Below are 55,455 nucleotides of genomic sequence, written 5' to 3'. Positions count from 1 at the left end.
TCACGCGCGGCCGACTGATGAGCCAGCCGATCGAGCGCTTCGGCATCATCACCGGCATGATCGAGACCGCCGAGAACCTCGCCAAGGATTACGGCATTTCGCGCGAGGCATCGGACGAGTTTGCCGTGCGCAGCCACATGAACGCAGCGAGAGCATGGGCCGAGGGCAAGTTCGATGAACAGCTCGTGCCGGTCGAGATACCCTCGCGCAGGGGCGATCCGGTCGTCTTCGCCAGGGACGAGGGCTTCCGCGAGGATGCCAGCATGGAAACGCTCTCGGCGCTGCGTCCCATCGATATCAAGCGTGATCCCGATGCGGTCGTGACGGCGGGCAATGCCAGCCAGCAGAACGATGCCGCCGCAGCCTGCCTCGTGGTGGCGGAAGACAAGGTCGAGGAACTAGGGCTCGAGCCGATCCTGTGGTTCCATTCGTGGAGCGCGGCAGGCTGCGATCCCAGCCGCATGGGCATCGGTCCGGTTCCGGCGGTCGAACGGCTGTTCGCGCGAAACGGTCTTGGCTGGGACGATCTCGGCCTCATCGAACTCAACGAGGCATTCGCCCCGCAGGCGCTTGCCGTCTTGAAGGGCTGGGGCTTTGCCGAAGACGACAGCCGCCGCGAGATCGTCAATGTCAACGGTTCGGGCATTTCGCTCGGCCACCCGATCGGCGCGACGGGCATCCGTATCCTCGCTGACATGGCGCACGAGATGCAGCGCCGCGAGGTACGCTACGGGCTGGAAACCATGTGCATCGGCGGCGGGCAGGGCATGGCCGCCGTGTTCGAGCTGGCCGCCTGATGCCGGACTGGCAGGAATGGGTGGGCCGCGAGATGCGCGCCCGCGACGCGCTGGGGCCCCGGCTGGCGGCGCAATGGTGCGCGACCTTCGACCGCGATGCGCCGCCCGATACCGCCATGCCGCAGGGCATCCACCTGTGCCTCTGCACGCCCGATGCGCGCACGGGAGATCTGGCGCCCGACGGGCACCCGGTCCGCGACGACGACATGGCGAGCTTCCTGCCGCCCGTGCCCCTGCCGCGCAGGATGTGGGCATCGAGCGCGATGCGCTTCCATGCGCCCGTGACCATCGGTGCCGCCATCGAGCGGACCAGCAGGGTCGCCTCGGTCACGCCCAAATCGGGCAGCCGCGGCGAGATGGTCTTCGTCGAGGTCGATCACGAAACCCGCGCCGACGGCGTGCTGGCGGTGAGCGAGCGGCAGAGCATCGTCTATCTCGAAGGGCTGGCTCCCGACGCGCCGCTATCGCCGCCAGAAACGGAAGGAGGCAGCTTCGATCCGGCGGGCTGGGACGCACACCGCGAAGTCCTGCCCGACGAACGGCTGCTGTTCCGCTATTCGGCGCTGACCTTCAACACGCACCGGATCCACTATGACGCGCCCTATGCGCAGCGGGTGGAGCGGTATCGCGGCCTCGTGGTCCACGGTCCGCTCAGCACCAGCCTGCTGCTCCAGCTCGCCGGCGCGCATTGCGGCGAGAATCGCCTGGCGAGCTTCACCTTCCGCGGGGTCAGCCCGGCGATCTGCGACGAGCCGCTGCACCTCGTCCTGCGCGGCACGGGCGAGGATATCGAGATGGGCGCCTTTGCCGCCGATGGCCGGCAGGTCGTGAAGGCGAGTGCGACGCTCGCCTAGGTGACCGGGTAGCCGGGCAGCGGCTGGATCTGCGCATAGGTCTCCACCGCAGGTTCGTGGCCTAGGTCGGGAAACTCGATCGCGGGCGCTTCAACCTTCGTATCCGGCAAGCGGTCGAGCAGGTCGCGTACCAGCGTCAGCCGTCCGCGCTTCTGGTCGTTGAAATCGACCAGCGTCCACGGCGCCCATTCGGTGTTTGTCGCGGCCAACATGGCCTCGCGAGCCTGCGTATAGGCATCGTATTTGTCGCGCGCGGCGAGGTCGACGGGCGACAGCTTCCAGCGTTTCAGCGGATCTTCAAGGCGCTCGCGCAGGCGTTCTTCCTGCTGCGCCTGGTCGGTCCCGAGCCAGTATTTGAACAGCAGGATGCCGTCATCGACCAGCATCCTTTCGAACGTCGGGACCTGGCGGAGGAAATCCTCAACCTGTTCCTCGTCGGCATAGCCCATGACCTTCTCGACCCCGGCACGGTTGTACCAGCTTCGGTCGAACAGGACGATCTCGCCCGCGCTCGGCAGGTGGGCGACATAGCGCTGGAAATACCACTGCGTCAGTTCGGCCTCGGTCGGTTTCGACAGAGCCACTACCCGGCACTGGCGCGGGTTCAGCTGTTCGCGCACCGCCTTGATCGCACCGCCCTTGCCGGCGGTATCGCGCCCCTCGAAAATCACCACGATGCGCTGCCCGGTCGTGCGCGCCCAGCGTGCCATTCCGACCAGTTCGGCCTGCATCGGCTCGATCGCGTCTTCGTATTCGTCCTTTTTCAAAGGCATCCCCCCGCCTGCGGTTTGTATCGGGCCGCCAAAGGTAGTATCAATGGCAACTATGGCGACTCTAGCAGAACCCGAACATGACTTCAGCCGTTTGCCCGACCTTCCGGCAGATGTCTTCACCGCACCGCTGAAAAAGCCCGCCCACGTGGGCGACGACTGGCTGGAACCGGCGCAGACGCAGTATTCCTCGGAAGACGATGCGATCTGGAACGACCTGTTCGCTCGCCAGATGGAAGTGCTGCCCGGCCGCGCGGCGAGCGCGTTCATGGCGGGCCTCGAAAAGCTCAATCTCAACCGCGGGGGCGTGCCCGAATTCGGCAGGCTCTCGGAAGACCTCGACGCGCTGACCGGGTGGACGGTCGTGCCGGTGCCGATGCTGATCCCCGATCACGTGTTCTTCTGGCACCTTGCCAACCGCCGTTTCCCGGCTGGCAATTTCATCCGCACGCGCGAGACCTTCGACTACATCCAGGAGCCGGACGTCTTCCACGACGTGTTCGGCCACGTGCCGATGCTGACCGACCCGGTCTATGCTGATTACATGCAGGAATACGGCCGCGCCGGGTGGAAGGCGATGCGCTACAACCGGCTGAAGGCGCTGGGCTCGCTTTACTGGTACACGGTCGAATTCGGCCTGATCCAGGAACAGGACGGCATCAAGGCCTATGGCGCGGGCATACTCTCGGGACCGACCGAAGTCGTCTACGCGACCGAGGCGAAAAGTCCCAATCGCATCATGCTCAACGTCGACCGCGTCATGCGCACCGATTACGTGATCAGCGACCTGCAGCCGACCTATTTCGTGATCGAGAGCTTCGAGGACCTCTACCGCCAGACGGTGGAGCGCGATTTCGACAAGCTCTACCGCCATCTCGGCCCCGGTTTCACCTACGCCAACACGGCAGTGATCGATGTCGATTACGTGGTGAACGAAGGCACGCTGGAATACACGCTGCGCGGCGGGCGCGGCAGCGGCGCGAAGCCCGTATAGCAAAGCGGCCCCGGATCGCTCCGGGGCCGCTCCGTTTTTTCCGATTGGAAAAGCGTCTTAGTTGACGGCTTCTTCCGCGCCTTCGGTCAGCGCATCGGTGTCGCCTTCGGCAGCGTCTTCGATGTTGTCGGCTTCAGCTTCCATGGCGTCGGCCTGTTCGTCGGTGATCGCGCCGGCGTCTTCCATGGCATCGGCCTGGTCTTCGATGGCTTCAGCCTGCTCTTCAGCAGCTTCTTCGGTCGGGCTGTCGCATGCAGCGAGGCCGAGGCTCAGCGCGGCGGCCGAAGCGACGATGGCAGCTTTGTTGAACTTCATTTCAGTCTTCCCCTTTTAAGATCGGGAGCAGCCGGGATGACGGCCCCCTGCTGGTAATCAGTTGATGGAAGGGACCGCCGGTCAGCGGACAGCCCGCTGACGGACGAAGTTGTAGAGCCCGATCGCGACGACGGCGCCCAGCACGGCCCACAGCAGGGTGCTTCCACGGATCGCTCCGAGGAACACGCCGCCAGAGGTCGCGATCCCCACCACGAGCGAACCGGCGATGCCGGCAAGCACGTTGCGGAGAATGGCACGGCCATCTTCGATTTTGAGTGCGATCGTTCCCAGCCAGCCCAGGAGGGCACCGGTTACGACCAGAATGATCAGACCCATCGGTCAGTCCTTGCGGTTACTTCGTGACCAGTAAAACCGCATTGCCACGAATGGTTCCGCGATTGTGACGAAAAGAAGGCTAAAAAGGGGGCGGGGCCTAGAGGAAGATCAGCAAGGCCGCGCCCAGCGCAACGCGGTAGAGGACGAAGACCATCATCGATGCTTTCTTCAGGAAATTCATGAGGAAGATCATCGTCGCGAGCGCTGTGAAGAAGGTGAGCGTTCCGGCCACCAGCGCATCCTGCTGCATCTGCGCTGTCGCCTCGGCCAGGTCGAGCGCTGCCAACAGGCCCGCTCCGGCGACGGCAGGAATGGCCAGCAGAAACGAGAAGCGGGCAGATTCGACGCGCGAATATCCGAGCGCGCGCGCTGCGGTCATCGTCGCACCGGAACGGCTGGTGCCGGGGATCAGCGCCATCGCCTGAGCAAGACCGACGAGGATCGCATCGCGCAGGCTCATGTCCTCGTATGCCTTGGTCTCGCGCCCGAAGCGGTCGGCGATGCCGAGCAGGATACCGAAGACGATCAGGTTGGTCGCCACGAGCTGGGTCGAGCGGAAGCCTTCGAGATAGTCGCCCATCTTCAGGAACAGGCCCAGCGCGACCGCCGGGATCGTGCCGATGGCGACGAACCAGAACAGGCGGCGCTGCGGGTCGTCCTTGCCGATTCCCACGCTGGCGAAGCCGCCCCGCGCCAGGCCCATCACGTCCTTGCGGAAGTAAAGGATGATCGCGAGCAGCGAACCGACATGGACCGCGACATCGATCAGCGGCCCCTGGTCGGGGAAATCGGTCAGCTTGGGAATGAGGATCAGGTGCCCCGACGACGAAATCGGGAGGAATTCGGTGATCCCCTGCACCAGCGCGATCAGCAGTTCTTGGAAGAAGGTCATGGCTTCAGCCCCATGGACAAAGGGCGGAGCAAGTCAAGCGACCTGCTCCGCCCCAATGCATTTCTGCGCCGGAATGCGCTTACCAGATGGAGATGCGCTGCTCCGGAGGCAGGTAGAGTGCATCGTCCGGACCCACGTCGAAGGCGTCGTACCACGCATCGATGTGGCGCACGGCGTTGTTGAGGCGGAATTCGCCCGGCGGGTGGTTGGCAGTCATCACGCGGTTGCGCAGCGATTCCTCGCGCTCCATCCCGCGCCAGATCTGCGCGAAGCCGAGGAAGAAGCGCTGGTCGCCGGTCAGCCCGTCGATCACCGGCGCTTCGGCTCCGTTCAGCGACAGCTTGTAGGCGCGGTAGGCCATCTGCAGGCCGACCACGTCGCCCAGCGTTTCGCCCATCGACTGGCGGCCGCGCAGGCAGACCGGGCCTTCGGGGCTGTCGACCGGGCAATAGGCCTCGATGAATTCCGCCATGCGGGCGGTGTACTGCTCGAAGCCCTTGCGGTCGTTGTCCTGCCACCAGTTCCTGAGCGTGCCCTTGGCATCGTACTGCGAGCCCTGATCGTCATAGCCGTGGCCGATCTCGTGACCGATCACCGCCCCGATGCCGCCGTAGTTCACGGCCGGGTCGGCGCTGGCATTGAAGAAGGGCGGCTGCAGGATCGCGGCCGGGAAGACGATGCGGTTGGTCAGCGGCGAATAATAGGCATTCACCGTCTGCGGGGTCATGCCCCATTCGCTCGGGTCGACTTCGGTGCCGAGGCGCGCGCGCGAATCTTCCACGTTCCAGCGGATCGTGTTGAGGCGGTTGCCCAGCGGGTCTGCCGGATCGATCTCGAGGCCGTCATAGGTCTCGAACTCGTCGGGATAGCCGATCATCGGGACGAAGCCGTTCAGCTTTTCGCGCGCCTGGGTGATCGTGTCGGGCGTCATCCAGTCGTTCTTGTCGAGCGCCATGCCCATCGAACGCGACAGGTTTGCGACGAGCTCGTCCATCGCGGCCTTGCTCTCGGGCGGGAAGTGGCGTTCGACGTAGAGCTTGCCCAGCTGTTCGCCCAGCGCACCCTCGACCGCGCTGATCGCGCGCTTCCAGCGGTCCTGCTGCTTTTCCTGGCCGTTGATGGTGCGGCCGTAGAAGTCGAACACCGCATCATCGAGTTCGGTCGAGAGGACCGAGGCGCTCGAGGACAGGAAGCTCTTGGCCATATAGGCCTTGAGCGTGGCGAGCGGGGTGTCCTGCAGCAGCTTCATCATCGCCGGGAGGCCGCCGCCGATCATGGCGAGCTGTTCGCTCGTCAGGCCGAGCTGCTCGATTTCCTCCGCGGTCGGCGGGATCTGGCGCACGAGGTAACGCTCCTGCCCGCCGAGCTGTGCGGATTCGAGCAGTGCGTCGATCGGGAAGTCGCCGGCCATTGCGGAGACGTCGGCCGGGGTCAGCTCGTTATAGGTGAGGGTCGGCATGCGCAGGACCTGGCGGGCCCATTCGAGTTCGGCGACCTTGTGCTCGAAGGCGTAGACCGCTTCCGCTGCAGCCGCCGGATCGGCGTATCCGGCCTTGCCCAGCAGGGTGGCCAGCAGTTCCTTGTAGGCAGCGCGGATCTTCAGATTGCTTTCCGAATCCACGAGGTAATAGTCGCGGTCGGGAAGGCCCGTGCCGTTGAAGTTCAGCCCCACCGCATACTGGGTGGGGTTGCGGGCATCGATGGTCACGCCCGCGCTTACCAGCGAGGGGTATTCGGGCTGGCCGAACAGGCGCACCAGCGCCTCGAGGTCAGGCGCGCCGGCGATCTCGTCGAGATAGGGCTGGGCGGGCGCGATGCCGCTCGCATCGATCGCCTCCACGTTCATGAAGGAATTGTAGGCATCGACGATGCGGCGGGCCTGCGTGCCCGGAGCCGGGTTCGAGGCCACGAGGTCGTTGACCAGCTTCTGCACGTCGCGGACCGAACCTTCGCGCAGCATGTCGAAGGCGCCATAACGCTGGCGGTCGGCGGGAATTTCGTTTTCCGCGACCCACTTGCCGTTGACGTAGGCGTTGAAGTCGTCGCCCGGATCGACGGTCTTGTCGATCAGGTCGGTGCCGACACCCCAGGTGCCGAAATCCATGGTCGGGGCTTCTGCCTCCTCGGCGGCAGCAGGCACCGCCATCATCAGTGCAAGCGCGGATGCGCCGGCAGCGAGAATAGTCCTGGTCATGTGTGTTGTCCTTTCCTCCCGGCCTCGCGTGCTCCCCCGCGCGCGTAGGGCCGTGCGCAGCCTTGCTAGCAGCAGGCGCGCGGCGCGGTCGCCTTTCGTCGTTCCCGCAAGGGGATTGGTCGATTTTCGCACCTGAAAGGGCGGTTCGTCAGGCGCTTTCGAGCGTGAACTGCAGGGATGCGAGGCGGGCATAGAGGCCGCCTGCGGATGCCAGCTGGTCGTGCGTACCCTGCTCGACGATGCGCCCTTCTTCCATCACCACGATGCGGTCGGCGGCGCGCACAGTGGCGAGGCGGTGGGCGATGACCAGCGTGGTGCGGTCTTCCATCAACCGTTCGAGCGCATCCTGCACCAGCCGCTCGCTCTCGGCATCGAGCGCGCTCGTCGCCTCGTCCAGCAGCAGGATCGGGGCATCGCGCAGCAGCGCACGCGCAATCGCGACACGCTGGCGCTGGCCGCCCGACAGCTGGGTCCCGTTCTCGCCCAGATAGGTTTCGAGGCCCTGGGGAAGCTTTTCGAGGAATTCGGCGGCATTGGCGGCGCGTGCGGCGGTCCAGATGTCCTCTTCCGACGCGTCCCAATTGCCGTAGCGCAGATTGTCGCGCGCACTCGCTGAAAACAGCACGCCTTCCTGCGGCACGAAAGCGATGCGGCGGCGGATTTCGGCCGGGTCGGCACTGGTCAGCGGAATGCCGTCGATACGCACGCTGCCGGCCTGGGGGTCGTAAAAGCGCTCCGCCAGCTGGAAGATGGTCGACTTGCCGCCGCCCGAAGGGCCGACAATGGCGACCGTTTCGCCCGGCTCGATCTCGAGGCTGAAATCGGCGAGCGCCGGGGTTTCCAGCCGCGTCGGATAACGGAAGGTCACGTTGCGGAACGACAGGCTTCCGCGCGGCGGCTCGGGCAGGGCCTCAGGCCGCGCAGGCGGGGCGATGGTCGGCTTTTCCTCCAGCAGCTCGGTCAGGCGGCTGGCTGCGCCCGAGGCGCGAAGGAGATCGCCGTAAACTTCCGTCAGGGCACCGAAGGCCCCGGCGACGAGGCCGGCCGTCAGCACGAAGGCGAAGATGGTGCCGTAGCTGATCGTGCCGGCATTGGCGGCTTCCGCGCCGCGCCAGACCAGCATGGTGATGCCGCCGAAAATGAACAGGATGATGCAGGCCGTCAGGACCGCGCGGATGAGGATGCGGCGCTTGGCGACCGAGAAGGTCCGCTCGACCGCGGCGCCGAAGCGTTCGTGCTCGCGCGCTTCCTGGTTGAAGCCCTGCACGATCTTCATCGCCGACAGCACTTCGGTCACCATCGCGCCGATGTCGGCCACGCGGTCCTGGCTGGTACGGCTGACCGTGCGCAGGCGGCGTCCGAAGACGGTGATGGGGATGGTGATCGCAGGGATGATCAGGAACAGGCCCAGCGTCAGGCTGGGGACCAGCGTGAAGAGATAGATCGTGCCGCCCACCGCAACGAGGAAATTGCGCAGTGCGACAGATATGGTCGTGCCCACGACCTGCTCGATCAGCGCGGTGTCGCTGGTCATGCGGCTGGAAATTTCCTTGGGGCTGTTCTCTTCGTAGAAGCCCGGCGCCAGGCGCAGGAGGTTGGCCTGCACCCGCATGCGCACGTCGGCGACCACGCGTTCGCCCAGCCAGCTGACGAAATAGAACCGCGCCGCCGTGCCCATGGCGAGCACGCCGACGATCAGCAGCAGGTACTGGAACCAGCGCCCGATATCGCTGCCGTCACCGGCAAAGCCGCGGTCGACCACCAGCTTGAAGCCGGCCGGAATGGCCAGCGTGGCGGCCGCCGTCACGACCAGCGCCACCAGCGCCATCGCCACGTGGCCGGGATATTTGCGCGCTTCCTCGAACACCATGCGCAGCGGCTTGAGGCTGCGCGGTTCCGCGTCCTTGTCGCGGCGGAACAGCTTGCGGCGCTTCTTTTCGTTCGAACCCGTCTCGTCCATGCCGGTCAACTAGGCTCGCTGCGGCGCAAAATCCACAGGCGAGGCGCAATTCGGGCACTTTTGCACGTTTTGTGCATTGCACAACGACCGATCGCTCGGCAGACTGCCCTTTTTCAAGGAGTGCCCGCAGCGATAACACAACAGCGCGGGCAGCAGGGGACGCCGATGCTTTACCAAGCCTATGAATTGCAGCGCAGCTGGTTGTCGAGTGCCAGCGCCTGGGCCTCGATCGGGGCCGAGATGCTGTCCAATCCCGCCATGCCCTTCGGCTACATGGGGATGGGGCCCGTCGCTGCGAGCGCGCTGGAAGTCTTCGCCCATGCCACCGCCACCTATGGCAAGCCGGCCTGGGGCATCGAAAATGTCGAGGCGGGCGGCAAGCACTGGCCGGTGGTCGAGGCGACCGTGGTCAACAAGCCGTTCGGCGATCTGAAGCGCTTCCACCGCGAAAACCTGCCCGAAGACGCTCCGCGCCTACTGGTCGTCGCACCGATGAGCGGACACTATGCCACGCTGCTGCGCGGCACGGTCGAGCGCATGCTCGAAAACTACGTCGTCTACGTTACCGACTGGGCCGATGCGCGCAACGTGCCGCTGCACGAGGGGCATTTCGACCTCGACGACTACATGGATTACGTCATCGAGTTCCTAGACCATATCGGTCCGGGCGCGCACGCCATGGCCGTGTGCCAGCCCTCGGTCCCCGTCTTTGCTGCGACTGCGATCATGAACCGCGACAAGCACCCCTGCACGCCGAAGACGCTGACCATGATGGGGGGCCCGATCGACACGCGCTGTTCGCCGACCAGCGTCAACGACCTTGCCATGGAACGCCCGATCGAGTGGTTCCGCCACAATGTCATCGCCACCGTGCCGATGCAGTATCGCGGCGCCGGGCGCGACGTGTACCCCGGCTTCATGCAGCTGGCCGGCTTCATGAGCATGAACCTCGGCAATCACATGATGAGCCACTACGAGATGTTCAAACACCTCACCGTGGGCGACGAGGCGAGCGCGCAGGCGACCAAGGACTTCTACGACGAATACCGTAGCGTCTGCGACATGACGGCGGAATTCTACCTCCAGACGGTGAAAGAGGTGTTCCAGGACCACGCGATCCCCAACGGCACCTTCATGCACCGCGGCAAGCTGATCGACCTCGGCGACATCACCCAGACCGCGCTGCTGGCCATCGAGGGCGAGCGCGACGACATCTCCGGCCTCGGCCAGACCAAGGCCGCGCTCGACCTGACGCCCAATCTCAAGGCGTCGAAGAAGCGCTATTACATGGCCGAGGGCGCCGGGCATTACGGCATCTTCAACGGCAGCAGGTGGCGCACGAAGATCGCCCCGGTGGTCGAGGATTTCATCGCCAAGCACGGCTGAGCGGCCGGGGTCTTCGCGCCCCTGTGCCACTTGGACTAAAGTCGATGCGACGAAGCGGCACCAAAGGTGCTAGGCTTCGCGCATGGCCAGCGAGCTGAGCGAGATCCGGTCCTTCCTAGGCGATTTGTCGCCCTTCGACAGGCTGGACGCGGACCGCATCGCCGCGATCGCGCGGCGGGTGACGGTGCGCTATTTCCGGGCCGGGGACACGATCCTCGAGGCGGGCTCGCACAACGACCAGCTCTTCATCGTTCGCTCCGGCTCGGTCGAATTGCGCCTCGCGGGGGAGGAGCTGACCATGCGGCTGGGGCGGGGCGGCAGCTTCGCTTTCCCGTCGCTCCTGCGCGGGGGAGAGGTGCGCAACACCACCACGGCGCTGGAAGACACGCTGGTCTATTGCCTGCCGGGCGAGGAATTCCACCGGCTGCGCAGCGAATGCGATGCCGTGCGCGACTATTTCAACGAAAGCGAGACGGAACGCATCCGCAGCGCCGTGCGCGACTTGCGCCTGAAGCGACCGAGCACGCTCCAGCATGCGACCATCGAACAGCTGCTGGTCCACAAGCAGCCGGTGTCCTGCGAACCCGGCCTCAGCATTGCCGATGCCGCCACGCTGATGAGCGAACGGGACGTGAGCACGCTGGCGATCTGCGAGGACGGCCGGCTGGTCGGCATCTTCACCGACAAGGATTTGCGCAAGCGCGTGGTCGCCGCGCGGACCGATTTCGACAGGCCGATCCGCGAGGTCATGACCGCCGCGCCGCGCACCTTGCCGCGCCACGCCACTGCGGCAGAGGCGATGGCGCTGATGGCGGCTGGCGGCTTCCGCCATATTCCCGTGCTGGGTTCGGCAGGGGAACTGGTCGCCATCCTCAGCGCGACAGACATCCTCGCCTATCTCGGCGACAGCGCCATCGATACCGGCATGCTGGTGGCGAAGGCCGCCGGCCCGCAGGCGCTGGTCGCAGCGGCGCGCCAGATACCCGAAGGCTTCGCTCGGATGGATGCGGGCGGTTTCCATGCCGAACACACGATGCGGTTCACCTCGGCACTGGGCGAGGCGGTCCACCGCCGTGCGGCAGAGCTGGCCGAGGCGGAACTGGGCCCGCCGCCGGTTCCCTATGCGCTGCTGGTCTTCGGCTCGCTCGCGCGGGGGGAGCAGCTGGTCGGTTCGGACCAGGACAACGGCATCGTCATGGACGACCGCGTGGACGAAAGCGGGCGCGAGTATTTCGCGGCGCTGGGCGCGCGCATATCCGACCTGCTCGACGAATGCGGCTTCGTCTATTGCAAGGGCGGCATCATGGCGAAGAACGCCGAACAGCGCCTCACCCGCAGCGAATGGAGCGAGCGTTACGGCCGCTGGATCGCCAATCCGGACGAGGACCGCATCCTTCGCGCAACGATCTGTTTCGACATGCGCGCAGTTCACGGCGATCCGGTGATGGCACAGGCCCTGCACGAGGACGTAGTCGACAAGGCACGCGGTTCGGGCCTGTTCCTCAGCTTCCTTGCCCGCGATGCGCAGCGCAGCAAGGTGCCGCTGGGCTTCTTCCGCAACCTGGTCCTGGAAAAGTCGGAGGACGGGCAGAAAGTCTTCGATGCCAAGGCGCAGGCCATCCTGCCGGTGATCGACATCGCCCGCACTTTCGCGCTGGCGGAGGGGCTGGCTGCGGTCGGCACGATCGAGCGGCTGGAGGCTCTGGCCGCCGCCGGGCGCATGGCGCGCGGCGATGCCGAAAGCCTGAAGGACGCCTTCCTGCTGGTGAGCGAGTTGCGCATCGCACACCAGGCCGCGCAAGTCCGCGCGGGCACCGCGCCCGACAACGCGATTGCCCCTGCGGCCTTGTCCCCGCTCGAGCGGGATTACCTGAAGGATGCGTTCTCGGTCATCAGCGGCGGGCTGGATTCGCTCAAGCGCAATCTGGCAGGCGGGATTGCGTGAGCGCATAGCCGACTGGCGCTTCCGGCGCCGTCTCGCAGCGCTCGGTAAGAGCGGGCAGGAGTTGCTTAGCGCGTATGCCGGTGCCCGGTGGCCCGCCCCCGACCTGCCGCTGCGCGAAGCGGCGCTGCTGGCGCTTGATTTCGAGCTCGACGGGCTCGCGCGCGATGCGCACGTCCTCCAGGCGGGATGGCTTGCATTCGATACCGCCGGCATCGCCCTGGAGGGGGCCGTGTCGCTCGACATCCGCAGCGCGCGACGTCTCGACGATGGCGCGGTCACCGTGCACGGCATCGGCGAGGAACGCGCACGCGAAGGCCAGCCGCTGCGGCAGGTCCTCGAACCGCTCGTTTCGGCGCTGTCGGGCCGCGTGCTCGTCGCTCATGGCGCCGCGATCGAGGTTGAGGTCATCGAGCGGACAACGCGCGCCTGCTTCGGCGAGGCGCTGCCGGTGCGCGCCATCTGCACGCTGGAACTGGAGCGCAGGCTGCACCCCAATCTTGTGGGCACCGATGCTTATCGCCTCGCCTCAGTGCGGGCGCGCTACAGCCTTCCCGCCTACGACCAGCACGATGCCCTGTCGGACGCGCTGGCGGCAGCGGAATTGCTGCTGGCCCAAGCGCGCAGGCTGCCTGCCGACGTGCGGCTGGGTTCGGTCCTGCGGGGCTGAGGCCCTATTAGACTTATGTCGCTCTCGCCGCGGGGGCCACGCTCCCATAGCCTTCCCGTGATGCTCCCGTTTCTGCGGGCGGCAGACACCACAAGACGACGCCAAAAGAATACGAGGGGGAGGCCATGTCAGACGATACCGATACCCACCAGACCAGCGAGGCAGAGGGCGCCTACTGGCGTGACAATGTCCGCCTGCTGGTCACGCTCATGGCGATCTGGTTCGCCTGTTCCTTCGGGGCAGGCATCCTGTTCCGCGAGTTCCTCGACCAGTTCATGATCGGCGGATACCCGCTCGGCTTCTGGTTCGCCCAGCAGGGATCGATCTACATCTTCATCGCGCTGATCTTCTACTACGTCGTCAAGATGCGGAAGCTCGAGCGCAAGTACGATCTCGACGACTGAGGGAGGGGACGATGGACACGCAAACTCTGATCTACCTCTTCGTCGGCGCCAGCTTCGCACTCTACATCGGCATCGCCCTGTGGAGCAGGGCAGGTTCGACGAAGGAATTCTACGTCGCCGGCGGCGGGGTGAACCCGGTCGTCAACGGCATGGCCACCGCAGCCGACTGGATGAGCGCGGCCAGCTTCATTTCGATGGCAGGCCTGATCGCCTTTCTCGGCTATGACGGTTCGGTCTACCTGATGGGCTGGACCGGCGGATACGTCATGCTGGCGCTCCTGCTGGCGCCCTACCTGCGCAAGTTCGGCCAGTTCACCGTGCCCGATTTCATCGGCACGCGGTACTATTCCAAGACCGCGCGCGTGGTCGCGGTGATCTGCCTGATCTTCATCAGCTTCACCTATATCGCCGGCCAGATGCGCGGCGTGGGGATCGTGTTCTCGCGCTTCCTCGACGTCGACATCACCATGGGCGTGATCATCGGCATGGGCATCGTCTTCGTCTATGCCGTGCTCGGCGGGATGAAGGGCATCACCTACACGCAGGTCGCGCAATATTGCGTGCTGATCTTCGCCTACATGGTGCCGGCCTTCTTCCTGAGCTTCATGCTCACGGGCAACCCGATCCCGCAGATCGGCCTGGGCAGCCAGGTCAACGACGGGTCGGGGCTGTACGTGCTGCAGAAACTCAACCTGGTGCTCACCGACCTGGGGTTCGGGGAATATACCGACGGGTCCAAGAGCATGATCGACGTGTTCTGCATCACGCTGGCCCTGATGGTCGGGACCGCGGGACTGCCGCACGTGATCGTGCGCTTCTTCACCGTTCCCAAGGCATCCGATGCCCGCAAGTCGGCCGGCTGGGCGCTGATCTTCATCGCCCTGCTCTACACGACCGCACCGGCCGTGGGCGCCTTTGCCCGCCTCAACTTCATCGATACGGTGAACGAGACGAGCTATTCGGAAGCACCGGGCTGGTTCAAGAACTGGGAGCGCAACGATCTCATCGCCTTCCAGGACAAGAACGGCGACGGCGTGATGCAGGTACGCAGCGGCGACCCGTTCGAAGGCGCACCGGCCTTCGCCGAAGGCACGGGTCCTTCGGGTGAGCGTCTCGTCACCAACGCACCGGTCGCGGACAGCGAGAACGAGGTCTACCTCGACCGTGACATCATGGTCCTCGCCAACCCGGAAATCGGCAATCTGCCGGGCTGGGTGATCGCGCTGGTCGCCGCCGGCGGGCTTGCCGCGGCATTGTCGACCGCTGCCGGCCTGCTGCTGGTGATTTCCAGCTCGGTCAGTCACGATTTGCTCAAGTCGACCTTCAAACCCGATATATCGGAGAAGGGCGAATTGCTGGCGGCGCGTCTTGCGGCAACGGCAGCGATCGTGGTGGCCGGCTATCTCGGCATCTACCCGCCGGGCTGGGTGGCACAGGTGGTTGCATTCGCCTTCGGCCTTGCCGCAGCCAGCCTGTTCCCCGCCATCTTCATGGGCATCTTCTCGAAGCGCATGAACAAGGAAGGGGCGATTGCGGGAATGGTGACGGGCCTGGCCTTCACCTTCGGCTACATCTTCTACTTCAAGCTGGCGAACCCGGCAGCGAACGTAGCGGACAACTGGCTCTTCGGCATCTCGCCCGAAGGGATCGGCGTGGTCGGAATGGTGCTGAACTTCGCCGTCGCCATCGCGGTGTCGAAGATGACTGCCAGCCCGCCGGTCGAAATCCGCAAGCTGGTGGATTCGATCCGCGTGCCCCGCGGCGCGGGCGATGCCCACGCACACTGACGCCCTTCGGGACAGTCGCAGAGGAAGGGCGGTGCCGCGCGGCGCCGCCCTTTCTTGCATGATGCGGCAGTTTCGATAGGCTGCACGCGGGGGAAGGGAGAGGTCCATGCTGTTCGGCACGGCGATCGTTACGGCGACGCTATACCTGGCACTGCTGTTCTGGCTGGCGTCGCGGCAGGACCGGCTGGCCGAGACCGGCCGCCCTGTCTCCGCCCGCCGGCGCGACTGGATCTACGGCCTCAGCCTGGCGGTCTATTGCACCAGCTGGACCTTCTTCGGCGGGGTCGGTTCGGCGGCAAGTTCGGGCTGGCATTACCTGCCGATTTACCTCGGGCCGGTGCTGGTCTTCTCGCTCGGCTATCCGCTGGTGCGGCGCATCCTTGCGCAGGCCAAGGCCCAGCATTCCACCTCGATCGCCGACTTCCTCTCGGCACGTTACGGCAAGAGCGCGCTGGTCGCCGCGCTGGTGACGATCTTCGCGACAGTCGGCTCGCTGCCCTACATGGCGCTGCAGCTGCAATCAGTCGGCACATCGCTGCTCGCGCTTGATCCCGAACTCGAAGCGAGCGTCTCGCCCGACGAGCTGGTCCTGCTGGTTGCAGGCAGCATGGCGCTGTTCGCCATCCTGTTCGGTTCGCGCAGGGCCGACCGCGCCGGGGACAATGCCGGGCTGGTGCTCACCATCGCGGTGGAATCGGCAGTGAAGCTGTTCGCGCTGCTGGCGCTGGCGGCATTCGCGATGGTGCTGCTTGCGGGGCAACCTGGCGGTGCTGGCGCAGCGGTCTCGCCCTTTTCCGCGCAGCAGTTCGATGCCCGCTTTGCGGTGCTGACGCTTATCGCGGCCTGCGCGGCGCTGTGCCTGCCGCGCCAGTTCCACATGACCTTCGTCGAGGCGCAGACCGACCGCGCCAGCGCGGCGATGCGCTGGGTCTTCCCGGCCTATCTTGCGGTCACCTCGCTCGTCATCGTACCGATCGTGCTGGCGGGCCTGTCCGCGCTTCCGGCAGAGACGCCGGGCGACATGATCGTGATGGCCCTGCCGCTGTCCTCGGGAAGCGAGCTGCTGGCCCTGCTCGTCTTCATCGGCGGGTTCGCGGCATCGACCGGCATGATCGTGGTCGCCAGCGTGGCGCTTTCGACGATGATCACCAATGACCTCGTGCTGCCTGTGGTCTTCCGGCGCGAACTGCGCGGCGGAGGCGATCGCACCCGGCTCGCGCTGCGCCTGCTGATGGTGCGCCGCCTCGTCATCGGCGGCCTGCTGTTCTTCGCCTATCTCTTCTATCTCGGCTTCGGGGCAGCGGCGGAGCTCGCCGGCCTCGGAACGCTGGCCTTTGCCGCCATGGCGCAATTCGCGCCCGGCCTCGTGCTCGGCATGATGACGCGCCACGGCAACAAGACCGGCATGACCAGCGGCCTGCTGGCCGGGTTCGCCTGCTGGGCGGTGCTGCTGATCCTGCCCGCCGCGACGAACCAGCCGCCGGTTTTCGCCATCCATCCCGATCCGCTGGTGTCGGGCGTGCTGCTCAGCCTCGGCTTCAATGTCGCGGCTTATTGGGCAGGCTCTGCCTTCGGGCGCGAGACGCTGGTCGATGCCGCGCAGGCGGCGGCTTTCGTCGGCACCGCACCGCCCGGCGCACGGCCGGGTTTCGTTACTGCCAAGCGCATTGCGGACATCCGCCTGCTGCTGGCCCAGTTCATCGGCCAGCGGCGCGCGGCAGAGGCGCTGGGCGAAGGTTACCGCGACAGCGACCCGGCCGATGAGCAGGTGCTCGCCATGGCGGAACGGCTGATCGCGGGCGTGGTCGGCACGTCGTCCGCGCGCATGCTCACCGCCAGCTGGGCGCAGGGCGATGCCGTCCCGCTCGAACAGGTCGTGGCCATGTTCGACGAGACCAGCCGCCGCCTGACCTTCAGCGGCGACCTGCTGCAACTGGCCATCGAGAACATCGACCAGGGCGTGGCGCTGGTCGACAGCGACATGAACCTCGTGGCGTGGAACAGCCGCTACCAGGAAATGTTCGCGCTGCCCGACGCGCTTGCCAGCGTGGGCACGCCGATTGCCGATCTCATCCGCTTCAACCTGCGCCAGGGCGGCGTGCCGCATGCCGAGATCGAGGAGCAGGTCGCCCGCCGGCTCGAACACATGCGCGCCGGACGCACCCACCGGATGGAACGCGAGCAGCACGACGGGCGGATCATGCGCATCGTCGGCAACCCCGCGCCGGGCGGCGGCTACGTCACCAGCTACAGCGACGTGACGGCGGACCGGCGGGCGGAACAGGCGCTCGAACAGAAGGTCGCCGAACGCACGCAGCAGCTGAGCGAGGCGAACAGCGCGCTCGAAGCGGCCACGCGCTCGAAGACGCGGTTCCTTGCCGCGGCCAGCCACGACCTGATCCAGCCGCTCAATGCGGCGCGCCTGTTCGCCTCGGCGCTGGGCGAGGAAGTGCGCGGGCGCGACCAGCTCGAACGGCTGGTGCGCGATCTCGACGGGTCGATTACCTCGGCCGACCGGCTGATCCGCACACTGCTCGACATTTCGAAACTCGATGGCGGCGGTATCGAACCGCGCCCCGAGCCGGTCGCGCTCGACGAGATTTTCGACGAGATGATGCGCGAGTTTTCGGTGCAGGCAGAAAGCAAGGGGCTGGCGCTGAAACGCGTGCCCACCAGCGTGTGGATCGATACCGACCGCGCCCTGCTTGGCAGCGTGGTGCGCAATCTCCTCAGCAATGCCATCCGCTATACCGACAGGGGCGGCGTGCTGCTCGGCGTGCGGCGTGCGGGAGCCGACGTGGACCTGTGCGTCTACGATACCGGCGCAGGCATCGCGGACGAGGATATCGAGCGGATGTTCGGCGAATTCCAGCGCGGCAGGACGCAGGACCGCGAAGGCCTCGGCCTCGGCCTCGCCATCGTCCGGCGCATCACCGCCCTGCTCGGAGTGGAGGTGGAGACGCGCTCCGTCGTCGGGCGCGGCAGCCGGTTCGCGGTGCGCCTGCCGGTGCTGCGCTGGGGCGCGCGGGTGCAGCCCGAGCGGCGGCGAGCGGCATCCTCGCTGGCGGGCGCGCGTATCCTCGTGGTCGACAATGATCCCGCCGCGCTCAGCGCGACGGCGGCGCTGCTGGGCAAATGGGGATTGGCCGTGACCTGCGCGCATGGCCTGTCGCAGGCGCTGGAGGTGGCCGGAACACCGCCCGACGTCGCCATCATGGACTTCCGCCTCGACGAGGACGAGCGCGGCGACGGGGTCTACGAGGCGCTATGCGCGGCCTGGGGCAAGCGTCCTCCGGCCATCCTCCTGACCGCAGAGGCGGGCGAGGAAACCGAGCGGGCGGCAGCGCGCATGGGCGCCCAGCGACTGCTCAAGCCGTCATCGCCCGCAGCCCTGCGCGCACTGATTTCGGATTGCGTGGCGCGGGGAACCGGCGGCGATCAGCCGGCCGCGGGGTCCGCCACCGCCTGATCGACATCCAGCTTGCCGGCCAGCAGCACGGCCTGCGTCCGGTTGACCACGCCCAGCTTGCGGAAGATCGCGGTGATATGCGCCTTCACGGTCGCTTCGCTGATATCGAGTTCATAGGCGATCTGCTTGTTCAGCAGGCCTTCGCTGAGCTGGCCGAGGATACGGCGCTGGGCGGGGGTGAGGCTGGCGATCTTCGCCAAATCCTCGTCCGGTCCGCTGCCGGTCTCGGGAAACCAGTTCTCGCCCTCGCGCACGCAGGCCAGCGCCTCGCGCATGGTCTCGAGGCTGGCGGACTTGGGAATGAAGGCGGCTGCGCCCAGCTGGCTGGCGGCGGCGTAGACCCGCGCTTCCTCGCTCGCCGAGACGATCACGACCGGCAGTGCAGGGAAATCCTGGCGGAAGTCCATCAGCGCCGACAGCCCGTTCGAATCCTCCATATGGAGGTCGAGCAACAGGGCTTCGGCCCCCGCCTCCACCGCCTCGCGCGCGCCCTTGGCCGACGATGTCTCGACGATTTCGGCCTCGGGCCACACCCGGCCCACCGCATGGCCCAGCGCCGTGCGGAAGAGCGGGTGGTCGTCGGCGATGATGATGCGCTGTGCCATGCCTGTCAGCGGTTCTGCCGTCCTTCGATCAAACGATCAACCAGGCTTGGATCGGCCAGCGTGGAGGTATCCCCGAGCGAGCCGTAATCGTTCTCCGCGATCTTCCTCAGGATGCGCCGCATGATCTTGCCGCTGCGCGTCTTGGGCAGGCCGTCGGTGAACTGGATGTGGTCGGGCGAGGCAATCGGGCCGATCTCCTTGCGCACATGGCCGCGCAGTTCGGCATAGAGGGCATCGGAGCCTTCCTCGCCTGCATTGAGCGTGACGTAGCAATAGATGCCCTGGCCCTTGATGTCGTGCGGGTAACCGACGACCGCGGCCTCGCTCACCTTGGCATGGCTGACCAGTGCGCTTTCGACTTCGGCCGTGCCCATGCGGTGGCCGGAGACGTTGATGACATCGTCCACACGACCGGTGATCCAGTAGTACCCGTCCTCGTCGCGCTTGCAGCCGTCGCCGGTGAAGTACTTGCCCTTGTAGGTGCTGAAATAGGTCTGCTCGAAGCGTTCGTGATCGCCGTAGACCGTTCGCGCCTGCCCCGGCCAGCTGTGCGTGATGCACAGATTGCCCTCGGTCGCGCCCTCCAGCACCGCGCCGTCATTGTCGACCAGCTGCGGACGAATGCCGAAGAAGGGCTTGCCCGCGCTGCCCGGCTTCATGTCGTGCGCATTGGGAAGCGTCGTGATCATCACGCCGCCGGTTTCGGTCTGCCACCAGGTGTCGACGATCGGGCAGCGCTTCTCGCCGACCACGTCGAAATACCAGCGCCAGGCTTCGGGATTGATCGGCTCGCCCACCGTGCCGAGCAGGCGGAGCGACGAACGATTTCGGTTGGTCACGTAGGCGTCGCCTTCGCGCATCAGCGCGCGGATCGCGGTGGGGGCGGTGTAGAGGATGTTGACCTGGTGCTTGTCCACCACGTCCCAGAACCGGCCGTGGTCGGGGTAGTTGGGGACGCCCTCGAACACCACCTGCGTTGCCCCGTTCAGCAGCGGGCCGTAGGCGATGTAGCTGTGGCCGGTGATCCAGCCGATATCGGCGGTGCACCAGAACACCTCGCCCGGGCGATAGTCGAAGACATAGCTGAAGGTGGTCGCCGTCCACACGCCGTAACCGCCGGTGGTGTGCACCACGCCCTTGGGCTTGCCGGTCGAACCGGAGGTGTAGAGGATGAACAGCGGGTCTTCCGCGCCCATCGGTTCGCACGGGCATTCCTCGTCGCTGGCAAGCTCGTGATACCAGTGGTCGCGCCCCTCGATCATGGCGACCTCCGTGCCGGTGTGGCGCACGACCAGCATGCCGTCGATCGGCGTGTCGTGATCGGGTTCGGCCAGCGCGGCATCGACATTTGCCTTCAGCGGCACGCGTTTCGAACCGCGCAGGCCCTCGTCGGCGGTGACGACGAAGCGGCTGGCACAGCCTTCGATGCGGCCGGCCAGCGCCTCGGGAGAGAAGCCGCCGAAGACCACCGAATGGATCGCGCCGAGGCGGGCGCAGGCCAGCATGGCGAGCACGCCTTCGACGATCATCGGCATGTAGATGGTCACGCGGTCGCCGCGCTTGACGCCCATCCCCTTGAGCGCATTCGCCATGCGCACGACCTCGCCCTTCAGCTCCACATAGGTCAGGCTGCGGCCCGGGGTGGCCGGATCGTCCGGCTCGAAGATCAGCGCGGTGGCATCGCCGCGGCCCGCCTCGACGTGGCGGTCGACGGCGTTGTGGCACAGGTTGAGCGTGCCGTCGGCAAACCATTCGATGCCGACCGGGTCATAGGACCAATCGCCGCCCCTGGTCGGGGGCGTGACCCAGTCGAGGCGCCTGGCCTGTTCGAGCCAGAAGCCGTCCGGATCCTCTACCGAGCGGCGGTAGAGCTGCTCGTACATTTCCGGCGTGCAGTTGGTTTCGCGGGCCGTATCGAGGCGTTGGACGGCATTGAGCATGGGTCGTCTCCCTTCGCCTTCGTGATAGCAGCACAAGGCCCCTTCGCGCTTTCAGACGAAGGTCTTACGACCATCCGCTCATACCCTTTGCGGTGTCTTGCAGCCCATACTTGCCTGAAATGACAGCGAGGGAGGCTGCGATGGCGATGAGGGGAATGAGGACCGTACTGCGTGCAGGCCTGCTGGCAGGCACGTGCATGGCAGCTGCACCGGCAGCGGCGCAGGATGCGGATGTCGAGCAGCGGCTCGACCGGCTGGAAGCGCTGGTGATGCAACTGGTCGAACGGCTCGATGCGCAAAAGGGGCAGATGGACAGCCAGCAGGCAGAAGCCGTCGCCGCCACGCAGCAGGCGCTTGCCGAAACGAAGGCGCTGCAGGCGCGTCAGGCCGAACTCGCCGCCGAGATCGACGAGCCCAAGAAGCAGGAAGACAAGGGCTTCCGCGTGGGCAACACTACCATTTCCTATGCCGGCTACGTCAAGTTCGACGCCATCTCGCAGCGCACCAGCGGCGGGCAGGTCGACAGCGGCAATATCGTGCGCGATTTCCTCATTCCCGGGGCGATCCCCGTGGGCGGGGACGGGTCCGGCTGGGACACCGACTACAACGCCCGCCAGTCGCGCCTGATCTTCAAGACCGCGACCGACGTCGGCGCGGAGCACACGCTCAATTCGCAGATCGAGCTCGACTTCATGGTCACGCCGGGCGGGGACGAGCGGATTTCCAACAGCTACGAGCCGCGCCTGCGGCAGGCATTCATCACTTACGACAACTGGCTGTTCGGCCAGGCCTGGTCGACCTTCCAGAACGTGGGCGCGCTGCCGGACAGCCTCGACTTCATCGGCACGACGCCGGGCACGGTCTTCGTGCGCCAGCCGATGATCCGCTACACCAGCGGCGGCCTGATGCTTGCCGCAGAGCAGCCCGAGACGACCGTGACCACGCCGGCGGGCGGGCGCGTGCTGGGCGGGGACGACACGCTGCCAGATTTCGTGGCGCGCTATAACCTGTCGGGCGACTGGGGCAGCGTGACCGCCGCCGGCATCCTGCGCAATCTGCGCATTTCCGACGACGACCTCGGCTCCGATGGCGACAGCGCGATCGGCTACGGCCTCAGCGTGTCGGGCAAGCTGGCGCTGGGCGAGCGGGACGATCTGCGCTTCATGGGCACGGTCGGCGACGGCCTTGGCCGCTACATCGGGCTCAACATCGTCAACGATGCCGCGCTCGACCTCGACGGGGACCTCGACCCGATCTTCACCTATTCGGGCTTTGCCGCCTACCGGCACCTGTGGTCGGACAAGCTGCGCTCCAGCGTGGCGGGGTCCTATTTCAAGGCCGACAACCCGGTCCTGCTGACCACCGGCGCAGTGACCGACGAGAGCTGGAACGTGTTCGCCAACATCATCTACTCGCCCGTGCGACCGGTCGATATCGGGCTGGAGTACATGTACGCCGAACGCACGCTCGAAAACGGCACCTCGGGCAATCTGCAGAAGCTGCAGCTGTCGGCGAAATATTCCTTCTAGGAAGCCTCAGCCCAGCCGTGCCGCGTGCCAGGCGATGTGGTCGGCCATGAAGCTGGAGATGAAGTAGTAGGAGTGGTCGTACCCCTCCTGCATCCTGATCTCCGGCGCCATGCCGGCCTTGGCGCAGGCGAGCGAGAGCGCGCCGGTTTTCAGCTGTTCCTCGAGGAACTGGTCCGCAGTGCCCTGGTCCACCAGGATATGGTCGTGCCGCGCGCCGTCCTCGATCAGAGCGACCGCGTCATAGGCGCGCCAGGCATCGCGGTCGTCGCCCAGATAGCGTGACAGCGCCTTCTCGCCCCACGGCACCCGGCTGGGCGAGACGATCGGGCTGAAGGCACTGATGGAGCGAAAGCGCCCCGGATCACGCAGGCCGATGGTGAGCGCGCCATGCCCGCCCATCGAGTGGCCGGTGATCGCCTGGCGCGACAAGTCGACCGGGAACTCGCTCGCGACCACCTGCGGCAGTTCGATCTCGATATAGCTGCGCATGCGGTAATGGCGGCTCCAGGGGTCTTGCGTCGCATCGACATAGAAGCCCGCGCCCTTGCCGAAGTCGTATTCGTCCGGCGCATCGGGCACGTCCTCCCCGCGCGGAGAGGTGTCCGGGGCCACGAAGACGATGCCGTGTTCGGCACACGCACGGCGATACTCGCCCTTTTCGGTCACGTTGGCATGGGTGCAGGTGAGGCCGGAAAGATACCACAGCACCGGCAGCTTCACGCCGGGCAGGTGCGGCGGGACATAGACCGAGAAGGTCATTTCCGTCCCCGTAGCCTCGGAATGGTGCGAGAGGACGAACTGGTCGCCGTCGAAGGCCCGGTTCTGCGATAGGTATTCGAGCGTCATGCGGACTCCTGCACCGGGATTTCGGCGACGCGCGGCGCATGGCCCCAATGTCCGATCAGCCGCAAGACGTCAGCGCCGGACAGCCCCAGCGTCGCGGTGTTGCGAAGCGGATGGACATTGATGCGGGGCGCTGCGGCAAGTCCTGCCTCGATCACGCAGGTCACGCTGCCGGGCGCTGCATTGATCATGGCGAGCGGGGTGACCGAGCCGGGGGCAATGCCGATCAGCCGCTCCATGTCGTCCGCCTTGCCGAAGCTCACCCGCTTGCAGCCGATCGCACCGGGCAGGGCCTTGAGGTCGACGCGCGCCTCGGCCGGCACGGTGACCAGCCAGAAGGCACCCTTGGCGTCTTTCAGGAACAGGTTCTTGGTATGCGCGCCGGGTATCTCGGCATCGACATGGCGGCTCTGCTCGACGGTAAAGACCGCTTCGTGCTCGTGCTCGGCGAAGGGGATTGCGAGCGCCGCGAGGTCGGTACGCAGGCCTTCTTCCCCGCGCATCACAGCCAGCATACTCCGCACAGCTTGTGCCCGTCGGGATCGCGCAGGTAGGCAAGGTACATCTCGCCAAAGGGGCTGGAACGGGGCCCCGGCGGGTCCTCGACCGTCATGCCGCCATTGGCGCATCCCGCTTCGTGCCAGGCGTCCACCATTTGCGCGCTGGCGACCCTGAAGCCGATGGTATTGCCATTCGCCACCGTAGGCGGCTCGCCGTTGATCGGCTTGCCTATGACCAGCACGCCGCCGTCATGGCGATAGACCAGCCGGCCCTTGGGATCGTCCTGCGCTGCAGGGCCGCCGATTGCGGCGAAGGTCGCATCATAGAAACGGCGCGAGCGCTCGATGTCGCTCGCGCCGATGGTCAGGTGATTGAACACCGAAGCCCGCTCAACCCATCCGGTGCAGCGCGCACAGCTTGTTGCCGTCCGGATCGCGCAGGTAGGCGAGATACATGGCATTGGGCGTGCCTTCGCCGCGAACGCCCGGCGGGTCTTCGATCGCGGTGCCGCCTGCTGCGACGCCGGCCGCGTGCCAGGCATCGGCCTGTTCGGGGGTCATACCGATGCCGACGGTGCAGCCGTTACCGGCCGTGGCCGGTTCGCCGTCGATCGGCTTGGTGACGAGGAACGCGCCGCCATTGTGGAGGTAGATCAGGCGACCCTTTTCATCGACGATGCCTTCGCGGCCGCCGATGGCCTTGAAGGTCGCATCGTAGAACTTCTTCGACCGGTCGATGTCGTTCGAACCGACCATCATGTGACTGTACATGGGCTCTCTCCCTTAGGTTTCGATTCGCCACCTTAAGCGCGGTGGCAGGGCGCGCAAGCGCTCAGATGTCGACCGCGACCTTTGCCGTGGCATGATCTCCCGAATTGGGCGTGCCCTCGGTGTCCATGACGAAGAGCTTCGCCTCGCCATGCGGTGCGCGCGGGCGGTGTTCGGTGCCGCGCGGAACGACGATCATCTCGCCGGGGCCGAGCGTTTCGGTCCGGTCGCGAAAGTCGATTTCCAGCGCGCCCTCGATCACCAGGAACAGCTCGTCCGTGTCGGGGTGGCTATGCCAGTGATACTCGCCCTCGACCTTGCACAGGCGCACCTCGTTGCCGTTGAAACGCGCCGCGATGCGGGGCGCCCACTGCTCGGTGAACTGCCCGAACTTGTCGTCGAGATTGACCTTGGCGGGCATCAATAGACCACGACTGCGCGGATGCTTTCGCCCGCGTGCATCAGGTCGAAGCCCTTGTTGATTTCTTCCAGGCTCAGGCGGTGGGTGATCATCGGGTCGATGGCGATCTTGCCGTTCATGTACCAGTCGACGATCTTGGGCACGTCGGTGCGGCCCTTGGCCCCGCCGAAGGCAGTGCCGCGCCAGTTGCGGCCCGTCACCAGCTGGAAGGGGCGGGTCTCGATCGTCTTGCCCGCTTCCGCCACGCCGATGATGATGCTGGTGCCCCAGCCCTTGTGGCAGCATTCCAGCGCATCGCGCATGACCGCGGTATTGCCGGTGCAGTCGAAGCTGTAATCCGCCCCGCCGTCGAGCATGTTGACCAGCGTTTCGACGACATTGCCGACGTCCTTGGGATTGACGAAGTCGGTCATGCCGAACTTGCGGCCCCATTCTTCCTTCGACGAATTGATGTCGACCCCCACGATGCGGTCGGCCCCGGCCAGCTTCGCGCCCTGGATGACGTTGAGGCCGATCCCGCCGAGGCCGAAGACCACGACATTGTCGCCCGGCTTGACCTGCGCGGTGTTGACCACCGCGCCCACGCCCGTGGTGACGCCGCAGCCGATGTAGCAGGTGGTGTCGAAGGGCGCGTCCTCGCGGATCTTGGCGACCGCGATTTCAGGCAGGACGGTGAAGTTCGAGAAGGTCGAACAGCCCATGTAATGGTAGATCGGCTTGCCGTTGTAGGAAAAGCGCGTCGTGCCGTCGGGCATCAGGCCCTTGCCCTGTGTTTCGCGGATCGCGCTGCACAGGTTCGTCTTGCCCGAGAGGCACATTTTGCACTGGCGGCATTCCGGCGTGTAGAGCGGAATGACGTGATCGCCCGGTTTTACCGAGGTTACCCCTGCGCCGACTTCGCGCACCACGCCGCAGCCTTCGTGGCCCAGCACGCTGGGGAAGATCCCCTCGCTGTCCAGCCCGTCGAGCGTATAGGCGTCGGTGTGGCAGATGCCGGTCGCCATGATTTCCACCAGCACCTCGCCAGGCTTGGGGCCTTCGAGGTCGAGTTCGACGATCTCGAGCGGCTGCTTGGCTTCGAAGGCGACGGCGGCACGGGTTTTCATGGATCGAATCTCCTCTTTGCCCGCGTGGGTAGGAGCGGGGCGCACCCGCTGCAAGCCAAGTTGCTTGCGGTTCATTGGCAAGCAGGTAGGGCGGCGGGCATGAACAAGCTCGCCCTTATCGCCGCCCTCGGCCTTGCCACCCCGCTTGCCGCGCAGGATGCGCCCGCACCGCCGCAGCTCGACGCCGCGCAGCAGGCCTCGGTACGCTGCGGAGCCGCCTTCGCCATCGTCGCGCGCGGACAGGCCGACGGGGACGAGGCCATGGCCCGCTATCCGGACCTGAAAGAGCGCGGGCTGGAATTCTTCGTGCGCTCGACCGCGCGGCTGATGGACGAGACCGGCGCCGACCGCGAGGCGATGCGCTCGCTGGTGATGGCGGAAGGCGCGGCGCTGGGCAGCGATCCTGCCTCGCTCCACGCGGTCATGCCCGCCTGCCTGCTGATGCTCGACGCCTCGGGCCTTTAAGGGCACGCGTTCAGCTTTCGCTCAGCGCGGCGCGCCTACCACGCCCGCGTCGCAGAACCACGGGGACACTCCATGCGCCTTATTCCGATTGCCATCCTTGCCGCTGCCATGCCGCTGCCCGCCCTTGCGCAGGATGCGCAGCTGCTGACGCCCGAAGAGGCGGAAGAGACCTCGCTTGCACAGATGTCGGACAAGCTGTCGGACCCCGTGCGCCAGCAGGAACTGGCGATGATGGCGCGCGCCATGGGTGAAGTGCTGCTCGACCTGCCGATCGCCCCGCTAACCGAGGCACTGGCCGATATCGCGGGCGAGGAAGCCCCGGCGATGGACAAGGGCATGACGATCCGCTCGCTCGCGCCCGGCTCTTCGCGCGTTCCGGCAGAGATCGAGAAAAACCTGCCCCGCGCCATGGAAGCCATGGGCGCGCTGGCCGGCGCAATGGAGGCGATGGCCCCCGAATTGCGCGCCATGGCCAAGCGCTTCGAACAGGCTCTCCCGCCCCAGCGCTGATCCACGGGTAAATTTCCGCCAAAATGCGCCTGCCCGGTGGACGGGCGCGCGCTGCTGTCGCATAGGCGGTGAAGCATGTGGCAGCTCCACCAATTTCCCCTGTGTCCCTTCAGCCGCAAGCTGCGTTTGCTGATGGGCGAAAAGTCGATCGCTTACGAACTCGTGCGGGAAAACCCGTGGGAGGCGCGCGATGCCTTGTGGCATCTCAATCCCGCCGGACGCACGCCGGTGCTCCATGACCCGGGCCGCCGTGTTGCGCTGAGCGACAGCCAGGCGATCTGCGAATTCTTCGAGGAAACGGTCGATCGCAATCCGATGATCTCGGGCAATGCCCTCCAGCGCGCGGAAATCCGCCGGCTGGTGAGCCTGTTCGACGAGAACCTTTATGGCGACGTTACCGCGCCCGCGCTGCACGAGAAGATGAAGAAGCGCCTCGTCCTGCGCCAGTCGCCCGACGGGCGCGTGTTGCGCGAAATGGGCAAGCTGCTGCACGGCCACCTCGACTATATCGACTGGCTGGTCGACACGCGGCAATGGCTGGCCGGACCTACGCTGAGCCTCGCCGACCTCGCCTGCGCAGCGCAGCTATCGGTGGTCGACTACCTCGGCGCGATCGACTGGAAAGGCCACGACCAGGCGCATGACTGGTACATGGTCATGAAGAGCCGCCCGAGCTTCCGCCCGCTGCTGAGCGAGAAGATGGAAGGCCTGCCCCCGCCCCGCGAATACGCGGCGCTGGATTTGTGAGGCGGACAAGCATGGAGACCGACGCTCAACGGCGCCATCGATCGATCGGCACTTTCGGCAAGTTCTTCATTCCGGCGTGGATCGCTCTGGCCGCCATATTTGCCATGGCGGCGGCAAGTGATTTCCTGTTCGGTTTCGGGTGGGGTTATACCAAAAAAGACGCGCTCGGTGGCCTGGGAATGGTCGCGTTTGGTTTTCTATTTTGGTTCGTTTGGAAGGTGTTCCACGGTTTTCTCGGCGAACTAACCGATATTTTCTTCGGCAGTCCTCGTGGTGACGAAGAGATCCCCGACGAGGCTCCCCCCAAAATTTAGCGCCCCACGAAGGCTTTCACCTCTGACAGACCGGGCAGAACCACGTGCTCCGCCCGCCCTGCACGATGCGGCGGATGGTGCCGCCGTCCTCGCGGTGGCAGGGCTCGCCCTCGCGGCCGTAGACGCTGAAGCGGGTGGCGAAATAGCCGAGGTTTCCGTCGGGCTGGGCGAAATCGCGCAAGGTGCTGCCGCCGTCGCGGATCGACTGTTCGAGCACCTCGCGAATGGCGGGGACGAGGCGCCTCAGCTGCGGCATGGTCACCTTGCCGCCTGCCTTCCCCGGATGGATGCCGCTGCGCCACAGCGCCTCGCAGACGTAGATATTGCCGAGGCCCGCCACGATCCGCTGGTCCAGTAACAGCAGCTTGATCGCCTGTTTTCGTCCGCGCGTTTCTTCGCGCAAATGTTCGGCGGTCAGCGCATCGCCCAGCGGTTCCGGCCCCAGCGCAGCGAAGGGTTTCCACGTTACCAGCTCGCTATTGGTCATCAGGTCCACCGAGCCGAAACGGCGCGGGTCGTTTAGCGCAAAGCGGTGACCAGCCGTCTCGAGAACGAGATGGTCGTGCTTGTCGTCCTCGCCCGGATCGATCCGCCAGCGCCCGCTCATGCCGAGGTGAAACACCATCGCATGGTCGCGGCTGGTATGGACGAGGCCGTATTTCGCCCGGCGCGACAGGTGCGTCACGCTCGCGCCGGTCAGCGCCTGCACCAGATCGGCGGGGAAGGGGCGGCGCATGTCGGGGCGGTTGACCACCACGCGGGTGATCGTCTCGCCCTCGAGGAACCGCGCAAGGCCGCGCACCGTTGTTTCGACTTCAGGTAACTCGGGCATGAAAACCCCTCTAACACCCTTTGCGCTCCGCTCAATTCCCCCTAAGGCACGCCCCCATGAACGACACCGTTTCCTTCGGCTACGAAGACATCGACGCCAGCGAGAAGACCGGCCGCGTGGGCGAGGTCTTTTCCAATGTCGCCGCCAAATACGACATCATGAACGACGCGATGAGCGCGGGCATGCACCGGTTGTGGAAGGACCGCTTCGTCAAGCGCGTCAAGCCGCAGCCGGGCGAAGCGATCCTCGACATGGCGGGCGGCACGGGCGACATCGCCTTCCGCATGGCTGCCAAGGGTGCCAGCGTGACCGTGTCCGACATCAACCAGGACATGCTGGACGTCGGCATCGAACGCGCGATGGAGCGCGGGATCGACGGCCTCGTCTGGAGCCGGCAGAACGCCGAGGAACTGACCTTCTCCAGCCGGATCTTCGATGCCTATACCATCGCCTTCGGTATCCGGAACGTGACGCACATCGACAAGGCGCTGAAAGAGGCGCACCGCGTGCTGAAATACGGCGGTCGCTTTTACTGCCTCGAATTCTCGACCGTCGAATGGCCGGGCTTCAAGGAAGCCTACGACCTCTATTCGCACAAGCTGGTGCCGCAGATCGGCAAGGCCATCGCGGGCGACGAGGACAGCTACCGCTACCTCATCGAATCGATCCGCCGCTTCCCTGACATGCCCGCTTTCGAAGGCATGATCCGTGACGCCGGTTTCGTGAACACGCGGGTCGAGCCGATCATGGGCGGCCTCGTCGCGATCCATTCGGGGTGGAAAGTCTAAGGGTGGCACGCCCCGCAACGCATATCTGGCGACTAGGTCGTTGGGCGCGCATCCTCGCGCGCCATGGTGCCCTGCGCGGAATCCAGAACGATCCGAACACCCCGCCTCCGGTGAAGCGCCTGATTGCCCTGTTCAGCATCGGCACGATCAAATCGCGCCAGCCGGACTACGCAGGCGCCTTCCGCGACATCGGCCCGGCTGCGATCAAGCTCGGCCAGACGCTCGCGACACGTCCCGATCTCGTGGGCGAGGATGCCGCGCGCAATTTGCTGAAACTGCAGGACGACCTGCCGCCGGTCGGCTTCGACAAGATCAAGGCGAGCATCGAGGCAAGCTTCGAGCAGCCGCTTGAAAGCCTCTATTCCGAATTCGACCCCGTGCCCGTGGGTGCGGCTTCGATCGCGCAGGTCCACCGCGCGGTCACAACCGAAGGCCGGCAGGTCGCGGTCAAGGTGCTGCGCCCGGGCGTGCGCGAACAGTTCGCCAAGGACATCGACACCTACGAATGGGCTGCCGCCCATGTCGAGGCGATGGGCGGCGAGGCCGCGCGCCTGCGGCCGCGCCTCGTCATCGCCAACTTCAAGCGTTGGACCAATCGCGAACTAGACCTGCGGCGCGAGGCGGCAAGCGCGTCGGAACTGGCCGAACACATGGTCGGTACCGAAGGCTACGAGATCCCGGGCATCGACTGGGATCGCACCAACGGCCGCGTGATGACGGTCGACTGGATCGACGGCATCAAGATCAGCAATGTCGAGGCGTTGAAGGCCGCAGGTCATAATACCGAAGAACTCGCCAGCCGCCTCGTCCTCGCCTTCCTGAAGCAGGCGATCGCGGCCGGTTTCTTCCATGCCGACATGCACCAGGGGAACCTGTTCGTGAAACCGGACGGGACCATCGCGGCGATCGATTTCGGGATCATGGGCCGCATCGACCGGCAGGCGCGGATGTGGCTGGCGGAAATCCTCTACGGCCTGACGACGGGCAATTACAAACGCGTCGCCGAAATCCATTTTGAGGCGCAATACGTGCCGAGCTATCACAATGTCGACGAGTTCGCGACGGCGCTGAGGGCGGTGGGCGAACCCATGCGCGGCAAGCCGGTGAGCGAATTGTCGGTCGGCCAGATGCTCGACGGCCTGTTCGCCATCACCCGCGATTTCGACATGCAGACGCAGCCGCACTTGCTGCTGCTGCAGAAAACCATGGTGATGGTCGAAGGGATCGCCACCCAGCTCAACCCGCAGATCAACATGTGGGACACCAGCGCGCCTTACGTGCGCAGCTGGATCCGCGACGAGCTTGGGCCGGAAGCGGCGATTGCCGACCGTATCAGGACCGATACGGAAACGCTGCTGCGCATTCCGGAACTCGTGCGCCGGATAGAGGAACGCTACCCGCCCAAGGGCGGCGCGCCCGAACCGCCCCCGCTGCCCGAGGTCGAGCTGATGTGGGAACGGCGCGCGCGCCGCGAACGCAGCCGCGGACTGCTGGGCTACCTGGTGGTGGCGGCAGGCGCCGGGCTGGCCGGCTGGCTGGCCGCCGCGCAGGGCTGGATCGGCTAGGCCGGATTGCCCCGCCACTGCAGCATGGCGAAAGCCAGCACTGCAACGTGGAGCGCCTCGACCGTTATCGGCTGCCACCAGCCGTCATACGTCCCGACCACAAAAAGATTCACCAGCCGGCCGGTGAAGGCGATGGCAAACAACATCAGTGCCGGCAGCAGCACGTCGCCGCGCCGCTTCCATGCCCCCCAGCCCATGAAGATGGCCGAGACGAGGAAGAAAGCGGTGAAATCGCCGCGCATGGCGGACAATCCCATCGCGCCTGTTGCCGTCAGGCCGAAGTCGACGCCGGCCAGCGCCGGGTCGACGAGAAAGCTGACGCCCAGCACCAGGTCGAGCAATGCGCCCAGCGCAATCAGCGATGCGAGAATGAAATTCATCTGCGAAACCCCTCCGTTTCCTTTTTTTAAACCATAGGGTGCCATGGGTATTCGGGCAATCGCGCGCGTTTTGCGTGCTGGCAATGACGGACAGGGGGCGCTAGCAAGCGCAACGATGACGCAATGGGAATGCACCAGCCGATCAGCGCGGACGCCGCGCAGGACCATCGTGACGGGGAAGGGCGCGTGAGCGGGCCCCGGATCCTGCTCGTCATCGGCGGCGGTATCGCGGCCTACAAGTCGTGCGAACTCGTGCGCCTGATCCGCAAGGCGGGCGGCGAAGTGACCTGCGTGCTGACCGAAGGCGGCCAGCAGTTCGTCACGCCGATGGCGCTCGCCGCGCTGTCGGGCAAGAAGGTCTACACCTCGCTCTTCGATCTCAAGGACGAGGTCGAGATGGGCCATATCCAGCTTTCGCGCGATGCCGACCTCGTGGTCGTGTGTCCCGCCACGGCGGACCTGCTCGCCAAGATGGCGGCAGGCATTGCCGACGATCTGGCCACCACGCTGATCCTCGCGACCGACAAGCCGGTGCTGACCGTGCCCGCGATGAACGTGAAGATGTGGGAGCATTCCGCCACCCAGCGCAATGCCGACTGGCTGCGCCAGGCAGGCGTGCGCGTGATGGACCCGGACGAAGGCCCGATGGCCTGCGGTGAATTCGGCCCCGGCCGCCTGCCCGAACCGGTCGCCATCCTGCAGAAGATCGCGGCCGAACTCGAAATAGACATCGACCTGCCCGAACTCGCCGCGCCCGCGCCGCAGCTCGCCCCGCCCGCTTCCAAGAAGAAGAAAGCGGAAGCCGAGCCCGAGGTGGAGGCGCTGGAGCCGGAAGAAGAGGAAGAGCTGGAGAAGACCGGCGGCGGCCTTGGCGGCCTGTTGTCGATGATCATCCCGCGTTCCACCGCCAAGCGCACGCACGAGGAAATCGAGCAGGAATACGAAGAGCTCGAGGACCTGCCCGAACCCGAAATGCTCGATGCCGAGGCGCTGGTCGAGAATACCGAGATCGATCCCGACCTCGCCGGACCGCTGCTCGCAAAGAAGGGCGGGGCCGCAGCCGCACCACCGATCGATCCCGAGGCGCTCAATCACACGGTTGCGCGCAAGGATGCCCGCGCCATGCCGCAGCCGGTCGCGGACGACGTGCAGACGCAGGAGGTCGATTTCGACGACTCCCCGCTTGCCGGCCAGCCCGAATTCGATCCCGATCCCGAACACCGCCCGCTTTACGGCAAGCACGTGCTGGTCACAGCGGGCCCGACGCGTGAGCCGATCGACCCGGTCCGCTACATCGCCAACCGGTCCAGCGGGAAGCAGGGCTTTGCGATTGCCGCCATGGCTGCCGCCGCTGGCGCGCGCGTCACGCTGGTCGCCGGGCCGGTGCACCTGCCGACCCCTCCGGGCGTCGACCGCATCGATGTCGAAACGGCAGAGGACATGGCCGAGGAAGTGCGCAATGCGCTGCCCGCGGATGCCGCCTTCATGGTCGCCGCCGTGGCCGACTGGAAGAGCAAGCACGTCGCCAACGAGAAGATGAAGAAGCGCGGCTCCGCCCCGCCGGCGCTCATCCTTGCCGAAAACCCCGATATCCTCGCCGCCGTGGCTGCGGGTCGCAAGCGTCCGCACCTGCTCATCGGTTTTGCGGCCGAGACGGAAAACGTGGTCGAGAACGCCAAGACCAAGCGCAAGCGCAAGGGCGCGGACTGGATCATCGCCAACAACGTGTCGGGCGCCGTGGGCGAAAGCGTGATGGGCGGCGATCTCAACCAGGTCCACATCGTCACCAGCAAGGGCGTCGAAAGCCTGCCCGAGATGGCCAAGGACGACGTCGCCCGCGAACTGGTGCGCCGCGCCGCCGAAGCACTGGTCGAAACGCCGGAAGAGGACGAGCATGACTGATCCGGTCGGCGTGAAGGTGAAGCGCCTGCCCCACGGGCACGGCCTCGACCTTCCGCATTACGCAACCGGCGGGGCAGCGGGCATGGACGTGCTCTCTGCCGAAGCGGTGACGCTCAAGCCGGGCCAGCGCCATGCGGTCGCGACCGGTCTTGCTATGGCGATTCCCGAAGGCTTCGAAATCCAGGTCCGCCCGCGCTCGGGCCTTGCGCTCAAGCATGGCATCACCGTGCCCAATACGCCGGGCACGATCGACAGCGACTATCGCGGCGAGCTGAAGGTCATCCTGATCAACCACGGGCCGGACAATTTCGCCATCGCGCGCGGTGATCGCATCGCGCAGCTGGTGCTCGCCCCAGTAGTGCAGGCCGCCTGGGACGAGGTCGAGGAACTCGACGATACCAGCCGCGGTGCCGGCGGTTTCGGCTCTACCGGCGGACACGCGAAGCTCGTCTGACGGGCCTTACTCGCGCGAAGCGAGATGGAGCAGTAAGGCAGGCACCGACCACACTGCCACGAAGAATAGCACCGGGCCCCAGTCCGGCTGCGATGTGTATTCGGCCGCAAGGCCTACTGCCAGCACGCCTGTCGCCATGGCCATGCACACCCGCATCATCGGGCGCGCCCGCAGCCGCATGGCGAGGCTGGCGACTAGCGCGATGAGGGTCATGACGGGGAAGGCGGCATTGATCGCTCCCTCTCCGATGATGCCGACTGCGGCATTGATCCAGACGGTTGCAAAACCGGCCAGCGCGGCCGCGATCAGGCCGGCCCGGTGCCATGCGCCCTTGCCCATGCGCACCGCAAGTTCGACGCCCCCTCCAAGGGCACATAGCAGGATGGTCGCAAATACGAAGTCGGTCCCCGTCCACCGGACTTCGGCGGTGAATTGCATCGCGATGGCGGGTAGGGCGAGCAGCGCCAGCAGCGCGCCCCATCCGGCAATGCGCCAGCCGTTCAGCCAGCCGCGGTTCGAAATCCTGTCTTGGGTCATGGTCCTGCGTCCTCGTGTAGCAATGGACGCGGCCTGCCCGAAACGGTGATAAGCGGCATGAGCAATTCGTGAGCAATCACTGAAACCCTTCATCACGCCCGCCTCATCGCCTAAGCGTCTGGCGATGGGAGACACACCCGACATCCTGCGGTTCGACGCCTTCACGCTCGACCTGGCGAACCGCCGGCTGGCGCGCGCGGGCGAGCCGGTGGAGCTGGGCAGCCGCTATTTCGATGCGCTGGTGCTGCTGGTCGAGGCGCGCGGCGCGCTCGTCACCAAGGACCGCTTCATGGACGAGGTGTGGCAGGGCATTCCCGTCACCGACGAGGCGCTGACCCAGTGCGTGCGCACGCTGCGCCGCGCGCTGGAGGACGAGGCATCGGCCCCGCGTTTCATCCAGACGGTGCCCAAGCACGGCTACCGCTTCCTGTGCGAGGTCGATGACGGCGCACCGTCGCATGAGCAGCCTACGCTCACGCCAGCACGCAGCGCTGCCGGCCGCCTTGCCGGGGCGACGACGCTGGGCGGCGGGGCAGCGGGGATGGTCGGCGGCCTCGTCTACGGCATCGCGGCAAGCGGGAGCGGGCAGGCGGCGCTGCTCCTCGCACTTCTGGCCGCCTGCCTCGGCGTGCTGGGCGGGGCGGGCATCGGGCTGGGCATGGCAGCCGCGCGCACGCTTGCGCCCCAAACGCCGCTCTGGCTGGTCGCTGGGGCAGGACTCGGCGGTCTCGTCGTCGGCGGTTTCGGCAAGGTGCTCAGCCTCGACGGAGTGGCCTTGTTGACCGGCCAGTCACTGGGGCAGGTCACGGGTCTGTTCGAAGGTCTGGTGCTGGGGCTGGCCGCCGGGACGGGCGCGGCGCTGGCAAGGTCACGGGCGAGCGCAATAGGCAGATCGGCAGGCACGCTCGCCGCGGGACTTGCGGCAGGCACACTCATCGCGATTGCCGGGGGACGCCTGTTTGCCGGAAGCCTCCACGAACTGCAGGGCCGCTTCCCCGATTCGCGCCTGCTGCTCGACGGTCTGGGTTCATTCGCGCTCGGCACGGGGACCATCCTGTTCGAAGCCGTCTTGTTCACCACCTCTATCGCCGCTGCCCACCGGATCGCGGCGCGCGGCTGAAGGGGATACGAAAAGGGCGGCCCGATCCATGGCCGCCCTTCGTGTGCCTCCCCGCGGGGAGGCGATATCGGTCCGCTCACATGGAGCGGCGGACTGTTACTTTTCCGGCTTGATCGAGATGCGCACCGTCTCGCCCGAATTGCCCGGGAAGTCGGTGAACATGGCCTCGACCAGGTTCGGGACAAGGTACTGCAGGCGGTTCGAGGTCGACAGGGCCTGCGCCTTGCCTTCGAACAGCCGCTCGCCTGTGGCGGCGCGGTCGATCTTCATGTCGATACCGCTGGTATAGACGGTGTAGCTGGTCACCTCCGGGCTGCCGAACCACGGGTCGTAGAAGCCGAAGCCCCAGCGGCTACCGAGATAGCGCGGCCGGTAGAAGCCCGAGCGGGTGCGATAGTAGCGCGAGCCGTAATAGCCGCGATAGCCGTACCACGGGTCGTAGAACGGGTCGGCAAAGCCGGTCGTGCGCACGCGCTCACGGCCCTTGTCGACGCCGTAATCGAACCGGACCAGCAGGGTGGCGGCATCGGCCGATGCGGCCTGCGCATAGCCGAGACGCTCCATCTGCGCTTCGACCTGGTCGGCGTACATGGAAAATTCGAGACCGCCGGCCAGTGCCGGATCGTCGGCCACCACGAAGAAGCTTTCGCCCGTGGGGGCGGGAAGCTGCGTTTCGAAACGGGTCACGTCGGCCTTGAACGGCGTAGCGCAAGCGGCGAGGCTTGCGAGGATTACGGGTACGGAGGCCAGCTTGAGCGTGCGCCCCAAACCCTGCTTGCGGGTAGTCATGGCTCGGTCCTTTCGCGTCTTGGCGATGAGCTTACACGATTTGGTTTTCATGGTGCAGCCTGCCCTTTCCCCAAGACAATCTGCCAGCGAATGTCATGACTTGTACAGCTTTGGCCATGAACCGGCATTGAATAGGCGGATTCACAAATGATGTGCCTGTCCGCAAGGCTTGTCGGCGCGGTGCGACAAGGGCTAAGGGACGCGGCGATTCAACCCATTCCCAAGCAAGGCAGATCGTCAGCCATGGCCGGCCATTCCAAATTCAAGAACATCATGCATCGCAAGGGTGCGCAGGACAAGAAGCGCTCCAACCTGTTTTCCAAGCTCAGTCGCGAAATCACCGTGGCCGCGAAGATGGGAATGCCCGACCCTGACATGAACCCGCGCCTGCGTCTCGCGGTGAACGCGGCCAAGGCCCAGTCGATGCCGAAGGACAATATCCAGCGCGCGATCGACAAGGCATCGGCCACCGACGGCGAGAACTACGAGGAAGTGCGCTACGAAGGCTACGGCCCGGCAGGCGTTGCCCTGATCGTCGAGGCGCTGACCGACAACCGCAATCGCACCGCCACTGCCGTGCGCACCGCCTTCAGCAAGAACGGCGGTAACCTCGGCACCGAAGGCAGCGTGCAGCACGGCTTCGAACGGCTCGGCCTGATCGAATACCCGGCGAGCGCGGGCGACGAGGAAAAGGTCCTCGAAGCCGCCATCGAAGCCGGGGCGCAGGACGTGGAAAGCAGCGAGGACGGCCACACGATCTGGACCGCCGCCGACGACCTCCACCAGGTCGCCTCGGACCTCGAGAAGGCGCTGGGCGAGGCGGAGAACGTCAAGCTCGCATGGAAGCCGAACATCACCGTCGACATGGACGAAGGCAGCGCCGGCACGCTGCTGAAGCTGGTCGACGCGCTCGACGACGATGACGACGTCCAGACCGTCTGGGGCAATTACGAGATCTCCGACGAGATCATGGAGAAGCTCGGCGGTTGAGCCCGGCACGGTGCTGATCCTCGGCCTCGACCCTTCGCTCTCCTGCACCGGCTGGGGCGTGATCCGGGCCGAGGGCAGCCGCATTTCGCACATCGCCAACGGGCAGGTGTCGACCGATGCGAAGGCGCCGATGGCCCAGCGGCTCGCCGCGCTGCAGGGGGCGCTGGCAGGCGTGATCGCCGAATACCGGCCCGACCGTGCGGCAGCGGAAGAGGTCTTCGTCAACAAGAACCCGCAATCGACGCTCAAGCTGGCGCAGGCCCGCGGGGCTGTGCTGGCGGCCTGCGGGGTAGCAGGGCTCGCCGTCAACGAACACGCCGCGCGGCTGGTCAAGAAAGCGGTGGTGGGAACGGGCGGGGCCGACAAGGCCCAGGTCCAGGCCATGCTCAAGGTGCTGCTGCCCGGCGCGCAGATCGCCGGGGCCGATGCTGCCGATGCGCTCGCCGTGGCGATAGCGGACGCGCACCTTTCCTACACGCCGCAGCCCCGCTAGGCAGGCCGCGCAATCGCCCTTGAACGGCCCGCAACGGCCGGAAACGGGCGGTTTTCCGGGTCCGCGAGATTTTCGCCCTGGACCGTGTTCCAAGTGTTCCACCCTGTAGGAAGGGGCTTATGACCATCCAGCTCTACGGCATTCCCAATTGCGACACCGTCAAGAAGGCCCGCAAGTGGCTGGAGGAGGCGGGCATCGACTACGCCTTCCACGACTACAAGAAGGAAGGCGCGGATCCTGCCCGGCTGGCGCGATGGGTCGATACGGCGGGGTGGGAAGTGCTGCTCAACCGGCGCGGCACCACTTTCCGCAAGCTGCCCGACGACCGGAAGGACGGCATCGACCGGGACCGCGCGATCGCACTGATGGTGGAGCATCCCAGCATGATCAAGCGACCCGTCGTGGAACACGATGGCGGGCTGCTGGTTGGCTTTTCGCAAGGCGATTGGGCGGCGGCGCTTCAGTAGCCGCTCTCGTTGCCCCAATTGCCATTGCTGCCCTGCGTCACCGCGCGCGCATTGTCGTTGGCGGCGCTGGTGATCTGCCGTTTGACGGCGCCCAGATTGCTGCCGGACCCGTAAAGCAGGCCCAGGGCGATCGCGGCGCACAGGAGAAGCTTCTTGAGCATGACCGGGTTAGCCTACGCAGATATCCTCAATAGCCGGTTAACACCCTTGGTTGGCGGGCCTTCATCATGAAGAGCGACGCGGACTGGATGCGCGCCGCGCGCGATCATGCGGTGGCGGAAAAGGGCACCGATCCTGCCGATACGCCGATTGCCGCCATCCTGGTGCTGGACGGCAAGGAAATTGCCCGCGGGGTCAACCGGACTGCCGAATGCTGCGATGCCACGGCCCATGCCGAAGTGGTCACGCTACGCGCGGCCGGGAAAGCGCACGGCGACATGCGGATCGAGGGCGCGACGCTCTATTCGACGCTCCAGCCCTGCGGCATGTGCACCTTTGCCAGCATCTGGGCAGGGGTGAGCCGCATCGTCTACGGCGCAGGCCGCGAGGAGGTCCACGAGATGTATTTCGAGGACCGTCATCTCTCGACGCTCGACTTCGTGGCCGATGCCTACAAGGACGATCTCGAACTGGTCGGCGGCGTGCTGGCCGGGGAATGCGCGCAGCTCTACTACCGCCCCTGGGACGACGTGCCCGAGGAAGACCAGGCCAACGACTAGGCCGCGCGCGCGGTCACGATGTAATTGAGCGAGAGGTCGCCTGACAGGTGCAGGCCCTTCAGCGGCGAAAAAGCGATGCCGCGCGGTTCGCCCATCACGAGGCCGACGCTCTCGAGAAGCTCGGCCAACTCCTCGGGCGTGACGAAATCGTCCCAGTGGTGGGTGCCCTTGGGGATGAGCCGCACACCTTCCGCCGCCCCGATCATTAGGAGGCGCGATTGCGGGGTGCGGTTGGGCGTGGACAGGACCATAAGCCCGCCGGGCGCAAGCCGCGTGGCAAGCTGGGCGAGAAAGGCGCGCTTGTCGGCAACGTGTTCGACCACCTCCATCGAGGTGACGAGATCGAAGGTCCCCAGGTCCTGCGCGCCGATCTCCCCGGCGATGTAGCGGATGTCGAGGCCCACGCCTTCGGCATGGATCGCAGCGGCGGCCACGTTCTCGGGCGCGGCATCCACGCCGGTCACTGCCGCTCCCATGCGCGCCAGCGGTTCGCACAGGAGGCCCGCGCCGCAGCCGACGTCGAGCGCGCTCTTGCCGTCGAGCGGGCGGGTATTGCGCACGTCGCCTGCCCAGTGGATGTCGATCGCTTCGCGCAGGAAGCCGAGGCGGACGGGATTGAGCTTGTGGAGCATGGCGGAAGACCCCTTCGGGTCCCACCAGTCCTTCGCCAGCTTGCCGAAGTGGGCGGCCTCTTCGGGCCGGATCGTTTGGCCGCCTGAAGTATTGCTTGGCGTGACGGTTGTTGCATCGCTCATGAGGGGTGGCTAGCAGCCTGTTCTCGAGCATTCCAGCACGGAGACTATCGGCTTGGCCCGTATCGTGATGAAATTCGGCGGCACCTCCATGGCGGGGACCGAACGCATCCGGCGCGTGGCCAACCTCGTGCGCAAGCAGGCGGCGGGCGGCAATCAGGTCGCGGTGGTCGTCAGCGCGATGGCGGGCGAGACCGACCGGCTGGTCAACTTCTGCCGCGAGGCGAACGCGCTGTACGACCCGGCCGAATACGACGTGGTCGTCGCCAGCGGCGAACAGGTGACGAGCGGGTTGCTCGCGCTCACGCTGCAATCGCTGGGCTGCAAGGCGCGCAGCTGGCTCGGCTGGCAGCTGCCGATCCGCACGATCGAGGCGCATGCCAAGGCGCGCATCGACGGCATCGACGCGGACGAAGTCGTCGCCTCGATGGAGCGCGGCGAGATTGCCGTCATTCCCGGCTTCCAGGGCCTGGCCGAAACCGGCCGCGTGACCACCCTGGGTCGCGGCGGTTCGGACACCTCGGCGGTTGCCGTGGCAGCGGCGGTCAAGGCGGATCGCTGCGACATCTATACGGACGTTGACGGCGTCTACACCACCGACCCCCGCATCGTCGCCAAGGCGAGGAAGCTGAAGGCGGTGACCTACGAAGAAATGCTCGAACTGGCGAGCGTGGGGGCCAAGGTGCTCCAGACGCGCTCCGTCGGCCTCGCGATGAAGGAAGGCGTGCGCGTGCAGGTCCTCTCCAGCTTCGTGGGCGACGACGCCATCCCTGCAGACGAGCTTCCGGGCACGATGATCGTGTCGGAAGAGGAAATGAACGAACTGGTGGAGAAGGGCGAAATGGAACGCCAGCACGTGACCGGCATCGCGCATGACAAGAACGAGGCCAAGGTGATCCTCACCCGCGTGCCCGACAAGCCCGGCGCGGTCGCCCATATCTTCGACCCGTTGGCCAAGGCCGGCATCAATGTCGACATGATCATCCAGAACGTAGGCCGCGACAAGGGCGAGACCGACGTGACCTTCACCGTGCCCCAGGCGGACCTTGCCCGCGCACAGGCGCTGCTCGAGGACAAGCGCGACGAGATCGGCTACAACCGCCTCATCACCGACAGCAAGATCGCCAAGATCAGCGTTGTCGGCGTGGGCATGAAGAGCCACGCCGGTGTCGCCGCGACCATGTTCCAGGCGCTGGCCGACCGCGGCATCAACATCCAGGCCATCACCACCTCGGAAATCAAGGTCAGCGTGATGATCGACGAGGACGAGACCGAACTCGCCGTGCGCGTGCTCCACACCGCCTACGGGCTGGATGCCGCGGATGAGGCTGCGTGAGTGGGTTGGCTTAAAGAATCGTCTGTTTCGCTTCGATTTTTTGGTGACGATTTAGTCCCTGAAGAAGTGACAGCTCTACTGGGCTGTGATCCGACTGTCAGCGCGACGAAAGGGTCGACGTTTACGACTTCCGCAGGCAAATCGATGACTGCCCAAACAGGTATGTGGAGGTTGCAGCAAGAACGAAACGTCCCAGGTGATATTGAGGCGCAGATCGTCGGTCTGTTCGCCAAATTGACCGACGATTTAAACGTTTGGCAGTTTCTCACTTCTCGCTTCGAGAGCGACCTTTTCTGTGGGCTTTGGCTTGACGGTTTCAATAGCGGACAGCCTTTGCATGCAAGGACGATCTCAATGATCTCAGATCGATCGCTGAAGGTTGATCTGGACATCTATGGTGATCCCGAACAGGAAATTGACTGAGATGGCACACACCGCAAAGATCCTGCTTCTCGGTTCGGGCGAGCTGGGGCGCGAATTCGTCATCTCGGCCAAGCGGCTCGGGGCCTATGTCATCGCCTGCGATGCCTACGACGATGCGCCGGCCATGCAGCTTGCCGATGCGCGCGAGGTCTTCTCCATGCTCGATGGCGAGCGGCTGCGTGAAGTGGCCGAACTGCACCGGCCCGACTACATCGTGCCCGAGATCGAGGCGATCCGCACCGAGGTGCTGGCCGAACTGGAAAGCGAAGGCTTTACCGTCGTTCCTTCGGCCCGTGCAGCCCAGCTGACCATGAACCGCGATGCCATCCGCGACCTTGCGGCAAACGAACTCGGCCTCGTGACGTCGAAATACCGCTACGCCAAGAACCTCGACGAGGTGCACGCAGCCGCCGCGCACACGGGCTTCCCCTGCGTGATCAAGCCCGTCATGTCCTCTTCGGGCAAAGGCCAGAGCACGGTCCGCAGCGAGGAGGCACTGGAAGGGGCATGGGACTATGCCTGCGCCAACATGCGCGGCGACCGCCAGCGCGTCATCGTCGAGCAATTCATCGATTTCGATTACGAGATCACCCTCTTGACCGTCCGGCACGCAGGCGGCGTCACCTTCTGTCCGCCCATCGGCCACCGTCAGGAGCGCGGCGATTACCAGGAAAGCTGGCAGCCGACCCCGATGTCGGACGGCGCCATCGCCAAGGCGCAGGACATGGCGCGCAAGGTCGTCGACGATCTGGGCGGTTTCGGCCTGTTCGGGGTGGAATTCTTCGTCAGGGGCGAGGAGGTCATCTTCTCCGAACTCTCGCCGCGACCGCATGACACGGGGATGGTCACGCTGGTCAGCCAGAACCTCACTGAATTCGACCTTCACGCCCGCGCAGTACTAGGCCTGCCGATTCCCGACCGGATGCTGGCGCGCCCTTCGGCCTCTGCCGTCATCCTCGCCGATCGCGACAGCGAGCAGCTCGGCTACGAAGGCCTCGCCGATGCCATGGCGCAGGGCGCCGACATCCGCATTTTCGCCAAGCCGACCAGCCGGCCATACCGCCGCATGGGTGTCGCACTGGCGACGGGCAGCGACACGGACGAGGCGCGCAGCAAGGCGCGCGACGCTGCCCACAGGGTCCGGATCGTCTACGGCGACTGACTTACCAGAAAAGCCAGACATTCATGAGCCGGCCCGGGAGCGCGAAGGCGAACACGCCCGGGATCGTCAGGGCCCCCAGATAGAGGCCGAGAATTTCGTTGCGGTGGTTCTTGAAATCGCGGCGGCGCGCGCTGGCGATCACCTTGTAGCTCGACCATAGCGTCAGCGGCACGAAGAGATGGATGAAGCTGAAACTGCCGCCGGTCCTGATGAAGATCGCGGACAGGGCCGTAGTTACCATGAACGCGATCCAGATCTTGCCTAGCTGCTTGTGCCGCGCGCCGCCCTTGCGGGAAAGCAGGAGATAGCTTCCCAGGGGAATGGCCGGCAGCACCGTGCTGACATGAATGACGATGGCCAGTTCGCGGATGTTGGGATGCGCGGGCGCCAGTCCGGTCAGTCCGCGGAACAGGGCAATGAACGCGAAGGAAGTCAGGGCAGCGGCGACCAGCATTACGGCGAACCTCGTGCGCGTTCCGATGTCGAAGCCTGCAGCGGGCATTGCCTTGTTCCTGTCGGCCGGGATTGCAAGCGAGGTCATTCAGGGGTCCTTTCGAAGTCGTCTGCCCCCTTTGCTGGCAGCTTGCCGTTCGCGTTCAACGCGCCCTTCGCCGACTGCACACCGACTTCGCGAAATGCGCGTAATTCCGCGTGCTTGCCACTTTACGATGCGCGAATGGGCGCTACTTTGGACCGGATGACGGGATCGACCCAAGCAGGCAGAAAGCACATCGTTCGCAAGATCGTGATCGATTTGGCGATCATGACCGTGATCGGCGTGATCCTGGCCCTCATCGGACCGTTCGGCAGTTTCGAACTACCGATTGCAGTGCGGCTGGTCAGCTGGGTGGCCTTTGCCTGGATCGGATATGCGATCTACTCGCCTGTCAGCCTGCTTGTCACACGGCTGCATGACTGGCTCGACCTGCCGACAGCGGGCTTGTGGTTCACCGGCGCCATGCTGGCGACCGTCCCCATGACGGCGGTGGTATGGGTCATGAACCATATCGGCGGCCCGATCCCGTGGCCATCGCTTGAGCGGTTTTTCGAACTCTACCTCTATGTGTTCGTGATCGGCGGAGGGATTACCGGCTTTTTCGTCCTGACCGACCGGGATGGTGGCAATCCCGCTCCCCTTCCGGATACGGCGCCATCGCCGGATGCGCAGGACGGGCCGCGCTTTCTCGACCGCCTGCCGCCGCATCTCGGCACGCAGCTCCTCGCGCTGGAGATGGAGGACCACTATGTCCGCGCCCACACCGCGCTGGGTAGCGAGCTTGTGCTGATGCGCCTTGGCGATGCCATTGCCGAATTGACGACAATCGAGGGCATGCAGGTTCATCGCAGCTGGTGGGTCGCGCGCGACGCGGTGGAGGATGTCAGGCGCGAGGATCGCAATCTCCGCCTGTTGCTGTCCAACGGGATCGAGGCGCCGGTTTCGCGCAACCGTGCAAACGATCTCAGGGATGCAGGCTGGCTGTAGCCGCTTGCCGTAAGGTCCGGCCCGCCGTAAGCGGCCCCATATGACGACTTATCCCAAGACAGCGCGCCTGATGCAGCGCGGCGCTGAGTTCCTCGGCAGCGAAACCGCCATCCTGTGCGGTGCGATGAGCTGGGTATCCGAACGCAACCTCGTGTCGGCCATTTCCAATGCCGGCGGCTTCGGCGTGATCGCCTGCGGCGCGATGACGCCCGAACTGCTCGAGACCGAGATCGCCGAGACGCAGAAGCTGACCGACAAGCCTTTCGGCGTGAACCTCATCACCATGCATCCGCAGCTGTTCGAACTGATCGACGTGTGCGACCGCGCCGGGGTCAGCCATGTGGTGCTGGCAGGCGGCATCCCGCCCAAGGGCAGCGTCGAGGCCATCAAGGGCGGGGCCAATCCGGCTAAGGTCATCTGCTTTGCGCCGACGCTGGCGCTGGCCAAGAAGCTGCTGCGTTCAGGTGCGGACGCGCTCGTCATCGAAGGGATGGAGGCGGGCGGCCATATCGGCCCCGTCTCGACCAGCGTGCTGGCGCAGGAAATGCTGCCGGAACTGGCGGAAGAACACCTTATCTTCGTCGCCGGCGGGATCGGCCGCGGCCAGGCGATTGCCGGATACCTCGAAATGGGCGCAGCCGGTGTGCAGCTGGGCACGCGCTTCGCAGCGGCCAAGGAAAGCATCGCGCACGAAAACTTCAAAAAGGCCTTCTTCCGCGCGAGCGCCCGCGATGCCGTGGCCAGCGTCCAGGTCGATCCGCGCCTGCCGGTAATTCCGGTGCGCGCGCTGAAGAACAAGGGCACGGAAGAATTCACCGCCAAGCAAATCGAGGTGGCCGGACGGCTCGACCGCGAAGAGGTGGCGATGGACGAGGCCCAGCTGCAGATCGAGCATTACTGGGCCGGCGCCCTGCGGCGCGCGGTCATCGACGGTGATGTAGAGAACGGCAGCCTGATGGCCGGTCAGTCGGTCGGCATGCTCAAGGAAGAAGAGCCGGTGGCGGACATCATCGCCAAGCTCATGGCGCAGAGCGAGGAAGCGCTCAGCCGCCGCTGACCAGTAAGGGAAAAGCCGTCAGGCGAGCTCGTCCAGCTTGCGCGTCGCGTCGTGCTGGGTGAGCTTGATCCGGCGCGCGCGCCGGTCGTGCGGGTCGAGTTCCGAGGTGACGATACCCTTGGCCTTCAGCCGTTCCAGCGCGAGGTAGAACCCGCGGTAGGAAGAGCCGGACGCCAGAAGTAATTCCTTAATCCTCGATTCACCGTGAGAAATAAGGTGGATGATGATCCGCCCTTCCACGGTGAATACCTGTATGCCCGCCTGCCCGAAGGCGGCGGCGAATTGTGACAAAATCTTCTTCACTTGCCCCGACCAAACAATAGCTGCGCGATTAAACGCGCAGTATAAATCATATCCCCAGTTTACTCTCGGTCGACGACTTGAAGGCGTAGAGACCAATAGCGCTTACCGGTTATTTTATGAATAATCCGGTATCAAGTGCATCTTGTATATCTAATATAGGACCTCAAAACAAATATCAATAGTAAATCAAATCGCGTAGCCCCTCTCCAACTGGGCCCTAGGGTCGCCTAGTTTTAAACAAATGACATATTACCTTTTGAGGGGTTTTACTTATGCGTACTATGAATAATGCGGGTCGCGCTATCTGCGCAGGCCTGATGACCAGCGTCGCAGGGGGCGCGCTGATCGTCGCAGTCCCGGCTTCGGCGCAGTCTGCTGAAACCTGCTTCCGTGACAGTGGCGGCAACGTGTATTGCGACGAGCCGAACGATTTCGACTACCTCGCCAGCACCTATGGCTACGCGGGGATCAACGACGGCGCATACGACAACCTCGACAGCAAGATCGAACAGACCGCTCCGAGCGAAGCCGAAGTCGAAGCTGCCCAAGCCGAACTCGACGCTGCCAACGAGAACGCAACGACCCTGACCGACGCGCAGTCGGCTGTCGAAGCGTCGCTGACCGACGAAAATCTCGAAGCATTCGCCGATGTTGACACGGCAGAAGCAGCCCTCGCAAGCGCGCAGGGTGCCGAAGCCGCTGCGGGTAACGACCTCAACGACGCGCAGGTCGCTTTCGACGTTGCTGCGGATGACCTGACCGATGCCAACCAGGGTGTCACCGCTGCCCAGGTCGCGATTTCGGACGCACAGGACGCCGTCGACGCTGCCCAGGCCGCTTACGACGCCGACCAGACGCCGGAAAACCTGGCTGCCCTGAACGCAGCGCTCGCCGATCGTGCCGATGCCCAGCTGGCCCTCGTGGACGCGGAAGAAGCTCGCGCCGACGCGCTTGCCGCTGCAAACGCCGCTTCGGCAGACCTTACGGCTGCCCAGACCGCGTTCAACGACGCAGTCGACGCACGCGTTGCCGCTGCCGACGACCTGTCGGATGCGCTGACCGCACTCGACACCTCGCTCGCTTCGAACGACGACTTCGTCGATGCGATCACCGACGCCGGTTACACGGCTGACGCTGCGGGCCTGACCACGCTGACCGGCGATGCCGAAGCAGCGACGGTTGCCGCTGCGGTCGAGCAGCAGCAGTTCGACGCTCTCGACGATGCGACCAACACCTACATCCGTGCCCAGGAAGTGCTGGTTGCAGCTGCCGAAAACGAAAACGCTGCCATCGCAGCCGCTTCGCAGGCTCTCCTTGGCGACCCGCGTGCCGACGAAACCAATTCGGAAGTCGAAGTGATCGCCGCCCTCGTCGACCACGAAGGCCGTATCACCGCCAACGAAGCGACCCTCGTCGACCACGAAGGCCGTATCACCGCCAACGAAGCGACTCTCGTCGACCACGAGACCCGTATCACGGCGAACGAAGCGACCCTCGTCGACCACGAAGGCCGCATCACCACCAACGAAGCCAACATCGCCAGCAACACTGCGCGTATCACGGTGGCGGAAGCGACCCTCGTTGAGCATGATGCTCGCATCACGACCAACGCGACCAACATCGCCAGCAACACCGCCCGTATCGTGGTGGCAGAAGCGACCCTCGTCGAGCATGACGAGCGTATCACGGCCAACTCGGCTGCGATCGTCGCTGAAGCCGAAACCCGCGCTGCTGCCGACGCGCAGCTGCTCGAGCGTATCACGGCTGAAGAAAACGCCCGCATCGCTGCAGACAATGCGATAATGGCACAGATCACCGACCTGGGTGGCCGCGTCGGCGCGATCGAAACCCGTATCGACCAGCTCGATGACCGCATTTCGAGCTCGACCGCTACGGCGATTGCCCTTGGTGGCATGGGCTTCCTGCCCGACACCAAGTTCAATCTCTCGGTGGCCGGCGGCTTCTATGAAGGCGCCAATGCCATCGCCGCCAACGCGGGTATCCGCGTCAGCAACAACATTGCCATCACTGCCGGTATCGGCGGTGGCCTGAACAAGGACGGCAAGGTTGGCGGCCGCGTCGGTGTGATCTTCGGCTGGTAATCTCCGACCAGACGGACGATCCGTCCAGGGAAAGCGGCCCGGGTACTATCCCCGGGCCGCTTTTTCGTTTGCCCGGCAGGCTGCAGGGGTAAGAACCCCGCCTGTGCGCCCCTAAAGCCAATAGCGCTTGCCTTGGCGCCGCCCGCGCCCGACCAAGGCGCCATGTCACAGCCCCTTGTCCTGACCCTGTCCTGCGCCGACCGTCCCGGCATCACCGCGCGCGTCGCCTCCTTCCTGTTCGAGCGGGGCGGCAACATCCTCGAAGCGCAGCAGTTCAACGACCGACAGTCCGATGCCTTCTTCATGCGCGTGGAGTTCGATCCGGGACAAACCTCGCGGGAGAGCATCCGGGAAGACTTCACCCCGCTCGCCGACGAACTGGGCATGCAGTGGAAGCTCGCCCTGCGCGACCGCCCGCGCCGCGTCCTCATCATGGTCAGCAAGTTCGACCACTGCCTTGCCGACCTGCTCTATCGCTGGCGGATCGGAGAATTGCCGATGGACCCGGTGGCCATCGTATCGAACCATCCGCGCGAGGCGATCGAGCACACGCACCTCGGCGACATCCCGTTCCACCATTTGCCGATCACGCGCGACACGAAGGCACAGCAGGAAGCGCAGGTGCGAGCGATTGCCGAGGAAACCGGCGCGGAACTGGTGGTGCTGGCGCGCTACATGCAGATCCTGTCGGACGAGCAGGCGGCGCATTTCGCAGGCCGCTGCATCAACATCCACCATTCCTTCCTGCCTGGCTTCAAGGGTGCCAAGCCCTATCACCAGGCGTACGAGCGCGGGGTGAAGATGATCGGGGCGAGCGCCCATTACGTGACCGCCGATCTCGACGAAGGACCGATCATCCATCAGGCGGCCGAACCGATCAGCCATGCCGACAGCCCCGACGAACTGGTCCGCAAGGGCCGCGAGATAGAAAGCAGGGTGCTGGCCGAAGCAGTGCGGCTTCACCTCGAGGAACGGGTGCTCCTCAACGGCAAGCGCACGGTGGTCTTCAGGGGCTGAGCAATTCCCGCCATGGCCGTGCCCGCGGATCGTCGCTGGCCAGCGGATCCCATTGCCGTGCCATCAGCGCGCGCGCCTCGCTTTCCTCCATGCCCTGTTCGCGGTGGAGCAGGTAGAAGAAGGCCGAGACGCGCCAGTTCATGATGCAATGGACGTGGACCGGCCCCTGCGCCGCCGCGAGCGCCTGCTTGAAGACCTCGAAGTGGTCGGCCTCCGGACGGTCGAACGGTATCGGTATGTGCGTGTAGGCGATGCCCTCGGCCGCCATCAGCGCAGCCTCGCCGGCAAGAGCTTCGGGATGATCGTCCAGCGCCAGGTTGATGACGTCGCTCACGCCGAGGGCGGCAAGGCGCGCGGGGTCTTCCGGTCCGAGCCGGCCCGAGGTCGATATCCGCGCCGACAATCGCTGCCAGCCACGGATATCGACCGGGTCGGTCACCTCAGCGCCGGGCCACGCGGCCCTTTGCCTCCAGCGCTACATCCTCGTTGGCGCGCTGGAGGACGTAAAGCCTGATCGCCTCGATCTCCTCGCGGCTGAACTGCTTGTTCCATGCAACCATGCCGTTCTCGGCCAACAGTCCATCGTGGACGACCTGCTGCCACAGGTCCTTCTTGCCCAGCGATGACGCGTGGCGGAGGTCGGGATTGAGGCTGCCCGCGACCGCCGAGACGCCGTGGCAGACGCTGCAGCTGTTGGCGTAGAGCTTCGCGCCCAGCGCCACCTGCTCGGGCGTGCCTGCCGGAGCCGGCGGGTCGAGCACCAGCGCAGGCGTCGGCTTGAGCGGCGGCAATTCGCCGGTTGCCCCCAGCTTGAACACGAGAAGCCGGCTGACATTGGGCGTAATCCCGCCACCGAGAGCGCCGGCAGACACGTCCCACACGCCGCCCCAGCCGACCAGCACGGCGACATATTGCTCGCCATCGATCGCATAGGTCATCGGCGCTGCCAGAACGCCGGTTTGCGTTTCGAACGACCACAGCTGGTCGCCAGTGTCCGCCGTATAGGCACGGAATTCGCCGGTGGAGGTCCCCTGGAAGACGAGGTTGCCCGCTGTTGCCAACGTACCGCCATTGGTCGGGCTCGACTGCGGCACCTTCCATTTCACTTCGCCCGCGACCGGATCGAAGGCGACGAGCGCGCCATTGAGTGCGGCCTTGGTCGCATCGCGGATCGCCTGGTCGGCCGGGATTGCCCCGCCGCTGACATCGATGCCGAGCTGGAAGCCCGTTTCGCCCGGCTCCCAGTTCGGATCGTGCGCGTAATACTGCGGTGTGTTGTTGGTCGGGATGTAGACGAGGCCTGTGTCGGGGCTGTAGCTCATCGGCGACCAGCTATGCGCGCCGACCGCCCCGGGCACGCCGACGAACGGTTTCCCGGTCCGCTCGTATTCCGCTTCCGGATTGACGTTCGGCTTGCCCGTCACAGGATCGAGCCCGCTCGCCCAGTTGATCCCGTCGACGAAGGGCTTGCCCGAGATGAACTCCCCCGTTGCCGCGTCGAGCACGTAGAAGAAGCCGTTCTTCGGCGCATGCATAACCACGTGGCGCGTCTTGCCGTCGATGGTCAGGTCGGTCACGGTGATCTGCTGGTTGGAATCGAAGTCCCAGCGATCCTCCGGTGTCTCCTGGAAGTGCCAGACATACTCGCCCGTGTCCGGCTTCACGGCCACGATCGAGGCGGTGTAGAGGCTGTCCCCGGCACCGTCGGTGTTGCGATAGGCCGGGTTCCACGGCTCGGCATTGGCGGTGCCGAAATAGACGAGGTCGGTGGCCGGGTCGTAGGTGATCGAATCCCACACGGTGCCGCCGCCGCCCAGCTTCCACCACTCGCCGCTCCAGGTCTTGGCGGCCCGCTCCATCGCCTCGTTCTCGAAACCGTCGGCCGGGTTTCCGGGTACGGTGTAGAAGCGCCACAACTCGTCGCCGGTATTGGCATCGAAGGCCGCGAGATAGCCGCGGGTGAAATATTCCGCCCCGGCCGAACCGATCAGCACGCGCCCCTTCACGATCCGCGGCGCGCCGGTGATGGCCATCTTCGAGCCTTTGGGGATGGTAAGCTTGTCCCACACCACAGCGCCGGTCTTCTGGTCGAGCGCAACCAAGCGGCCGTCGAGCGTCGCGACATAGGCCTTGTCGCCATAGAGCGCGATGCCGCGATTGACCGCGTCGCAGCACACTTCGACCAGCTTGGAGCGCGGCACTTCGGGGTCGTATTCCCATTTGAGAGCGCCGGTCTTCGCGTCGTAAGCCTTCACTTTGCTCCACGCGGTAGTGATGTAGAGCGTCCCGTCATGCATCAGCGGGGTGGCTTCCTGCCCGCGCGCCGTGTCGAGATCGGCCGACCAGGCGAGGCCGAGCTCGCCGACATTGTCCGCGTTGATCTGGGTCAGCGGGGAGAAGCGGCGCTCGTCGTAGTCGCCGCCATAGGTCAGCCATTCCTCGCCATTCCCGGCGGCAAGCATGGCGTCGGTCACGCCTTCCGTGGCCAGCGTCGGCTCGCTGCTGCTCATGTTGCAGGCGGACAGCGAAAGCGCGGCCAGCGCCGCAATCGCGATATGTCGCATTACCCTCTCCCCATTGGCGACGTTCGGTCGCTCTATGAAACCTATCCTGCCGTGCCCTTGCGGGCTTGTCCATCGCCCAATCGCCTCTAGGATGCGCGGCGGGCGGGGCAGAGGAGACTGAAAGCATGTGCGATGAGAAGCAGCTGGCCCGGTGGGCCCGCCAACCCTTGAACCGCCGCACCTTCGGGGCAGGCGCCCTTGCCACCGCCGCAGCAGCCTGCACGTCGATGGACGGGGCCACGGAAAGCGCCGCCGATGCCCCGGCGCTGGTCGAAAACACAGTCAGTTTCCGCACGCCCGACGGGGTGATGGACGGCTTCTTCGTCCATCCCGGCGAAGGCAGCCATCCGGGCGTGATCTTCTGGCCGGATGTCGCGGGGCTGAGGGAATCGAAGCGGCAGATGGCCCGCCGGCTCGCTGGCGAGGGTTATGCCGCCCTCGTCATCAATCCCTACTACCGCGATGTCGCAGGGCAGCAATATGCCGACTTCGCCAGCTTTGCCGCGGACAACGGCTTCCAGAAAGTGCGCCCGTGGCGCCAGAGGCTCGATTCGGCGGCAGTCGGATCGGATGCGAAGGCTGCTGCGTCGTGGCTCTTCGGGCAGGCCGCGGTCGACAGCAGCCGCGGCATCGGCACCGAAGGCTATTGCATGGGCGGCCCCTTCACCGTGTGGAGCGTTGCAGCCGACCAGCGCATCCGCGCAGCCGCCAGCTTCCACGGCGGCGGGCTCGTTCGCGATGCCGATACCAGCCCGCACAAGATGCTGCGCGGCGATGCGCATTACCTGATCGCGATCGCGCAGGACGACGATGCCGAAGCGCCCACGCACAAGGACACGCTGCGCATGGCGATGCGCGAGGCGGGGGCCAACGCCAAGGTCGACGTCTATGCCGGGGACCACGGCTGGTGCGTGCCCGACAGTCCGGCCTATGCGCCCGAGGCCGCCGAACGCGCCTATACCGACAAGCTCGCCCTCTACCGGGCGGCGCTCTGACGGGTAACCGCTACCTCAGGCGCTGAGCCGTTCAGCGAAGCGGCCGTGCTTGCGGTAGCGGGTCATCCACTTGTCGAGGAACAGGCCCACCGGCTTGGGCTCGATACCGAACTTATCGAAGCCCGGATGCTCGCCCGAGACGGTGTTGCCCTGCGCCAGCAGGTCCCACTGGTCGCGGCTCATCGGCGTGCCGGGCAGGGCGGCGAAGGTGGCCGACAGCGCGTCAGGCATGGGCAGGAACGTCCGCTTGCGGCGCTGCGCTTCGGCAATGCGCTCGTTGATTTCGAGCATGGTCACTTCCTCGGGGCCGCCGAGTTCGAAAGTCTTGCCGCCGAATTGCGCGGGATCTTCGAGCGAGCGGGCGACCGCCTCGGCGACATCGTCGACATAGACCAGCTGCAGCTTCTTGTCGGGCCCGAACACCGGCAGGACCGGCAAGGTCGAGATCAGGCCGGCAAACATGTTGAGGAAATTGTCGTCCTTCCCGAACAGGATCGACGGACGCAGGATGGTCGCTTCGGGGAACGCCTCGCGCACGCGCTTCTCGCCAAGGCACTTGGCCGAGGCGTATTCGTTGCGCGTGTCTTCGTCCGGCTCGGCAGCGATCGCGCTGACATGCACGAAGGACATGGCACCGGCCTTTTTCGCTGCCTCTGCCATCCAGCCCGGCGCTTCGCCCATGAGCCTGCGCAAATTGCCCTCGAACGATCCGACGAGGTTCACCACGGCATCCGCGCCTGCGATGCACCGTTCCACGCTGGCGCGGTCGGTCGCATCGCAGCGGGCGAACTGCATCTGGCCGAGATTGGCGAGCGGCTTCAGCTTGAACGCCTTTTCCGGATTGCGGCTGGCGATCCGCAGGCGCGCACCGCGTTCGAGCAGGGCCTGCGCCACGTAATTGCCGATGAATCCGCTGCCGCCCATGAGCACCACGAGCTTGCCGTTCAAAGCGCTGTCTTTCGCCATCGAAATTGCCTGTCTTTCCTGGTCTGGAACTGTCGCTGCGCCCCTAGCCGTAACCCTTGCGCTCCTGCAAGCGTTCCTGCCTTTCGCCGCGACGCGATTGCAGTTGACAAGAATCGTCCCCCTTCGCTAGTGGCGCGCTCCTACCCGCGGACCGGCGCAGATGACCGGCCCCGCAAAGTGTGCCCAGATGGCGGAATTGGTAGACGCACCGTCTTCAGGTGGCGGCGCTCGCAAGGGCGTGGAGGTTCGAGTCCTCTTCTGGGCACCATTTGTTCTTCTCACGTTCTCCCAAATAATCTATAAAACCCGCAGAAATCCTAGGGATTTGGCCCTTGGATCGTCCCGGAACGTCCCGCGAAATCTCGGGGGTTCCCGACATTTTTGCGGGCCTTTTGCGGGCCTTTGCGAAAACCACATTGGGAAAGGGCCCGCACATGCCTCTGACCGAAACCCGGCTTCGCGCCCTCAAGGTAAAAGACAAGTCCTACAAGGTTGCTGACCAGCGAGGTCTCTACGTTGAGGTCACGCCCGCTGGCAGCAAGCTGTGGCGATTCCGATACCGGGTCGGCAAGATCGAGAAGAAGCTCTCGATCGGCAGCTACCCCGAAGTCAGCCTCAAGCAAGCGCGCGATGCCACCTACGAGGCGCGCCAGGCTGTCGCTTCAGGCGGCGATCCCGCGCTGGAAAAGCGCAAGCGGAAGATTCGGGAGGAGTTTCTCACCGCGCAGACATTTGCGACGGTCGCGCGCGAGTACATCGAACAGTTCATGGTCCAGAATGGTCGGGCCGAAGCCACGATCATCAAGGCCAACTACTTTCTCGATCAGCTTGCACCTGCCATCGGCAACCGACCCATCAATGATATCGAGCCATTCGAAGTGCTCGCCCCGCTCAAGCGGCTGGAGGCAACCGGTAAGCACGAGACTGCCAAGAAGTGCCGCTCATTCGCTGGCCGAGTATTTCGCTACGGTGTCGCAACCACCCGCTGCAAGGCCGATCCGACCAGCATGTTGAAAGGCGCACTCGTCACGCCGAGAGCGACACACTACGCGGCGATCCTTGAACCCAGAGAGCTGGGCGGGCTGCTGCGCGCCATCGACGATTATACCGGTTACATCGTCACGAAGTTCGCCTTGCAGATCGCCCCGCATGTCTTTGTGCGCCCCGGCGAACTCCGGCACGCCGAATGGCATGAGTTCGACCTGATCGACGGTGTCTGGAAGATCCCAGCCGGCAAGATGAAAGCGCGCCGACCGCACGCGGTCCCACTTTCGAAGCAGGTTGTCGGCTATCTCACCGACCTGGCCGAACTGCTTGGCTACGAGGGATATGTGTTTCCGTCTGCTCGAAGCTCCAAACGTCCTATGAGCGAGAATACGCTCAACGCCGCCTTTCGTCGCATGGGCTTTTCGAAGGAAGAAGTCACCGCACATGGCCTGCGGGCGACAGCATCAACGCTCCTGAATGAGTCTGGCCTTTGGAATCCGGATGCGATTGAACGTGCCCTGTCGCATGGCGACAGCAATGCAGTGCGCGGCATCTACCACCGCGGCAAGCACTGGGACGAACGAGTTCGCATGGCTCAGTGGTGGAGCGATCACCTCGATGAGCTCAGGGCGGGAGGCAAAGTCATTAAAGCCAGGTTTGGGTAGGTGACAGGCGACGAAATATGCCTCAATCTCGCAGTCCACTGACAAGCAGAAGAAGACGAATTTCCCTGAGGCGCGTCGAAGCTCGGCAG

General features: G+C 65.4%; 57 protein-coding genes and 1 tRNA gene (1 of these 58 cut by a window edge). 33 read left to right on the top strand and 25 right to left on the bottom strand.

What is annotated here, in order from left to right:
- Together LCL94_RS05530 and LCL94_RS05525 are read left to right on the top strand one after the other, a co-directional pair.
- On the top strand, positions 1–797 hold the 3' portion of the coding sequence (locus LCL94_RS05530) for an acetyl-CoA C-acetyltransferase (RefSeq protein ID WP_224831337.1). It extends 436 nt beyond the left edge of the window; the window shows 797 of its 1,233 coding nt (coding positions 437–1,233); the start codon falls outside the window, past its left edge; it ends in the stop codon at positions 795–797.
- On the top strand, positions 797–1,651 hold the full coding sequence (locus LCL94_RS05525) for a MaoC family dehydratase N-terminal domain-containing protein (RefSeq protein WP_224831336.1): 855 nt from the start codon (positions 797–799) through the stop codon (positions 1,649–1,651). The genes LCL94_RS05530 and LCL94_RS05525 overlap by 1 nt, the downstream gene beginning before the upstream one ends.
- Here LCL94_RS05525 and ppk2 read toward each other — a convergent pair.
- On the bottom strand, positions 1,648–2,424 hold the full coding sequence (ppk2, locus tag LCL94_RS05520; RefSeq protein WP_224831335.1) for a polyphosphate kinase 2: 777 nt from the start codon (positions 2,422–2,424) through the stop codon (positions 1,648–1,650). The two genes, LCL94_RS05525 and ppk2, sit on opposite strands and share 4 nt — an antisense overlap.
- Before the next feature lie 52 nt (positions 2,425–2,476).
- Here ppk2 and phhA point away from each other — a divergent pair, with 52 nt between their 5' ends.
- Positions 2,477–3,415 (top strand): phenylalanine 4-monooxygenase, encoded by a 939-nt coding sequence (gene phhA, locus LCL94_RS05515; protein WP_224832666.1) that lies wholly within the window; start codon positions 2,477–2,479, stop codon positions 3,413–3,415.
- Between the two features lie 57 nt (positions 3,416–3,472).
- Here the strand turns inward: phhA and LCL94_RS05510 are convergent, their stop codons facing one another.
- The 5 genes from LCL94_RS05510 to LCL94_RS05490 all read right to left on the bottom strand — a co-directional run bounded on the left by LCL94_RS05510 (position 3,473) and on the right by LCL94_RS05490 (position 9,112).
- Positions 3,473–3,730, bottom strand: a complete 258-nt coding sequence (locus LCL94_RS05510) for a hypothetical protein (protein ID WP_224831334.1) — start codon at positions 3,728–3,730, stop codon at positions 3,473–3,475.
- 81 nt (positions 3,731–3,811) lie between these two features.
- Positions 3,812–4,066: a hypothetical protein gene (locus LCL94_RS05505; protein ID WP_224831333.1), complete on the bottom strand. Its 255-nt coding sequence runs from the start codon at positions 4,064–4,066 to the stop codon at positions 3,812–3,814.
- Between the two features lie 97 nt (positions 4,067–4,163).
- Positions 4,164–4,958: an undecaprenyl-diphosphate phosphatase gene (locus LCL94_RS05500; RefSeq protein ID WP_224831332.1), complete on the bottom strand. Its 795-nt coding sequence runs from the start codon at positions 4,956–4,958 to the stop codon at positions 4,164–4,166.
- Positions 4,959–5,037: 79 nt separating this feature from the next.
- The gene (locus LCL94_RS05495; RefSeq protein ID WP_224831331.1) at positions 5,038–7,152 is read right to left on the bottom strand and encodes a M13 family metallopeptidase; all 2,115 of its coding nucleotides are present in this window, start codon (positions 7,150–7,152) and stop codon (positions 5,038–5,040) included.
- Between the two features lie 148 nt (positions 7,153–7,300).
- A complete protein-coding gene (locus LCL94_RS05490) occupies positions 7,301–9,112 on the bottom strand; it encodes an ABC transporter transmembrane domain-containing protein (RefSeq protein WP_224831330.1) in 1,812 nt (603 codons plus the stop codon).
- Between the two features lie 165 nt (positions 9,113–9,277).
- On the opposite strand from LCL94_RS05490, the gene LCL94_RS05485 reads away from it, so the two are divergent.
- From LCL94_RS05485 to LCL94_RS05460, 6 genes are all read left to right on the top strand, one after another.
- Positions 9,278–10,498: a polyhydroxyalkanoate depolymerase gene (locus tag LCL94_RS05485; protein WP_224831329.1), complete on the top strand. Its 1,221-nt coding sequence runs from the start codon at positions 9,278–9,280 to the stop codon at positions 10,496–10,498.
- Positions 10,499–10,580: 82 nt separating this feature from the next.
- Entirely contained in the window at positions 10,581–12,443 is a 1,863-nt protein-coding gene (locus LCL94_RS05480; protein ID WP_224831328.1) for a DUF294 nucleotidyltransferase-like domain-containing protein, read from the top strand.
- On the top strand, positions 12,436–13,110 hold the full coding sequence (locus LCL94_RS05475) for an exonuclease domain-containing protein (RefSeq protein WP_224831327.1): 675 nt from the start codon (positions 12,436–12,438) through the stop codon (positions 13,108–13,110). The genes LCL94_RS05480 and LCL94_RS05475 overlap by 8 nt, the downstream gene beginning before the upstream one ends.
- A 125-nt stretch (positions 13,111–13,235) precedes the next feature.
- Positions 13,236–13,514 (top strand): DUF4212 domain-containing protein, encoded by a 279-nt coding sequence (locus LCL94_RS05470; protein ID WP_222555197.1) that lies wholly within the window; start codon positions 13,236–13,238, stop codon positions 13,512–13,514.
- A gap of 11 nt (positions 13,515–13,525) precedes the next feature.
- Complete coding sequence (locus tag LCL94_RS05465; protein WP_224831326.1) at positions 13,526–15,301, top strand: sodium:solute symporter family protein; 1,776 nt, start codon at positions 13,526–13,528, stop codon at positions 15,299–15,301.
- A gap of 106 nt (positions 15,302–15,407) precedes the next feature.
- Positions 15,408–18,770, top strand: coding sequence for a PAS-domain containing protein (locus LCL94_RS05460; RefSeq protein WP_224831325.1), 3,363 nt, complete (start codon positions 15,408–15,410; stop codon positions 18,768–18,770).
- On the opposite strand, the gene LCL94_RS05455 is transcribed toward LCL94_RS05460, so the two are convergent.
- Together LCL94_RS05455 and acs are read right to left on the bottom strand one after the other, a co-directional pair.
- The gene (locus LCL94_RS05455; protein ID WP_224831324.1) at positions 18,740–19,375 is read right to left on the bottom strand and encodes a response regulator transcription factor; all 636 of its coding nucleotides are present in this window, start codon (positions 19,373–19,375) and stop codon (positions 18,740–18,742) included. The genes LCL94_RS05460 and LCL94_RS05455 overlap by 31 nt on opposite strands.
- A gap of 5 nt (positions 19,376–19,380) precedes the next feature.
- Positions 19,381–21,315: an acetate--CoA ligase gene (acs, locus tag LCL94_RS05450; protein WP_224831323.1), complete on the bottom strand. Its 1,935-nt coding sequence runs from the start codon at positions 21,313–21,315 to the stop codon at positions 19,381–19,383.
- Positions 21,316–21,461: 146 nt separating this feature from the next.
- Between acs and LCL94_RS05445 the strand changes: the two genes are divergently transcribed.
- Positions 21,462–22,844: a DcaP family trimeric outer membrane transporter gene (locus LCL94_RS05445; RefSeq protein ID WP_224831322.1), complete on the top strand. Its 1,383-nt coding sequence runs from the start codon at positions 21,462–21,464 to the stop codon at positions 22,842–22,844.
- 6 nt (positions 22,845–22,850) lie between these two features.
- Here the strand turns inward: LCL94_RS05445 and fghA are convergent, their stop codons facing one another.
- From fghA to LCL94_RS05415, 6 genes are all read right to left on the bottom strand, one after another.
- Complete coding sequence (gene fghA, locus LCL94_RS05440) at positions 22,851–23,690, bottom strand: S-formylglutathione hydrolase (RefSeq protein ID WP_224831321.1); 840 nt, start codon at positions 23,688–23,690, stop codon at positions 22,851–22,853.
- Entirely contained in the window at positions 23,687–24,202 is a 516-nt protein-coding gene (locus LCL94_RS05435) for a prolyl-tRNA synthetase associated domain-containing protein (protein WP_412070789.1), read from the bottom strand. The genes fghA and LCL94_RS05435 overlap by 4 nt, the downstream gene beginning before the upstream one ends.
- Entirely contained in the window at positions 24,190–24,567 is a 378-nt protein-coding gene (locus LCL94_RS05430) for a VOC family protein (RefSeq protein WP_224831320.1), read from the bottom strand. The genes LCL94_RS05435 and LCL94_RS05430 overlap by 13 nt, the downstream gene beginning before the upstream one ends.
- Positions 24,568–24,577: 10 nt before the next feature.
- Entirely contained in the window at positions 24,578–24,958 is a 381-nt protein-coding gene (locus LCL94_RS05425; RefSeq protein ID WP_160608337.1) for a VOC family protein, read from the bottom strand.
- Between the two features lie 61 nt (positions 24,959–25,019).
- Entirely contained in the window at positions 25,020–25,376 is a 357-nt protein-coding gene (locus LCL94_RS05420; protein ID WP_224831319.1) for a cupin domain-containing protein, read from the bottom strand.
- Positions 25,376–26,482, bottom strand: a complete 1,107-nt coding sequence (locus LCL94_RS05415; RefSeq protein ID WP_224831318.1) for an S-(hydroxymethyl)glutathione dehydrogenase/class III alcohol dehydrogenase — start codon at positions 26,480–26,482, stop codon at positions 25,376–25,378. Before LCL94_RS05415 ends, LCL94_RS05420 begins: the two co-directional genes overlap by 1 nt.
- Before the next feature lie 99 nt (positions 26,483–26,581).
- Between LCL94_RS05415 and LCL94_RS05410 the strand changes: the two genes are divergently transcribed.
- The 4 genes from LCL94_RS05410 (at position 26,582) to LCL94_RS05395 (ending at position 28,518) form a co-directional block, all read left to right on the top strand.
- Entirely contained in the window at positions 26,582–26,947 is a 366-nt protein-coding gene (locus LCL94_RS05410; protein WP_224831317.1) for a hypothetical protein, read from the top strand.
- A 72-nt stretch (positions 26,948–27,019) separates the two neighbouring features.
- Entirely contained in the window at positions 27,020–27,457 is a 438-nt protein-coding gene (locus LCL94_RS05405) for a hypothetical protein (protein WP_224831316.1), read from the top strand.
- A gap of 75 nt (positions 27,458–27,532) precedes the next feature.
- The gene (locus LCL94_RS05400; RefSeq protein WP_160608332.1) at positions 27,533–28,204 is read left to right on the top strand and encodes a glutathione S-transferase family protein; all 672 of its coding nucleotides are present in this window, start codon (positions 27,533–27,535) and stop codon (positions 28,202–28,204) included.
- A gap of 11 nt (positions 28,205–28,215) precedes the next feature.
- Positions 28,216–28,518 (top strand): hypothetical protein, encoded by a 303-nt coding sequence (locus LCL94_RS05395; RefSeq protein WP_224831315.1) that lies wholly within the window; start codon positions 28,216–28,218, stop codon positions 28,516–28,518.
- 16 nt (positions 28,519–28,534) lie between these two features.
- Here the strand turns inward: LCL94_RS05395 and mutM are convergent, their stop codons facing one another.
- Positions 28,535–29,350 carry a bifunctional DNA-formamidopyrimidine glycosylase/DNA-(apurinic or apyrimidinic site) lyase gene (gene mutM / locus LCL94_RS05390; protein WP_160608330.1) on the bottom strand — a complete coding sequence of 272 codons (816 nt, stop codon included), beginning with the start codon at positions 29,348–29,350 and terminating at the stop codon, positions 28,535–28,537.
- Positions 29,351–29,406: 56 nt separating this feature from the next.
- On the opposite strand from mutM, the gene LCL94_RS05385 reads away from it, so the two are divergent.
- The gene (locus tag LCL94_RS05385; protein ID WP_160608329.1) at positions 29,407–30,138 is read left to right on the top strand and encodes a class I SAM-dependent methyltransferase; all 732 of its coding nucleotides are present in this window, start codon (positions 29,407–29,409) and stop codon (positions 30,136–30,138) included.
- A gap of 2 nt (positions 30,139–30,140) precedes the next feature.
- Complete coding sequence (ubiB, locus tag LCL94_RS05380; protein WP_224831314.1) at positions 30,141–31,703, top strand: 2-polyprenylphenol 6-hydroxylase; 1,563 nt, start codon at positions 30,141–30,143, stop codon at positions 31,701–31,703.
- Here the strand turns inward: ubiB and LCL94_RS05375 are convergent.
- On the bottom strand, positions 31,700–32,083 hold the full coding sequence (locus tag LCL94_RS05375; RefSeq protein WP_224831313.1) for a hypothetical protein: 384 nt from the start codon (positions 32,081–32,083) through the stop codon (positions 31,700–31,702). The two genes, ubiB and LCL94_RS05375, sit on opposite strands and share 4 nt — an antisense overlap.
- Before the next feature lie 129 nt (positions 32,084–32,212).
- Between LCL94_RS05375 and LCL94_RS05370 the strand changes: the two genes are divergently transcribed.
- Both LCL94_RS05370 and dut read left to right on the top strand, forming a co-directional pair.
- On the top strand, positions 32,213–33,985 hold the full coding sequence (locus tag LCL94_RS05370) for a bifunctional phosphopantothenoylcysteine decarboxylase/phosphopantothenate synthase (protein ID WP_224832664.1): 1,773 nt from the start codon (positions 32,213–32,215) through the stop codon (positions 33,983–33,985).
- Entirely contained in the window at positions 33,978–34,439 is a 462-nt protein-coding gene (gene dut / locus LCL94_RS05365) for a dUTP diphosphatase (protein WP_224831312.1), read from the top strand. The genes LCL94_RS05370 and dut overlap by 8 nt, the downstream gene beginning before the upstream one ends.
- 6 nt (positions 34,440–34,445) lie before the next feature.
- On the opposite strand, the gene LCL94_RS05360 is transcribed toward dut, so the two are convergent.
- Positions 34,446–34,976: a hypothetical protein gene (locus tag LCL94_RS05360; protein ID WP_224831311.1), complete on the bottom strand. Its 531-nt coding sequence runs from the start codon at positions 34,974–34,976 to the stop codon at positions 34,446–34,448.
- Positions 34,977–35,100: 124 nt separating this feature from the next.
- Between LCL94_RS05360 and LCL94_RS05355 the strand changes: the two genes are divergently transcribed.
- Positions 35,101–36,096 (top strand): winged helix-turn-helix domain-containing protein, encoded by a 996-nt coding sequence (locus tag LCL94_RS05355; protein WP_224831310.1) that lies wholly within the window; start codon positions 35,101–35,103, stop codon positions 36,094–36,096.
- A gap of 96 nt (positions 36,097–36,192) precedes the next feature.
- On the opposite strand, the gene LCL94_RS05350 is transcribed toward LCL94_RS05355, so the two are convergent.
- A complete protein-coding gene (locus LCL94_RS05350; RefSeq protein WP_224831309.1) occupies positions 36,193–36,885 on the bottom strand; it encodes a DUF4136 domain-containing protein in 693 nt (230 codons plus the stop codon).
- A gap of 243 nt (positions 36,886–37,128) precedes the next feature.
- Between LCL94_RS05350 and LCL94_RS05345 the strand changes: the two genes are divergently transcribed.
- The 3 genes from LCL94_RS05345 (at position 37,129) to LCL94_RS05335 (ending at position 38,835) form a co-directional block, all read left to right on the top strand.
- Positions 37,129–37,875 (top strand): YebC/PmpR family DNA-binding transcriptional regulator, encoded by a 747-nt coding sequence (locus LCL94_RS05345; protein WP_224831308.1) that lies wholly within the window; start codon positions 37,129–37,131, stop codon positions 37,873–37,875.
- Between the two features lie 10 nt (positions 37,876–37,885).
- Positions 37,886–38,368: a crossover junction endodeoxyribonuclease RuvC gene (gene ruvC, locus LCL94_RS05340; protein WP_224831307.1), complete on the top strand. Its 483-nt coding sequence runs from the start codon at positions 37,886–37,888 to the stop codon at positions 38,366–38,368.
- A 119-nt stretch (positions 38,369–38,487) separates the two neighbouring features.
- Positions 38,488–38,835 (top strand): ArsC family reductase, encoded by a 348-nt coding sequence (locus tag LCL94_RS05335; RefSeq protein WP_224831306.1) that lies wholly within the window; start codon positions 38,488–38,490, stop codon positions 38,833–38,835.
- On the opposite strand, the gene LCL94_RS05330 is transcribed toward LCL94_RS05335, so the two are convergent.
- Positions 38,829–38,996, bottom strand: coding sequence for a hypothetical protein (locus LCL94_RS05330; RefSeq protein ID WP_224831305.1), 168 nt, complete (start codon positions 38,994–38,996; stop codon positions 38,829–38,831). The genes LCL94_RS05335 and LCL94_RS05330 overlap by 7 nt on opposite strands.
- Before the next feature lie 66 nt (positions 38,997–39,062).
- On the opposite strand from LCL94_RS05330, the gene LCL94_RS05325 reads away from it, so the two are divergent.
- Positions 39,063–39,554: a nucleoside deaminase gene (locus tag LCL94_RS05325; protein ID WP_224831304.1), complete on the top strand. Its 492-nt coding sequence runs from the start codon at positions 39,063–39,065 to the stop codon at positions 39,552–39,554.
- On the opposite strand, the gene ubiG is transcribed toward LCL94_RS05325, so the two are convergent.
- Entirely contained in the window at positions 39,551–40,309 is a 759-nt protein-coding gene (gene ubiG / locus LCL94_RS05320; protein ID WP_224831303.1) for a bifunctional 2-polyprenyl-6-hydroxyphenol methylase/3-demethylubiquinol 3-O-methyltransferase UbiG, read from the bottom strand. The two genes, LCL94_RS05325 and ubiG, sit on opposite strands and share 4 nt — an antisense overlap.
- A 52-nt stretch (positions 40,310–40,361) precedes the next feature.
- Here ubiG and LCL94_RS05315 point away from each other — a divergent pair, with 52 nt between their 5' ends.
- From LCL94_RS05315 to purT, 3 genes are read left to right on the top strand one after another with little or no spacing between them, the layout of a single operon-like run.
- Positions 40,362–41,642, top strand: a complete 1,281-nt coding sequence (locus LCL94_RS05315) for an aspartate kinase (protein WP_224831302.1) — start codon at positions 40,362–40,364, stop codon at positions 41,640–41,642.
- The gene (locus LCL94_RS05310) at positions 41,643–42,065 is read left to right on the top strand and encodes a DUF4279 domain-containing protein (RefSeq protein WP_224831301.1); all 423 of its coding nucleotides are present in this window, start codon (positions 41,643–41,645) and stop codon (positions 42,063–42,065) included.
- Position 42,066: 1 nt separating this feature from the next.
- On the top strand, positions 42,067–43,227 hold the full coding sequence (gene purT, locus LCL94_RS05305; protein WP_224831300.1) for a formate-dependent phosphoribosylglycinamide formyltransferase: 1,161 nt from the start codon (positions 42,067–42,069) through the stop codon (positions 43,225–43,227).
- Position 43,228: 1 nt separating this feature from the next.
- Here the strand turns inward: purT and LCL94_RS05300 are convergent, their stop codons facing one another.
- Positions 43,229–43,768, bottom strand: coding sequence for a DUF2306 domain-containing protein (locus LCL94_RS05300; RefSeq protein ID WP_224831299.1), 540 nt, complete (start codon positions 43,766–43,768; stop codon positions 43,229–43,231).
- Positions 43,769–43,924: 156 nt separating this feature from the next.
- On the opposite strand from LCL94_RS05300, the gene LCL94_RS05295 reads away from it, so the two are divergent.
- Entirely contained in the window at positions 43,925–44,710 is a 786-nt protein-coding gene (locus LCL94_RS05295) for a LytTR family DNA-binding domain-containing protein (protein WP_224831298.1), read from the top strand.
- 40 nt (positions 44,711–44,750) lie between these two features.
- Complete coding sequence (locus LCL94_RS05290) at positions 44,751–45,767, top strand: NAD(P)H-dependent flavin oxidoreductase (RefSeq protein WP_160608311.1); 1,017 nt, start codon at positions 44,751–44,753, stop codon at positions 45,765–45,767.
- An 18-nt stretch (positions 45,768–45,785) separates the two neighbouring features.
- Here the strand turns inward: LCL94_RS05290 and LCL94_RS05285 are convergent, their stop codons facing one another.
- Positions 45,786–46,070, bottom strand: coding sequence for a MarR family winged helix-turn-helix transcriptional regulator (locus LCL94_RS05285; RefSeq protein ID WP_224831297.1), 285 nt, complete (start codon positions 46,068–46,070; stop codon positions 45,786–45,788).
- 272 nt (positions 46,071–46,342) lie between these two features.
- Here LCL94_RS05285 and LCL94_RS05280 point away from each other — a divergent pair, with 272 nt between their 5' ends.
- Both LCL94_RS05280 and purU read left to right on the top strand, forming a co-directional pair.
- Entirely contained in the window at positions 46,343–48,172 is a 1,830-nt protein-coding gene (locus tag LCL94_RS05280; protein ID WP_224831296.1) for a YadA-like family protein, read from the top strand.
- Between the two features lie 162 nt (positions 48,173–48,334).
- Positions 48,335–49,189: a formyltetrahydrofolate deformylase gene (purU, locus tag LCL94_RS05275; protein WP_224831295.1), complete on the top strand. Its 855-nt coding sequence runs from the start codon at positions 48,335–48,337 to the stop codon at positions 49,187–49,189.
- Here purU and LCL94_RS05270 read toward each other — a convergent pair.
- Positions 49,179–49,628: a protein tyrosine phosphatase family protein gene (locus tag LCL94_RS05270; RefSeq protein WP_224831294.1), complete on the bottom strand. Its 450-nt coding sequence runs from the start codon at positions 49,626–49,628 to the stop codon at positions 49,179–49,181. The two genes, purU and LCL94_RS05270, sit on opposite strands and share 11 nt — an antisense overlap.
- A gap of 1 nt (position 49,629) precedes the next feature.
- The gene (locus LCL94_RS05265; protein ID WP_224831293.1) at positions 49,630–51,753 is read right to left on the bottom strand and encodes a PQQ-dependent dehydrogenase, methanol/ethanol family; all 2,124 of its coding nucleotides are present in this window, start codon (positions 51,751–51,753) and stop codon (positions 49,630–49,632) included.
- 125 nt (positions 51,754–51,878) lie between these two features.
- Here LCL94_RS05265 and LCL94_RS05260 point away from each other — a divergent pair, with 125 nt between their 5' ends.
- The gene (locus LCL94_RS05260; protein ID WP_224831292.1) at positions 51,879–52,748 is read left to right on the top strand and encodes a dienelactone hydrolase family protein; all 870 of its coding nucleotides are present in this window, start codon (positions 51,879–51,881) and stop codon (positions 52,746–52,748) included.
- A gap of 15 nt (positions 52,749–52,763) precedes the next feature.
- Here the strand turns inward: LCL94_RS05260 and LCL94_RS05255 are convergent, their stop codons facing one another.
- Entirely contained in the window at positions 52,764–53,714 is a 951-nt protein-coding gene (locus tag LCL94_RS05255) for a complex I NDUFA9 subunit family protein (RefSeq protein ID WP_224831291.1), read from the bottom strand.
- 181 nt (positions 53,715–53,895) lie between these two features.
- Here LCL94_RS05255 and LCL94_RS05250 point away from each other — a divergent pair.
- A tRNA-Leu gene (locus LCL94_RS05250) sits at positions 53,896–53,982 on the top strand.
- Between the two features lie 166 nt (positions 53,983–54,148).
- Complete coding sequence (locus tag LCL94_RS05245; RefSeq protein ID WP_224831290.1) at positions 54,149–55,366, top strand: tyrosine-type recombinase/integrase; 1,218 nt, start codon at positions 54,149–54,151, stop codon at positions 55,364–55,366.
- Positions 55,367–55,455 lie beyond the last annotated feature (89 nt).

It is taken from the genome of Qipengyuania gaetbuli (assembly GCF_020171365.1).
GTDB classification, from domain to species: Bacteria; Pseudomonadota; Alphaproteobacteria; order Sphingomonadales; family Sphingomonadaceae; genus Qipengyuania; species Qipengyuania gaetbuli_B.
This window is presented reverse-complemented; position numbering and strand designations above follow the sequence as displayed.

Coding starts and splice junctions, on each gene's coding strand:
- LCL94_RS05525 (WP_224831336.1), top strand. CDS start 797: ATGCCGGACTGGCAGGAATGGGTGGGCCGCGAGATGCGCGCCCGCGAC.
- LCL94_RS05350 (WP_224831309.1), bottom strand. CDS start 36,885: ATGACTACCCGCAAGCAGGGTTTGGGGCGCACGCTCAAGCTGGCCTCC.
- LCL94_RS05345 (WP_224831308.1), top strand. CDS start 37,129: ATGGCCGGCCATTCCAAATTCAAGAACATCATGCATCGCAAGGGTGCG.
- LCL94_RS05455 (WP_224831324.1), bottom strand. CDS start 19,375: ATGGCACAGCGCATCATCATCGCCGACGACCACCCGCTCTTCCGCACG.
- LCL94_RS05360 (WP_224831311.1), bottom strand. CDS start 34,976: ATGACCCAAGACAGGATTTCGAACCGCGGCTGGCTGAACGGCTGGCGC.
- LCL94_RS05460 (WP_224831325.1), top strand. CDS start 15,408: ATGCTGTTCGGCACGGCGATCGTTACGGCGACGCTATACCTGGCACTG.
- LCL94_RS05410 (WP_224831317.1), top strand. CDS start 26,582: ATGAACAAGCTCGCCCTTATCGCCGCCCTCGGCCTTGCCACCCCGCTT.
- LCL94_RS05265 (WP_224831293.1), bottom strand. CDS start 51,753: ATGCGACATATCGCGATTGCGGCGCTGGCCGCGCTTTCGCTGTCCGCC.
- LCL94_RS05485 (WP_224831329.1), top strand. CDS start 9,278: ATGCTTTACCAAGCCTATGAATTGCAGCGCAGCTGGTTGTCGAGTGCC.
- fghA (WP_224831321.1), bottom strand. CDS start 23,690: ATGACGCTCGAATACCTATCGCAGAACCGGGCCTTCGACGGCGACCAG.
- LCL94_RS05480 (WP_224831328.1), top strand. CDS start 10,581: ATGGCCAGCGAGCTGAGCGAGATCCGGTCCTTCCTAGGCGATTTGTCG.
- LCL94_RS05495 (WP_224831331.1), bottom strand. CDS start 7,152: ATGACCAGGACTATTCTCGCTGCCGGCGCATCCGCGCTTGCACTGATG.
- ubiG (WP_224831303.1), bottom strand. CDS start 40,309: ATGAGCGATGCAACAACCGTCACGCCAAGCAATACTTCAGGCGGCCAA.
- LCL94_RS05510 (WP_224831334.1), bottom strand. CDS start 3,730: ATGAAGTTCAACAAAGCTGCCATCGTCGCTTCGGCCGCCGCGCTGAGC.
- LCL94_RS05295 (WP_224831298.1), top strand. CDS start 43,925: ATGACGGGATCGACCCAAGCAGGCAGAAAGCACATCGTTCGCAAGATC.
- LCL94_RS05245 (WP_224831290.1), top strand. CDS start 54,149: ATGCCTCTGACCGAAACCCGGCTTCGCGCCCTCAAGGTAAAAGACAAG.
- LCL94_RS05255 (WP_224831291.1), bottom strand. CDS start 53,714: ATGGCGAAAGACAGCGCTTTGAACGGCAAGCTCGTGGTGCTCATGGGC.
- LCL94_RS05375 (WP_224831313.1), bottom strand. CDS start 32,083: ATGAATTTCATTCTCGCATCGCTGATTGCGCTGGGCGCATTGCTCGAC.
- LCL94_RS05490 (WP_224831330.1), bottom strand. CDS start 9,112: ATGGACGAGACGGGTTCGAACGAAAAGAAGCGCCGCAAGCTGTTCCGC.
- LCL94_RS05290 (WP_160608311.1), top strand. CDS start 44,751: ATGACGACTTATCCCAAGACAGCGCGCCTGATGCAGCGCGGCGCTGAG.
- LCL94_RS05335 (WP_224831306.1), top strand. CDS start 38,488: ATGACCATCCAGCTCTACGGCATTCCCAATTGCGACACCGTCAAGAAG.
- LCL94_RS05260 (WP_224831292.1), top strand. CDS start 51,879: ATGTGCGATGAGAAGCAGCTGGCCCGGTGGGCCCGCCAACCCTTGAAC.
- mutM (WP_160608330.1), bottom strand. CDS start 29,350: ATGCCCGAGTTACCTGAAGTCGAAACAACGGTGCGCGGCCTTGCGCGG.
- LCL94_RS05500 (WP_224831332.1), bottom strand. CDS start 4,958: ATGACCTTCTTCCAAGAACTGCTGATCGCGCTGGTGCAGGGGATCACC.
- LCL94_RS05465 (WP_224831326.1), top strand. CDS start 13,526: ATGGACACGCAAACTCTGATCTACCTCTTCGTCGGCGCCAGCTTCGCA.
- LCL94_RS05505 (WP_224831333.1), bottom strand. CDS start 4,066: ATGGGTCTGATCATTCTGGTCGTAACCGGTGCCCTCCTGGGCTGGCTG.
- LCL94_RS05405 (WP_224831316.1), top strand. CDS start 27,020: ATGCGCCTTATTCCGATTGCCATCCTTGCCGCTGCCATGCCGCTGCCC.
- LCL94_RS05385 (WP_160608329.1), top strand. CDS start 29,407: ATGAACGACACCGTTTCCTTCGGCTACGAAGACATCGACGCCAGCGAG.
- purT (WP_224831300.1), top strand. CDS start 42,067: ATGGCACACACCGCAAAGATCCTGCTTCTCGGTTCGGGCGAGCTGGGG.
- LCL94_RS05300 (WP_224831299.1), bottom strand. CDS start 43,768: ATGACCTCGCTTGCAATCCCGGCCGACAGGAACAAGGCAATGCCCGCT.
- LCL94_RS05325 (WP_224831304.1), top strand. CDS start 39,063: ATGAAGAGCGACGCGGACTGGATGCGCGCCGCGCGCGATCATGCGGTG.
- LCL94_RS05400 (WP_160608332.1), top strand. CDS start 27,533: ATGTGGCAGCTCCACCAATTTCCCCTGTGTCCCTTCAGCCGCAAGCTG.
- LCL94_RS05355 (WP_224831310.1), top strand. CDS start 35,101: ATGGGAGACACACCCGACATCCTGCGGTTCGACGCCTTCACGCTCGAC.
- LCL94_RS05435 (WP_412070789.1), bottom strand. CDS start 24,202: ATGCTGGCTGTGATGCGCGGGGAAGAAGGCCTGCGTACCGACCTCGCG.
- phhA (WP_224832666.1), top strand. CDS start 2,477: ATGGCGACTCTAGCAGAACCCGAACATGACTTCAGCCGTTTGCCCGAC.
- LCL94_RS05420 (WP_224831319.1), bottom strand. CDS start 25,376: ATGCCCGCCAAGGTCAATCTCGACGACAAGTTCGGGCAGTTCACCGAG.
- dut (WP_224831312.1), top strand. CDS start 33,978: ATGACTGATCCGGTCGGCGTGAAGGTGAAGCGCCTGCCCCACGGGCAC.
- LCL94_RS05330 (WP_224831305.1), bottom strand. CDS start 38,996: ATGCTCAAGAAGCTTCTCCTGTGCGCCGCGATCGCCCTGGGCCTGCTT.
- acs (WP_224831323.1), bottom strand. CDS start 21,315: ATGCTCAATGCCGTCCAACGCCTCGATACGGCCCGCGAAACCAACTGC.
- LCL94_RS05470 (WP_222555197.1), top strand. CDS start 13,236: ATGTCAGACGATACCGATACCCACCAGACCAGCGAGGCAGAGGGCGCC.
- LCL94_RS05370 (WP_224832664.1), top strand. CDS start 32,213: ATGCACCAGCCGATCAGCGCGGACGCCGCGCAGGACCATCGTGACGGG.
- ppk2 (WP_224831335.1), bottom strand. CDS start 2,424: ATGCCTTTGAAAAAGGACGAATACGAAGACGCGATCGAGCCGATGCAG.
- LCL94_RS05280 (WP_224831296.1), top strand. CDS start 46,343: ATGCGTACTATGAATAATGCGGGTCGCGCTATCTGCGCAGGCCTGATG.
- purU (WP_224831295.1), top strand. CDS start 48,335: ATGTCACAGCCCCTTGTCCTGACCCTGTCCTGCGCCGACCGTCCCGGC.
- LCL94_RS05425 (WP_160608337.1), bottom strand. CDS start 24,958: ATGTACAGTCACATGATGGTCGGTTCGAACGACATCGACCGGTCGAAG.
- LCL94_RS05395 (WP_224831315.1), top strand. CDS start 28,216: ATGGAGACCGACGCTCAACGGCGCCATCGATCGATCGGCACTTTCGGC.
- LCL94_RS05415 (WP_224831318.1), bottom strand. CDS start 26,482: ATGAAAACCCGTGCCGCCGTCGCCTTCGAAGCCAAGCAGCCGCTCGAG.
- LCL94_RS05445 (WP_224831322.1), top strand. CDS start 21,462: ATGAGGGGAATGAGGACCGTACTGCGTGCAGGCCTGCTGGCAGGCACG.